51 protein-coding genes (1 of these 51 cut by a window edge) are annotated in these 56,020 nt (G+C 70.5%); 20 read left to right on the forward strand and 31 right to left on the reverse strand.

Features of this window, described 5'->3' with window-relative positions; translation table 11 throughout:
• Positions 1-698: 698 nt before the first annotated feature.
• On the forward strand, positions 699-1,859 hold the full coding sequence (locus tag D1648_RS03165) for an aromatic acid exporter family protein (RefSeq protein WP_122939378.1): 1,161 nt from the start codon (positions 699-701) through the stop codon (positions 1,857-1,859).
• A gap of 112 nt (positions 1,860-1,971) precedes the next feature.
• Here D1648_RS03165 and D1648_RS03170 read toward each other — a convergent pair whose 3' ends face one another.
• On the reverse strand, positions 1,972-3,210 hold the full coding sequence (locus D1648_RS03170; RefSeq protein ID WP_122939379.1) for an MFS transporter: 1,239 nt from the start codon (positions 3,208-3,210) through the stop codon (positions 1,972-1,974).
• A 163-nt stretch (positions 3,211-3,373) separates the two neighbouring features.
• Positions 3,374-4,399, reverse strand: coding sequence for an iron-siderophore ABC transporter substrate-binding protein (locus tag D1648_RS03175; RefSeq protein WP_122939380.1), 1,026 nt, complete (start codon positions 4,397-4,399; stop codon positions 3,374-3,376).
• 130 nt (positions 4,400-4,529) lie between these two features.
• Between D1648_RS03175 and D1648_RS03180 the strand changes: the two genes are divergently transcribed.
• The 7 genes from D1648_RS03180 to D1648_RS03210 all read left to right on the forward strand — a co-directional run bounded on the left by D1648_RS03180 (position 4,530) and on the right by D1648_RS03210 (position 10,288).
• Positions 4,530-5,597, forward strand: a complete 1,068-nt coding sequence (locus D1648_RS03180) for an iron chelate uptake ABC transporter family permease subunit (RefSeq protein ID WP_122939381.1) — start codon at positions 4,530-4,532, stop codon at positions 5,595-5,597.
• Positions 5,594-6,679, forward strand: a complete 1,086-nt coding sequence (locus D1648_RS03185) for an iron chelate uptake ABC transporter family permease subunit (protein WP_122939382.1) — start codon at positions 5,594-5,596, stop codon at positions 6,677-6,679. Before D1648_RS03180 ends, D1648_RS03185 begins: the two co-directional genes overlap by 4 nt.
• Positions 6,676-7,515, forward strand: coding sequence for an ABC transporter ATP-binding protein (locus D1648_RS03190; protein WP_122939383.1), 840 nt, complete (start codon positions 6,676-6,678; stop codon positions 7,513-7,515). The genes D1648_RS03185 and D1648_RS03190 overlap by 4 nt, the downstream gene beginning before the upstream one ends.
• 55 nt (positions 7,516-7,570) lie before the next feature.
• Complete coding sequence (locus D1648_RS03195) at positions 7,571-8,461, forward strand: TolB family protein (protein WP_122939384.1); 891 nt, start codon at positions 7,571-7,573, stop codon at positions 8,459-8,461.
• 70 nt (positions 8,462-8,531) lie between these two features.
• Positions 8,532-8,855, forward strand: coding sequence for a hypothetical protein (locus D1648_RS03200; RefSeq protein ID WP_122939385.1), 324 nt, complete (start codon positions 8,532-8,534; stop codon positions 8,853-8,855).
• A 99-nt stretch (positions 8,856-8,954) separates the two neighbouring features.
• On the forward strand, positions 8,955-10,022 hold the full coding sequence (locus D1648_RS03205) for a YeeE/YedE family protein (protein WP_122939386.1): 1,068 nt from the start codon (positions 8,955-8,957) through the stop codon (positions 10,020-10,022).
• Between the two features lie 35 nt (positions 10,023-10,057).
• Positions 10,058-10,288 (forward strand): sulfurtransferase TusA family protein, encoded by a 231-nt coding sequence (locus D1648_RS03210; protein WP_122939387.1) that lies wholly within the window; start codon positions 10,058-10,060, stop codon positions 10,286-10,288.
• A gap of 135 nt (positions 10,289-10,423) precedes the next feature.
• On the opposite strand, the gene D1648_RS03215 is transcribed toward D1648_RS03210, so the two are convergent.
• Positions 10,424-11,008, reverse strand: coding sequence for a DUF4282 domain-containing protein (locus tag D1648_RS03215; protein WP_122939388.1), 585 nt, complete (start codon positions 11,006-11,008; stop codon positions 10,424-10,426).
• A 284-nt stretch (positions 11,009-11,292) separates the two neighbouring features.
• Here D1648_RS03215 and D1648_RS03220 point away from each other — a divergent pair, with 284 nt between their 5' ends.
• On the forward strand, positions 11,293-12,396 hold the full coding sequence (locus D1648_RS03220) for a DUF418 domain-containing protein (protein ID WP_164518571.1): 1,104 nt from the start codon (positions 11,293-11,295) through the stop codon (positions 12,394-12,396).
• 6 nt (positions 12,397-12,402) lie between these two features.
• Here the strand turns inward: D1648_RS03220 and D1648_RS03225 are convergent, their stop codons facing one another.
• Together D1648_RS03225 and D1648_RS03230 are read right to left on the reverse strand one after the other, a co-directional pair.
• On the reverse strand, positions 12,403-13,092 hold the full coding sequence (locus D1648_RS03225; RefSeq protein WP_122939390.1) for a FadR/GntR family transcriptional regulator: 690 nt from the start codon (positions 13,090-13,092) through the stop codon (positions 12,403-12,405).
• Positions 13,089-13,865, reverse strand: coding sequence for an SDR family oxidoreductase (locus D1648_RS03230; protein ID WP_122939391.1), 777 nt, complete (start codon positions 13,863-13,865; stop codon positions 13,089-13,091). The genes D1648_RS03225 and D1648_RS03230 overlap by 4 nt, the downstream gene beginning before the upstream one ends.
• A 134-nt stretch (positions 13,866-13,999) precedes the next feature.
• Between D1648_RS03230 and D1648_RS03235 the strand changes: the two genes are divergently transcribed.
• Complete coding sequence (locus D1648_RS03235) at positions 14,000-14,764, forward strand: SDR family NAD(P)-dependent oxidoreductase (RefSeq protein WP_122939392.1); 765 nt, start codon at positions 14,000-14,002, stop codon at positions 14,762-14,764.
• Between the two features lie 12 nt (positions 14,765-14,776).
• Here D1648_RS03235 and D1648_RS03240 read toward each other — a convergent pair whose 3' ends face one another.
• The 3 genes from D1648_RS03240 to D1648_RS03250 all read right to left on the reverse strand — a co-directional run bounded on the left by D1648_RS03240 (position 14,777) and on the right by D1648_RS03250 (position 17,042).
• The gene (locus D1648_RS03240; RefSeq protein ID WP_122939393.1) at positions 14,777-15,334 is read right to left on the reverse strand and encodes a PIN domain-containing protein; all 558 of its coding nucleotides are present in this window, start codon (positions 15,332-15,334) and stop codon (positions 14,777-14,779) included.
• 8 nt (positions 15,335-15,342) lie between these two features.
• On the reverse strand, positions 15,343-15,831 hold the full coding sequence (locus D1648_RS03245; protein WP_122939394.1) for a helix-turn-helix domain-containing protein: 489 nt from the start codon (positions 15,829-15,831) through the stop codon (positions 15,343-15,345).
• Positions 15,832-16,082: 251 nt separating this feature from the next.
• Positions 16,083-17,042, reverse strand: a complete 960-nt coding sequence (locus D1648_RS03250; RefSeq protein WP_122940191.1) for a helix-turn-helix domain-containing protein — start codon at positions 17,040-17,042, stop codon at positions 16,083-16,085.
• A 105-nt stretch (positions 17,043-17,147) separates the two neighbouring features.
• Between D1648_RS03250 and D1648_RS03255 the strand changes: the two genes are divergently transcribed.
• On the forward strand, positions 17,148-18,536 hold the full coding sequence (locus D1648_RS03255; RefSeq protein WP_122939395.1) for an alpha-glucosidase/alpha-galactosidase: 1,389 nt from the start codon (positions 17,148-17,150) through the stop codon (positions 18,534-18,536).
• Between the two features lie 59 nt (positions 18,537-18,595).
• On the opposite strand, the gene D1648_RS03260 is transcribed toward D1648_RS03255, so the two are convergent.
• From D1648_RS03260 to D1648_RS03270, 3 genes are all read right to left on the reverse strand, one after another.
• Positions 18,596-18,901 carry a helix-turn-helix domain-containing protein gene (locus tag D1648_RS03260; RefSeq protein WP_122940194.1) on the reverse strand — a complete coding sequence of 102 codons (306 nt, stop codon included), beginning with the start codon at positions 18,899-18,901 and terminating at the stop codon, positions 18,596-18,598.
• Between the two features lie 5 nt (positions 18,902-18,906).
• On the reverse strand, positions 18,907-19,257 hold the full coding sequence (locus D1648_RS03265) for a type II toxin-antitoxin system RelE/ParE family toxin (protein WP_122939396.1): 351 nt from the start codon (positions 19,255-19,257) through the stop codon (positions 18,907-18,909).
• A 122-nt stretch (positions 19,258-19,379) separates the two neighbouring features.
• Positions 19,380-20,279, reverse strand: a complete 900-nt coding sequence (locus D1648_RS03270) for an ArgP/LysG family DNA-binding transcriptional regulator (protein WP_122939397.1) — start codon at positions 20,277-20,279, stop codon at positions 19,380-19,382.
• 85 nt (positions 20,280-20,364) lie between these two features.
• Here D1648_RS03270 and D1648_RS03275 point away from each other — a divergent pair, with 85 nt between their 5' ends.
• The 5 genes from D1648_RS03275 (at position 20,365) to dld (ending at position 26,116) form a co-directional block, all read left to right on the forward strand.
• Complete coding sequence (locus D1648_RS03275; protein ID WP_122939398.1) at positions 20,365-20,982, forward strand: LysE/ArgO family amino acid transporter; 618 nt, start codon at positions 20,365-20,367, stop codon at positions 20,980-20,982.
• Between the two features lie 395 nt (positions 20,983-21,377).
• Positions 21,378-22,679: an MFS transporter gene (locus D1648_RS03280; protein ID WP_122939399.1), complete on the forward strand. Its 1,302-nt coding sequence runs from the start codon at positions 21,378-21,380 to the stop codon at positions 22,677-22,679.
• A gap of 51 nt (positions 22,680-22,730) precedes the next feature.
• Positions 22,731-23,675, forward strand: coding sequence for an SMP-30/gluconolactonase/LRE family protein (locus D1648_RS03285; protein ID WP_122939400.1), 945 nt, complete (start codon positions 22,731-22,733; stop codon positions 23,673-23,675).
• Positions 23,676-23,779: 104 nt separating this feature from the next.
• Positions 23,780-24,175, forward strand: a complete 396-nt coding sequence (locus tag D1648_RS03290; RefSeq protein WP_122939401.1) for a GNAT family N-acetyltransferase — start codon at positions 23,780-23,782, stop codon at positions 24,173-24,175.
• 231 nt (positions 24,176-24,406) lie between these two features.
• Positions 24,407-26,116, forward strand: coding sequence for a D-lactate dehydrogenase (gene dld / locus D1648_RS03295; protein ID WP_122939402.1), 1,710 nt, complete (start codon positions 24,407-24,409; stop codon positions 26,114-26,116).
• 563 nt (positions 26,117-26,679) lie between these two features.
• Here dld and D1648_RS03300 read toward each other — a convergent pair.
• The 6 genes from D1648_RS03300 to D1648_RS03325 form a co-directional block, all read right to left on the reverse strand.
• On the reverse strand, positions 26,680-30,087 hold the full coding sequence (locus tag D1648_RS03300) for a hypothetical protein (RefSeq protein WP_122939403.1): 3,408 nt from the start codon (positions 30,085-30,087) through the stop codon (positions 26,680-26,682).
• 169 nt (positions 30,088-30,256) lie between these two features.
• The gene (locus tag D1648_RS03305) at positions 30,257-31,744 is read right to left on the reverse strand and encodes a C69 family dipeptidase (protein ID WP_122939404.1); all 1,488 of its coding nucleotides are present in this window, start codon (positions 31,742-31,744) and stop codon (positions 30,257-30,259) included.
• A 145-nt stretch (positions 31,745-31,889) separates the two neighbouring features.
• Entirely contained in the window at positions 31,890-32,672 is a 783-nt protein-coding gene (locus tag D1648_RS03310; RefSeq protein WP_122939405.1) for an alpha/beta hydrolase-fold protein, read from the reverse strand.
• A 43-nt stretch (positions 32,673-32,715) separates the two neighbouring features.
• Complete coding sequence (locus D1648_RS03315) at positions 32,716-33,564, reverse strand: carbohydrate ABC transporter permease (protein ID WP_122939406.1); 849 nt, start codon at positions 33,562-33,564, stop codon at positions 32,716-32,718.
• Positions 33,551-34,474 carry a carbohydrate ABC transporter permease gene (locus tag D1648_RS03320; RefSeq protein ID WP_122939407.1) on the reverse strand — a complete coding sequence of 308 codons (924 nt, stop codon included), beginning with the start codon at positions 34,472-34,474 and terminating at the stop codon, positions 33,551-33,553. The genes D1648_RS03315 and D1648_RS03320 overlap by 14 nt, the downstream gene beginning before the upstream one ends.
• Positions 34,471-35,760 (reverse strand): ABC transporter substrate-binding protein, encoded by a 1,290-nt coding sequence (locus D1648_RS03325; RefSeq protein ID WP_122939408.1) that lies wholly within the window; start codon positions 35,758-35,760, stop codon positions 34,471-34,473. Before D1648_RS03325 ends, D1648_RS03320 begins: the two co-directional genes overlap by 4 nt.
• Positions 35,761-35,925: 165 nt before the next feature.
• On the opposite strand from D1648_RS03325, the gene D1648_RS03330 reads away from it, so the two are divergent.
• The 3 genes from D1648_RS03330 to D1648_RS03340 all read left to right on the forward strand — a co-directional run bounded on the left by D1648_RS03330 (position 35,926) and on the right by D1648_RS03340 (position 38,276).
• Positions 35,926-36,855, forward strand: a complete 930-nt coding sequence (locus D1648_RS03330) for a DUF6772 family protein (RefSeq protein ID WP_122939409.1) — start codon at positions 35,926-35,928, stop codon at positions 36,853-36,855.
• Positions 36,856-36,884: 29 nt separating this feature from the next.
• Positions 36,885-37,211, forward strand: a complete 327-nt coding sequence (locus tag D1648_RS03335) for a DUF6385 domain-containing protein (protein WP_122939410.1) — start codon at positions 36,885-36,887, stop codon at positions 37,209-37,211.
• Positions 37,212-37,292: 81 nt separating this feature from the next.
• Positions 37,293-38,276, forward strand: a complete 984-nt coding sequence (locus D1648_RS03340) for a LacI family DNA-binding transcriptional regulator (protein WP_241155389.1) — start codon at positions 37,293-37,295, stop codon at positions 38,274-38,276.
• A 64-nt stretch (positions 38,277-38,340) separates the two neighbouring features.
• Here D1648_RS03340 and D1648_RS03345 read toward each other — a convergent pair whose 3' ends face one another.
• The 4 genes from D1648_RS03345 to D1648_RS03360 are packed head-to-tail and all read right to left on the reverse strand — an operon-like array spanning position 38,341 to position 42,204.
• Positions 38,341-39,342: a ribokinase gene (locus D1648_RS03345; protein WP_370239758.1), complete on the reverse strand. Its 1,002-nt coding sequence runs from the start codon at positions 39,340-39,342 to the stop codon at positions 38,341-38,343.
• Positions 39,336-40,391, reverse strand: a complete 1,056-nt coding sequence (locus tag D1648_RS03350; protein WP_122939412.1) for a phosphotriesterase — start codon at positions 40,389-40,391, stop codon at positions 39,336-39,338. The genes D1648_RS03345 and D1648_RS03350 overlap by 7 nt, the downstream gene beginning before the upstream one ends.
• Positions 40,388-41,515, reverse strand: coding sequence for a DMT family transporter (locus D1648_RS03355; protein ID WP_370239760.1), 1,128 nt, complete (start codon positions 41,513-41,515; stop codon positions 40,388-40,390). Before D1648_RS03355 ends, D1648_RS03350 begins: the two co-directional genes overlap by 4 nt.
• Complete coding sequence (locus tag D1648_RS03360) at positions 41,443-42,204, reverse strand: glutamine amidotransferase (RefSeq protein ID WP_122939414.1); 762 nt, start codon at positions 42,202-42,204, stop codon at positions 41,443-41,445. Before D1648_RS03360 ends, D1648_RS03355 begins: the two co-directional genes overlap by 73 nt.
• Before the next feature lie 142 nt (positions 42,205-42,346).
• Here D1648_RS03360 and D1648_RS03365 point away from each other — a divergent pair, with 142 nt between their 5' ends.
• On the forward strand, positions 42,347-43,345 hold the full coding sequence (locus D1648_RS03365; protein ID WP_122939415.1) for a LacI family DNA-binding transcriptional regulator: 999 nt from the start codon (positions 42,347-42,349) through the stop codon (positions 43,343-43,345).
• Here D1648_RS03365 and D1648_RS03370 read toward each other — a convergent pair.
• The 10 genes from D1648_RS03370 to D1648_RS03415 all read right to left on the reverse strand — a co-directional run.
• Positions 43,334-44,401, reverse strand: a complete 1,068-nt coding sequence (locus D1648_RS03370; RefSeq protein WP_122939416.1) for a M20/M25/M40 family metallo-hydrolase — start codon at positions 44,399-44,401, stop codon at positions 43,334-43,336. The genes D1648_RS03365 and D1648_RS03370 overlap by 12 nt on opposite strands.
• A gap of 108 nt (positions 44,402-44,509) precedes the next feature.
• Complete coding sequence (locus D1648_RS03375) at positions 44,510-46,738, reverse strand: FAD-dependent oxidoreductase (protein ID WP_122939417.1); 2,229 nt, start codon at positions 46,736-46,738, stop codon at positions 44,510-44,512.
• 7 nt (positions 46,739-46,745) lie between these two features.
• The gene (locus D1648_RS03380) at positions 46,746-47,669 is read right to left on the reverse strand and encodes a MurR/RpiR family transcriptional regulator (RefSeq protein WP_122939418.1); all 924 of its coding nucleotides are present in this window, start codon (positions 47,667-47,669) and stop codon (positions 46,746-46,748) included.
• A complete protein-coding gene (locus tag D1648_RS03385; RefSeq protein ID WP_122939419.1) occupies positions 47,666-48,574 on the reverse strand; it encodes a carbohydrate ABC transporter permease in 909 nt (302 codons plus the stop codon). Before D1648_RS03385 ends, D1648_RS03380 begins: the two co-directional genes overlap by 4 nt.
• Positions 48,567-49,532, reverse strand: coding sequence for a carbohydrate ABC transporter permease (locus D1648_RS03390; protein WP_122939420.1), 966 nt, complete (start codon positions 49,530-49,532; stop codon positions 48,567-48,569). The genes D1648_RS03385 and D1648_RS03390 overlap by 8 nt, the downstream gene beginning before the upstream one ends.
• Positions 49,533-49,540: 8 nt before the next feature.
• Positions 49,541-50,818, reverse strand: coding sequence for an ABC transporter substrate-binding protein (locus tag D1648_RS03395; protein WP_241155340.1), 1,278 nt, complete (start codon positions 50,816-50,818; stop codon positions 49,541-49,543).
• 223 nt (positions 50,819-51,041) lie between these two features.
• Complete coding sequence (locus D1648_RS03400) at positions 51,042-52,778, reverse strand: helicase (protein WP_122939422.1); 1,737 nt, start codon at positions 52,776-52,778, stop codon at positions 51,042-51,044.
• A 105-nt stretch (positions 52,779-52,883) separates the two neighbouring features.
• The gene (locus tag D1648_RS03405; protein ID WP_122939423.1) at positions 52,884-54,152 is read right to left on the reverse strand and encodes an NAD(P)/FAD-dependent oxidoreductase; all 1,269 of its coding nucleotides are present in this window, start codon (positions 54,150-54,152) and stop codon (positions 52,884-52,886) included.
• On the reverse strand, positions 54,149-54,862 hold the full coding sequence (locus D1648_RS03410; protein ID WP_122939424.1) for a class I SAM-dependent methyltransferase: 714 nt from the start codon (positions 54,860-54,862) through the stop codon (positions 54,149-54,151). The genes D1648_RS03405 and D1648_RS03410 overlap by 4 nt, the downstream gene beginning before the upstream one ends.
• A protein-coding gene (locus tag D1648_RS03415; protein WP_122939425.1) for a type III polyketide synthase crosses the window boundary here: on the reverse strand, positions 54,859-56,020 show its 3' portion. The gene runs 62 nt beyond the window's last position; only the last 1,162 of its 1,224 coding nucleotides appear in the window; its start codon lies beyond the right edge, outside the window — the gene reads right to left on this strand; the stop codon is at positions 54,859-54,861. The genes D1648_RS03410 and D1648_RS03415 overlap by 4 nt, the downstream gene beginning before the upstream one ends.

Consider the following 56,020-nt stretch of genomic DNA (forward strand, 5'->3'; position numbering starts at 1 on the left):
CTCGATCGCGCCGATGGTACTGCACTCGGGAGGGTGTGGGAGAGTAGGTCGCCGCCGGACATCTTTCACTGGGAGTGGAGGAGTGCTGGAACCCCCTGCGGGGGTGTTCGCCTCCTCCACTCCCTTTTTTCATGCCCGACACCGGACTCGCCTGGCCCGTGGCTGGCCCGGCCCGTGGCTGGCCTGGCCCTGTGGCTGCTCTGGGCTGCTCTCCTGGTCGGCGGGAACGCGGACAGCCCCGGCGGCATCGTCGGGGTTCAGGGGAGCCGGGCCGCCATGCGTGCGGCCGGGGCGTGCCGTGGATATCGGGGGCGGGGCGGGGCCGGTCTCTGACCTGCGCCTGCCCGGAGGGGCCGTCATCCGCGGGCCTATAGCGACATGAGCTGGCTATATAGCCACCTCTTGTCACCATCGGCCCGACGACGACACAGAAGACACAGAAGCAGCGGCGACGACTCCTCCTGGCCAGGACACGGAGACGACCGGACCCCTACGCACGATCCGGCCCGCAGCCCTCGCCGGCCGTTACCGCCGCCATGCGGGCAGGCGAGGCCGGGTCTGTCACGAGGCCGGGCCCGCCACCGGGGTGTCGCCGGCGTCGGGGATGACGTGCATACACACGCACGGGCGGTGCCTACCCGACCGTAGGATCGTGTCTCCCGCTCTCTGAAAGCGCGCACGACTACGAGGTGACGACGATGACCGAATCCTCCCCGAGGCATCAGCACGCCATCTCTGCCGAAACGGGGCACCAGCACGACGAGGGGATCTGGACGCGCATCATGGCCTTCCTCCGCCGGCCGGAGGTCGTCACCGATCTGCTGCAGATCCTCAAGTGCGTCCTGGCCGCGACAGCCGCCTGGTGGTTCGCGAGCGCGGTGATGCACTCCGAGATGCCCTTCCTGGCGCCGTGGACCGCACTGCTGACCGTGCACGCCACCGTCTACCGCTCCCTCGCACGAGGCATACAGACGACGGTGTCCTCGGGGCTCGGCGTACTGCTGTCCTACGTGATCGGGGCCTTCCTCGGCGTGGAGCTGTGGACCTTCGCCCTGGCTCTCCTGGTGGGCATGCTCGCCTCCCGGCTGTGGTGGATCCGCGACGAGGGCATCGCCATCGCGACCACCGCCGTGTTCGTCCTCGGCTCCGGTTTCGGCGAGCAGGCTCCGCTGCTGACGGACCGCTTGCTGGAGGTGGCGGTGGGCGTGGCCTTCGGCATCGTCGTCAACGCGCTCGTGGTTCCGCCGCTGCGCGACGCCCAGGCGTCGCGCTACGTGGACCGGATCAACCTGCTCATGGGCGAGCTGCTGGTGGACATGTCCGAGGAGCTCACTCGCTCCTGGGACACCGAGCGTGCCGAGCAGTGGGCGCAGCGCACCGCCGAGATGCAGGACATGATCAGCTCCGCCTGGCAGAGCGTGCGCTTCGCCAGGGAGAGCTCGTGGGGCAATCCGCGCAGCCACCCCATGGCACCGCTGCGCCGGCGTCGCGCCGAGTCGCGCCCTGCGGACTACCGCGAGATCCTCGAGCGCGTCGACGAGGGCATCTCCCACCTGCGGAACCTGACCCGCACTCTGCGCGAGGCGAGCTACGCGCACGGGGAGTGGGATCGTCGCTTCAGAACGCGCTGGTCCGCCATCGTGCACGACGCTGGTCTGGCGATCGCCGATCCCGACGCCGAGGTCGAGCCGATCCACGATCGCCTCACCGAGCTCGCGGTGCAGATGGCGGAGGACGGCCACATGCCCGCTGACTCCTGGCCCGTCTACGGTGCGCTCATCCGCGCCATGCAGCACATCGCCGTCGTGGTCGACGACGTGGCCTCGGCTCGCGAGGCCCGGGACACCCGCGAGGCGTGAGGCCGCGTGCGATGCGGCGTCTGCAGGAAGGGGCGTCCAGCGGCACGCTGCGGAGCTCAGCTCCACGCCGTGCCGCTGGACGCCCCATTGTGCAGATCGGACAGGGACCGGCTCAGCAGGCGGCGGGGACGCTCGGCACCTCGGCGGCGTCGCGCGCCTCCTGCCGGCGGTGCACCAGGAACGACCAGGCGGCGATCGCGAGCCCGGCGAGCGCGAGGGCCACGCCGGTCCAGGCCGGGGCGAGCAGCCCCCAGCCGGCGGCGAGCACGGCCGCGCCGAGCGCCGCGCCGAGCGAGTTGCCGATATTCAGCGCCGAGTGGTGCAGGGCAGCGGCGAGCGAGGGCGCGTCCGGCGAGGCGTCGAGCAGGAACAGCTGCAGGGAGGGTCCCATGAGCTGGGAGGTGATCGCGATCGCGAACAGCACCGTCATCCCCGCGATCGCGTTCGGGGCGACCAGGGCGAACACGGCCAGCGACAGTGCCATGCCGATCAGGCCCGCGAAGATCGTGCCGTAGATCGAACGGTCGGCGAGACGCCCGGCGAGGATGTTCCCGGCGGTCATGCCCACTCCGAACACGAACAGCGCCACGGGTACCGCCCGCTCGCCGAGCCCCATCACCCCGGGCACGATCTCGCCGATGTAGCTGTACACCGCGAACATGCCGCCGAAGCCGATCGAGCCGATCCCGAGCGCGAACCACACCTGCGCCCGGCGCAGCGCCCGCAGCTCCCCGCGGATCGAGCCGGTGACGCCTGTGCCCTCGGGCTCGGGCACCAGGCGCCAGATCGCGAGCGTGCTCGCCGCGGCGACGAGCACCACGATCACGTAGGCGGAGCGCCAGCCGACGACCTGCCCGAAGGCGGTCGAGGCGGGCACGCCCAGCATCGTCGCGATCGTCAGGCCCAGCATCACCAGCGAGACGGAGCGGGCGCGGCGCCCGGGCGGGGACAGCCGCGCCGCGACCAGCGAGGCGACGCCGAAGAAGGCGCCGTGGGGCAGGCCCGCGACGAAGCGCGCGGCGGCGAGCACCGAGAACGCCGGCGCCATCGCGGAGAGCAGGTTGCCGAGGCCGATCAGGGCGATCAGCAGCACCAGCAGGCGGGCGCGCGGCATCTTCACCGCGGCGATGGTCACCAGCGGCGCCCCGATCACCACGCCGAGCGCGTACAGGGTGATGAGCATCCCGGCCTGCGGGATCGAGACCTCGAGGTCGCGGGCGATCTGGGGCAGCAGCCCCATGGAGGCGAACTCGGTGGTGCCGATCGCGAAGGCGCCGAGCGCCATCGCGAGGATCACCAGGCGCAGACGGCCGGGGGAGAGCGGCGCCTGCGGGGCGTGCGGCTGCGTCATGGGGGACCTCCAGCGCGGGACGGGGACTCGCTGCCGACGCTGGAAGCGGTGAGGGGACCTGTCGACCCTATCGGGGCGGGGCGAGGCCGTGCCAGAGGGGGTGAGGAAGACGGTGCCGGCGCCTCGCGGGGCAGGACGTCCCCGGGCGCGCCGGCGTGCTGCCTCACTCGGCCGGCAGCGCCTCCTCGAACAGCGGGGTCAGCTGGTCGACGGCGTAGATCGAGGCGAGCGGCGTGCTCGCCGAGAAGGCGTCGGAGACGTCTCCGTCCAGCACCACGGCGCGTCCGTCCTCGACGGCCTCGAGGCTCTGCCACTGCGCGTCGTCGGTGATGACGCTCGGCTTGAGGTAGATCGGGAAGGCGACGATGAGATCGGCCTCGAGCTGGTCGAGGTTCTCGCTGGAGATGTCCACGCTGAAGCCGCCCTCGTCCGCCGGCAGCTCGGCGATCGTCGGGTTCTGCACGAAGCCGAACCGGGCGAGGGTCTCCAGCCGGCCGCCGCCCTCGATGTACGCGCCCCAGCCCTCGCTGGTGCGGGCGGCGGCGGTGACCGTCTTCCCCTCCCACTCGGGGTGGGCCTCGGCCACATCCGCGTAGGCGGCGTCGACCTGCGCCAGGAGCTGCTCGCCCTGCTCGGGGATGCCCAGCGCGCCGGAGATCAGGGCGACGTGGTCCTCCATCGTCGTCAGCCAGTTCGCGCCGCCGGGCGGGATGCCGACGGTGGTGGCGATCTCGGCGAGCCGGTCGTGGCGGTCCTGGTCGCCGCTGCCGCGCACGTCCAGGATCAGGTCCGGCTCGAGCGCGGCGATCGCCTCGAAGGACGGCTCGAGGGTGTCGATCAGCGTCGGGTCCTCGTCGTAGAGGTCCGCTGCCCACGGCCCCTGGCCGTTGCCGCCGAAGTCCAGCCAGTCGGAGGCGCCGACGGGCTGCACGCCGAGCGCGAGCGCGATCTCCGCGTCGCCCCAGCCCAGCGCCACCACCCGGGTGGGGGCCTCCTCGATGGTGACGTCCCCGAACTCGGTGGTGACGGTCGCGGGGAAGGTGCCGGCCGAGGCGCCGTTGCTCCTGGCGGCGCCGCCGTCGGAGGCTCCGGAGCCGGAGGCGCCGTCGTCGGAGGAGCCGCCGCAGCCGGCCAGGGCGAGGGCCGCGAGCCCGGAGGCGGCGAGGGCGTGACGACGTGAGATCTTCATGAGAGCAGGACCTTCCTGGAGCCCGACGGGGCGGGACGGAGCGGAGCGACGGACGGCTCGGCCACCGGTGGTGCCGCATGACACGTCGCCGTCCGTTCCGAGTATGACAAGGCTTGCCTAATATCGGAGAGTGACATCGACTGCTCGGACGCCTCCGCGCACGGACCTCGCCGCACAGGCGAGCGCCCGCACGCATCCGACCCCCGCCCCGCGGAGGGTGCTCGGCCTCCTCGTCGTGCTCGCGCTGCTGGCGATCGTGACGGTGCTGAGCGTGATGGTCGGCTCGCGCGACCTGCCGCTGTCGACCGTGTGGGACGCGCTGACCGGCGCGGACACCGGCCGTGACGCGCAGGTGGTGACCATCCTGCGGATCCCGCGCACCGTGATGGGGCTGCTGGTCGGGGCGGCGCTCGGGGTCGCCGGCGCGCTCATCCAGGCAGTGACCCGCAACCCGCTCGCCGATCCCGGGATCCTCGGCGTGAACGCCGGCTCCGCCTTCGCCGTCGCGATGGGGGTGGGGCTGCTCGGGGTGACCGCGCCGAGCGGCTACGTGTGGTTCGCCTTCGGCGGCGCGCTCGTGACCACCGTGGTCGTCTACCTCGTCGGCTCGATCGGCCGCGGCTCCGTCAGCCCCGCTCAGCTCACCCTCGCCGGGGTCGCCCTCGGCGCCGTGCTCAGCGGCATCACCAGCGCCCTGCTGCTCGCGGACCAGGAGACGTTCAGCGTCATCCGGGCCTGGGAGGCGGGCTCCTTCGCCGACCGCGGCGGGGAGGTGACCAGCGCGACGGCCCCGTTCCTGGTGGTCGGGCTCGTGATCGCACTCGCGCTGGGGCCGGCGCTGAACGCGGTGGCACTCGGCGACGACCTCGCCCATGCGCTCGGCGCGAAGGTGCTGCGCACCCGGGTGCTGTCGCTGCTGGCGATCACCCTGCTGGCCGGCTCCGCCACCGCGATGGCCGGGCCGGTCGCCTTCGTGGGCCTGATGATCCCGCACATCGCCCGCTGGATCGTGGGCCCCGACCAGCGCTGGATCATCGCGTACTCGGTGCTGCTGGCGCCGGTGCTCACCATCGCCGCGGACGTGCTGGGAAGGGTCATCCTGCCCACCGGCGAGATGCAGGTCGGTATCGTCACCGCCTTCCTCGGCGCGCCCGTGCTGGTGCTGCTGGTGCGACGTGAGCGGGTGAGCGGACTGTGACCACCCCCGCAGGCGCCCCCGCGCGCCCCCGTCGCCGAGCCCTGCTCGCCGCCGACCATGACGGCTACGCCCGCCTCGCGCTCGGTCGCAGCATCCTGCGCGTCCACCGCCGTACCCTGCTGATCGCCCTCGTGCTCGCCGCGCTCGTCATCGGCCTCGCCCTGGTGGCGATGACCTGGGGCGACTATCCGCTGAGCGTGCCCGAGGTGATCCGGGCGCTGGTGACCGACCAGGGCTTCGTCAGCACCATCGTGATCGACTGGCGCCTGCCGCGCGTGCTCGCCGCCGTGCTGTTCGGCGCCGCGCTCGGGGTCTCCGGCGCGCTGTTCCAGACCCTGACCCGCAACCCGCTCGGCTCCCCGGACGTCATCGGCTTCTCCACCGGCGCGTACACCGGGGCGATCATCTCGATCACCGTGGTGGGCGCGAACGTGCTCAGCGAGATGGCCGGCGCGCTGATCGGCGGGCTCGCCGCCGCGCTGCTGGTGTACGTCCTGGCCTGGCGCGGCGGTGTGCAGGGGTTCCGGCTGATCATCGTCGGCATCGCCGTGACCGCCGTCCTCTCGAGCCTGAACACCTATGTGCTGCTGCGGGCGCAGACCGAGGTCGCGATGGCCGCCTCGCTGTGGGGCGCCGGCTCCATCGCCCTGGTGGGCTGGAGCGACCTCGCCCTCGCCGTCCCGGTGCTCGCGGTGTGCGGGGTGCTCACCGCCTGCGTGGTCCCGCCGCTGCGCCAGCTCGAGCTGGGGGACGACGCCGCCCACGCCCACGGCGTGCGCACAGAGCCGGTGCGCATCGCGGTGCTCGTCGCCGGCGTCGCGCTGATCGCGATCGTCACCGCGCTGACCGGCCCGATCGCCTTCATCGCCCTGGCCGCGCCGCAGATCACCAAGCGGCTCGCCCGCGGCGCGGGGATCCCCGTCGGCGCGAGCGCGTTCACCGGCGCGCTGCTGCTGCTCGGCGCCGACCTCGTCGCCCAGCACGTGATCCCCGGCTCGGTGCCCGTCGGCGTCGTCACCGTCGTGATCGGCGGCCTGTATCTCATCGTCCTCCTCGTCCAGGAAGCCCGCGCCCAGCTATGAACCGCTCCAGCACCCGCCCCGGCGACCCCTCGGCGCAGACCCTCGGCCGGCTGGCGGCCGACGGCGTCACCCTCGCCTACGACCGCCGCGTCATCTCCGAGGCGCTGACCGTCACGATCCCGGACGAGTCCTTCACGGTGATCGTCGGCCCCAACGCCTGCGGCAAGTCGACCCTGCTGCGCGCGCTGTCCCGCCTGCTCGCGCCGTCGGCAGGGAGCGTGGTGCTGGACGGGCGCAGCATCGCCGAGTACCGGGCGAAGGAGGCCGCGCGCCTGGTGGGGCTGCTGCCGCAGTCCTCGATCGCGCCCGACGGGATCACCGTCGCGGACCTCGTCGCCCGCGGCCGCTATCCCCACCAGGGGCTGATCCGCCAGTGGTCCACGGCCGACGAGGAGGCCGTGGAATCCGCGATGGCCGCCACGAACGTCACCTCGCTGCGCACCCGCCACGTCGACGAGCTCTCCGGCGGGCAGCGCCAGCGGGTCTGGGCGGCGATGGCGCTGGCCCAGCAGACCCCGATCCTGCTGCTGGACGAGCCGACGACCTATCTCGACATCGCCCACCAGATCGAGCTGCTGGACCTGTTCGCGGACCTCCACGAGGCCGGCAGCACCCTGGTCGCCGTGCTGCACGACCTCAACCACGCCGCCCGCTACGCCACGCACCTGATCGCCATGAAGGACGGGCAGGTGAGGGCCCAGGGCGCACCCGGCGAGGTGGTCACCGCCGAGCTGGTGCGGGAGGTGTTCGGCCTGGAATGCCTGGTGATCGAGGACCCGGAGACGGGCACCCCGCTGGTCGTTCCGCGAGCGCGCGGGGCGCGGGAACGCGGCTGAGGAGGGCTGGACGGGCGGTGACCGGGAGGGCCTCGGCGGGGCAGACTCCTGTGCCATGGCACGCACCCTCGCCCCCGGGCAGCGCTCCCGCATCCTCACCCTCGACGTCGACTCCGGCGAGCGGACCCTCGTGCACGAGTCCGCCGAGATCCTCTACGAGGCGCCGAACTGGTCCCTCGACGGGAGGTCGCTGTACGTCAACGGCGACGGCCACCTCTTCCGCCTGCCCGCCGGCGCTCCCTCGGGACCGGTGCGGATCGATCTCGGGGACCTGCCGGAGCTGAACAACGACCACGTGCTCGACCCCGACGGGGAGCACATCTTCGTCTCGTGCGCCGACGGGCACATCCACCGCGCTCCGCTCGCCGGCGGCCGCGCGCGGCGGATCACGAAGGAGGACGGCCGGCTCCACTTCCTCCACGGCGTCAGCCCCGACGGGATGATGCTCGCGTACATCGGGCTGCGGGTCGACGCCGAGGGGAGCTGGTCCGTGCCGGACGTCTTCACGATCCCCTCGGCGGGAGGAGAGGAGGTGCAGCTCACCGACGACGAGTTCCCCGATGACGGTGCCGAGTACTCGCCCGACGGGCGGTGGATCTACTTCAACTCGGAGCGGGTGCGGACCGCCCCCGGCCACGCCCAGCTGTTCCGCATGCGGCCCGACGGGACCGGCATCGAGCAGCTCACCCACGACGAGCGCGTGAACTGGTTCCCGCACGTCTCGCCCGACGGCGGCCGCCTCGCCTACGTCAGCTTCCCTCCCGGGACCGAGGGGCATCCCGCGGACCGCGACGTGATCGTGCGGCTGTGCGAGGCCGACGGCACGGGGATCCGCGACCTGGTCCGCGTCCACGGCGGCCAGGGCACGATGAACGTGAACAGCTGGTCGCCGGACGGTCGCTCCCTCGCCTACGTCGACTATCCCGTGAGCGGCCATCACGACTGAGCCGACCGTGCCGGTACCCTGCTCGGAGCCGGACGCAGCAGACCGGCCCCTCGAGCCGATGCGGAGCACCATGGAACATCTCACCGTCGCCGGACACCCCGAGCCCGTCCCCGCCTCCGAGGTCGCCGCCGCCCTCCTGCGGCGCCGTCTCGACGAGGTCCGCGAGTCACGCGGCCAGGAGGCCGCCCAGAAGCTCGAGACCATGATCGGCGAGCGCCTCGGCACGCTGCTCGACGGCGGCGCGCCCAGCATCGACGTGGCGACCATGCGCTCGGTCGTGGAGTACATCGAGCTGCCCTCGGAGGACGAGCCGCCGCCCACGGGGCTCGGGAAGGTGTTCGCGGACCTCAAGGACCGGGCCGCCCAGCGCGGTTACGGCAACCGCATCGGCTGACGCTCCCTCGGGCGGCAGGCGGCGGGACCGGTGCTGCCCGGCCGTCGGAGACCGTCATAGAGGTTTCCCTTATGGTGCTCATTAGTTAGCCTGCAGGGCATGATCCTCACCGGCCTCCTCCTCGGCGCCGTGCTCGGCTACGTCCTGCAGCGCTCCCGCTTCTGCGTCACCGGGGCGTTCCGCGACCTCTACCTCACGCGCTCGACGCGCTACTTCACTCCCTTCCTGCTCGCCATCGCGATCCAGGCCGTCGGCGTCGCCGCGCTCGCCGGCGCCGGAGCCATCGCGCCCGAGCCCGCCTCCTTCGCCCCGCTCGCCGTGATCGGCGGCGGCCTGATCTTCGGCGTCGGCATCATCATGGCCGGCGGCTGCGCGACAGGCACCTACTACCGTGCCGGCGAGGGCCTCATCGGCTCCTGGATCGCGCTGATCTTCTACGCCCTGTTCGCCTCGGTCATGAAGTACGGCCCGCTGGGCGGCTTCACCGAGGCGGCCCGGTCCCGCACGGTCGCCGACGCGACCATCCAGGAGACCCTGGGTGTGAGCGTATGGGTGCCCGTGGTCGTGTTCAGCGCGATCGTCGCGGCGCTGGTGGTGCGCGAACGGCGCAAGGCCGCCGCTCGCCCCGCGCTGCGCCTGCCCGCCCGGCGCAGCGGCCTCGGCCACTACCTCGCCGACATTCCCTGGAGCCCCTGGGTGGGCGGGGTGCTGCTGGGCCTGATCGCGATCGCCGCCTGGGTGCTCTCGACGGCCGCGGGCCGCAACGGCGGGCTCGGCATCACCACCCCGTCGGCCAAGATCGTCACCTTCCTCAGCACCGGCGACATCACCCTCGTGGACTGGTCGGTGATGCTCGTGCTCGGCATCCTCGTCGGCTCCTTCGCCGCGGCGAAGCTGTCGGGCGAGTTCCGCTGGCGCGTCCCGGACGCCCAGACCATGCTGCGCAGCGCCGGCGGCGGCGTCGCGATGGGCATCGGCGCCGCGCTCGCCGGCGGCTGCACGATCGGCAACTCCCTGGTGGAGACCAGCCTGTTCAGCTACCAGGGCTGGGTCTCGCTGGTCGCGATCATGCTCGGCACCTGGGGTGCGGCCTGGTTCTTCCTCCAGCGCCCGCAGCAGGCCGCCGCGAGCAGCCGCCCCGCCCCCGTGCTCACCCCCGCCTCCTGACCTCGACCGTCGAACGCCCCTCGGAAGGACCTCCCATGACCGCCTACACCCTCCAGACCAACGGCGCCGTCTGCCCGTTCCCGCTCATCGACGCGAAGAACGCGATGCAGCAGCTGGACGCCGGCGACGACCTGATCATCGACTTCGACTGCACCCAGGCCACCGACTCCCTGCCCCAGTGGGCGGCCGAGGACGGCCACGAGGTCGTCGCCTTCGACCGCACCGGCGAGGCGGGCTGGACGATCACGGTGCGCAAGGGCACCTGAGCGCCTCGACCTGCGCCCTCGGCCTCGGAGCCCCACCGAGGGCATGGCATCGCGTCGCCCTGCATCGGGTGGGGGCGACAGGACGACGACGGGCCCCGCACCAGCTGGTGCGGGGCCCGTCGTCGGACGTGGCGGTCAGGCCTTCTGCGCCGCCTGCGCGATGCGGCCGGTGTTCTGGGCCGTGCGCACCGTCGCGACGGCGAACTCGAGCCCGAGCCGCATCGCGATCAGCGAGATCACCGAGGGGATCCAGCCGAACAGGATCGCGAACACCAGCGGGAACGCGTTGAAGCCGCCCTCGCCGTAGAAGCTGTTCATGTTGCCCCAGATGGCGCCGAAGGCGATGCCCCAGATGATGTTCATCAGCCACATCAGCGCCGCGACGACGAACGCGATGATGTAGAGGAAGGACGAGAACTTCACGGTGATGAAGTGCTCGAACCGGAAGTCGAACAGCGCCTTGAAGAAGCCGGCCTCCCCGCCGGAGGAGCTCCCGGCCTGCGTGGCGCCGCCGTGCGGGGCGGCCGACGGGCTCTGCGCGGAGCCCCAGGCCGGTCCCTGTGCGGCATCCGGCTGTGAGGCCGACGGCGCGCTCTGCTGCCCGTACGGGTCCTGGGCGCCGTAGCCGCTGCTCGTCGGCTCGGGCGCGGGACCCTGTCCGTACTGCGGATCCTGCGACTGGGGGTCCTGCGGGTTGCTGCCCTCGGGCGGCTGCGTCATGGTTGCGACTCCTTCTGCGAAACGGTATGTAGCGGGGGAGACGGGTGGCGCCCCCGCGCCACCGATTCGACCCCCGGTATCACCGTAGCCCGTGGTCGCGGGCCATGGGGGCCGCGTCTGGGCCTCGGGAAGGGCAGGGAGCGGCGGCCGGGAGGGACCGCTGGCGCGAGGGCTGCTGCTCCGCCCGTCGCACCCTCCCTCCTGCCGGAGGATGACGCCGCCGGCTGGCGGATCGGCCCGGGAGGGGACGCCTGCGACGGACGGCCGACGGCACGATGGGGACCATGGTTTCCCCCTCCTCTGCCTCCTCTGCGGTGACGGCCGCGCCCTCCGCCGAAGCGTCAGTCGACGCCGCCCCTACTAGCCCTGCTGCGACGCACCATCGCCGGCTCCTCGTGCTCGACGTGGTGCGCGGCGTCGCGGTCGCCGGGATCCTCTTCGCGAACATCGCCACAATCCTGGGGGTGACGGTGCAGTGGAACGACGGGACCGTGCCGCTCAGCCACACCCTGCAGCAGCTGCTCGTCCAGCAGCGGTTCTTCCCGATCTTCTCCCTGCTGTTCGGGGTCGGGTTCGGGATGCTGCTCGCCTCGGCCGAGCGCCGCGCGGCCCGGCCCCGTGCGGTGCTGCTGCGACGGCTCGCGGCCCTCGGGATGCTGGGACTGCTGCACCAGCTGCTCCAGCCCGGCGAGGCGCTGCTCGTCTACGCGGTCGCGGGCATCGCGGTGCTGCTGCCGCTCTCCTTCGTGCCCCGGCCCTGGCGCGGCCGGATCGCGGCTGCGGCCGGGCTGCTCATCACTGCCGCGGCGGCCCCGGTCGGAGGGATGGTGCTGATCCCGGGCCTGTTCCTGCTGGGCCTTGCGATCGCCGAGGCGGATCTGCCGCGCCGCGTCGAGGAATCGGCGCGTCACGGCCTGCTGCTCGCCCTGGTCGCCGGTGCCGCTGCGACCCCGTTCCTCGTCATGCAGCTGGCCAGCCCCGAGACGGCAGGATTCGACACCGCCAGCTCCGTCGCCGGCCTGCTCAGCGGGATGAGCCTGGTGGGCGTCCTCGCCGCTCTCCTGCGCACGCCCCTGCGCGGCGCGCTCGAGGCCGTGTTCGCGCCGCTGGGACGCATGGCGCTGACCAACTACGTCGGCGCGACCGTGATCGGCGTGCTCGTGGGATGGCCGCTGTACTCCCCGCTGTGGGGGCTGCTGGACCGCGACATCGTGCTCATCGGTGACGGCGAGATGTTCGCGATCTGGGGCGGATGCGTGCTGCTGCTCGTCGGGCAGTCGCTCTGCTCGCGCTGGTGGCTCGCACGGTTCGGGCAGGGACCGCTGGAGAAGGCGTGGCAATGGGCGACGTGGAGCGGGGCATGGGGGCGGGAGCAGGTCGGGTCCTGAGCTTCCTCAGCGCGCCGGCGTCGTCCGCTCGATGATCTCCCGCATGCACGCGGCGGCCCGCTCCTCCTCGCCTGCGCCGATCGCCTCGGCGACCTCCTGATGCAGGGCGAGGTCGTGCCGGTCCGGGGCGAGCTCGCCCCGTTCGACGAGCGCCCGGTGGCGCAGCCCCTCCTCGATCACCTCGCGCAGACGCAGCAGCATCGCGTTGCCGGAGAGGTCCAGGACGGCGGCGTGGAAGGCGCGGTCCGCGGCGAGGAAGTCACCGTTCTCGGGCCCGTCGGCCGCCTGGACCATCGCGACCAGCGCCTCGTCGAGCAGCCGTGTGCTCCCGCGCCCGTCGCGGACTTCACGGGCCGCGGCTGCGGCGGCCGCGGGCTCGACCGCATGGCGCAGCGAGCGCAGCTCCGCGAGCTGCACCTCGCGGTCCGGGCCCTCGAGCCGCCAGCGGATCACGCGCGGATCCAGCAGATCCCACTGCGCGAGCGGGAGGACCCGCAGCCCGACGCGCCGGCCGGCGCTGAGCATCCCGAGCGCGCCGAGCACCCGCGTGACCTCGCGGACCACGCTGCGTGAGGCGCCCGTGCGGGTGATGAACCCGTCGACCGTGTCGGCGTGCCCGTCGGGCAGCTCGCCGGCGACGATCGCTGCGCCGAGCTGGTCCAGCGCCCGGTCGAAGGCGCTCGCCGCCGTGGTCATGCCTGCGAGACGGGGGAGACGACCAGCTCGTCGATCCGCACGTGCGCGGGGGAGTCGAGCACGAAGCAGGCGGTGCGGGCCACGTCCTCCGCGCTGAGCATCCTCGCCCGGGCCGCGGCATCCGGGACGGAGGGGCGCTGGTCGAGGAAGTCCGTCGCCACATCGCCCGGGCACAGGTGGCAGGCCCGCACCCCGCGCGCGGCCTCCTGCTGGTTCAGGGTGCGCACCAGGGAGCCGAGCGCCGTCTTGCTCGCCGAGTAGGCGACGCCCGCCCCGGGTTGGAACGACCAGCCTGCGTAGGAGGAGATCACCACGACCTGCCCGCCGCGTTCGCGCAGGTGGGGGAGGGCGGCGTCGATCGTGGAGGCGACCGCGGTGAGGTTCGTGGAGACGATGGCGTCGAACTCGGCGAGGTCCTGATCCTCCCAGCGCCGCTGCGGAGCGTTCAGCCCGGCGGCGAGGACGAGCGCGTCGATCCCGCCGAGCTCGGCCACGAGGCGCCGGGCGGTCTCGCGCACCGCGTCCCGGTCCTGCACGTCCAGCGGTGCGACCAGGGCGGTCCCGCCGGCGTCGCGGATCTCGGCGGCGAGCTGCTCGAGCTGCGCCTCGCGCCTGCCGCTGAGCGCGACGGCCCAGCCGTTCCGGGCTGCCCGCAGCGCGGTGGCGCGGCCCATCCCGCTGCCCGCGCCGGTGATCCAGACGGTGCGGCGGGTGTCCGAGCCCGCGCTGTGTGGCGCGTGCTGCTCGCTCGGGGTGGTCGTGCTCGTCGTCATCTCGCTCCTCCTCGGGGCGCTCTCGCGGGCCGGTCGGCGATGACACGGCCCTCCACCCCCAATAGTATGACTATTGAGGCGGCGCGTGGGCCGCACACCGAGCGCGGCGCCGACGCCGCAGGAGAGGACAGGCGATGGAGCTGGATCTGCGGGACAGGGTGGTCGTCGTGACCGGGGCGGCGCGCGGCATCGGCGCCGTGATCGCCGCACGCTTCGCGGCCGAGGGCGCGCGCGTGGTCGCGCTCGACCTCGCCTTCCCGGCGGGGCCGGCGAACGACGGACCCGCCGTCGAGCAGGTGGTCTGCGACGTCACCGACCCCGACTCCGTGCAGGCCGCCGTCGACTGGGTGGTGGAGCGCCACGGCGGGATCGACGTGCTCGTCAACAACGCCGGGATCGTCGCAGACTCGACCGTGCTCGAGACCGACTGGGCCACCTGGCAGAAGTGCTTCGACGTGAACGTCGGCGGCACCTTCCTCATGTGCCGAGCCGTCGCCCCGCACATGCAGGCTGTCGGACGCGGCCGGATCCTCAACGCCGCCTCGTTCGCCGCGATCGTGCCGAGTGTGGGCAGCGCCGCCTATGCCGCTTCGAAGGCCGCCGTCGTGCAGCTGACCCGCGTGCTCTCCTCCGAGCTCGGGCCGCACGAGATCACCGTGAACGCCTACGCCCCCGGCATGGTCCCCACCACCATGAACGGCTTCGCCGACATGCCCGCCGCCCAGCAGGACCGCCTGCTCGACACCCTCTCGCTGCGCCGCTGGGAGAGTCCCGACGACGTCGCCGACCTGCTGATCTTCCTCGCCAGCGACCAGGCCTCCTACATCACCGGCACCCTCGTGGACGTCTCCGGCGGGAAGCTCGCCACGCAGATCCCGGCGAAGGCGTACGGGCGGTGAGGGACGGACGCCTCACGAGCTCGTGACGTGCCTGCGGAGTTCGTCGGCGAAGTCCGGGACTCCCGAACGTGCCAGGGCGCCGAGAAGGGGGTCGACGGTGTGCGGGGGTCGCGACGACGATTCGATCATGGCGCGAACGGCGTGGGTGACGTGACCGGGAGCCAAGTCGAGCTGATCGAGCAGGAACCGGTCCGGGTGGACGGCCTCGACGCCCCAGGGCTCGAGCGACGACGGCGGGAAGTCCTTGAGGTTGAAGGTGACGATCGTGTGCACCTGGGCTGTGATCGCGCAGGCGAGAACGTGCCGATCCTTCGGATCGTTCGTCAGGAGATGCTCGAATCGCGCGTGGTCTTGCACTTCCGCGAAACGGAAGGCTCTGTCCATCGCCTGCACCCGACGAGCGGCGGCGTCAACGTGTACGTCCAGCTTGCTCACCATGGTGCGTTCGACCTCGTCGAGGATCGCCGCCGACCATCGCACGCCGAACGAACCGGTCTCGGCGATACGGAGCAACGTGTCGCACAGGGTGATCGGGACGAGCGTGCATGCGTCCAGGACGACGGTGAACATGGAACGGCTCAGCGTGTGCTCGGTGGGGGGCCGTCCAGCAGATCGTAGAGGCCGTCCTCCGCTGCCTGGTCCTGCATCTCATCGAGTGCGTCTGCACGGTCCCGGCGCAGCGAGTCCTGGAAGTCGAGGACGTCCTGCAGGCGGACGCGTCGGTGACGCCCGCGCATCTCGAATGCCAGCTCGCCCGACTCGAGCAGCTTGACGAAGGTGGGACGGGAGACGTTGAGGAGATCTGCTGCTTCCTGGGTGGTGAGCAGTCGGTGATGCGGGACCACCGTCACACCCTGTCCCTGTGCGAGATGGCCGACGATCTGTTCGAAGGCATCCGCAACGTCGGCAGGCAGCTCGAACCGCTGCCCGTCGGCATTGATGAGTGCCGGCTGCGCAGTGATCTCGGTGCCCCGGTCGCGGAGGGCGGAGACGAGGTCGAGCAGTCGGCCCTGTTCGTCTTCTCGGGGCAGATAGGTCTCGGGGGCGGGGCGTCGTGCGGTGTTCATGGAGGCTCCTGAGGTCGCTCTGCCATCGTAGGCGAAATAATCGAAAGATGACAGGGCTCGGGAGACCGACGCGTCCCGTTGTCAGACTTCGGCCACGCCTCTTGCTCGCGCCGCAGCTCCCGTCTCACGCCACCCGCCGCCGGTGCTCGCCCTCTCCCGGGCCCAGCAGCATGCGCATCCCCTCGCGGCGCAGCGGCCGACGGGCCCCGTCGACGAGGGGGTCGACGTCCAGTTCTGGCGGGATCCAGAACTCACTGGGCGCGCTGGCGCCGCCGGTACTCCCGCGGCGTCATCCCGCTCGCCGCGCTCACGTGCTCGTAGAAGCTCGAGAGCGACCCGAAGCCTGACGCCTCCGCGATCTCGGTGACGCGCAGCGACGTGGTCAGCAGCAGACGCTGCGCCTCGGCGACGCGGCACATGGTCACGTACTGCCCGAGGGTGACGCCGACGGTGCGGCGGAATACGGTCATCGCGTGCGAGGGGGTCAGGTGCACGCTCGCCGCGATGTCGGCGATGCGCAGCTCGGAGCGGTGATGGTCGCGCACGTACTGCGCCATCGCGCTGACTTGCCGGAGCCTCTCGGCGGGGACGGAGCCGGCGCCGTCGGCCGGTGTCGCCGGGGACGCGCGGGAGGAGGCGCGCAGCACGCGGCGCACCGCGGCATGGATCTCGAGCAACGCGATCTGGAGCCCGTCGGAGTCTCCGGCATCGGCGCCGCCGGTGCCGGCATCACCCGCGTCGGCCGCCCCGTCGGACGCGCCGCCCGGTCCGTCGGCCGATCCTCGGAGCGACGAGCTGCTGGTCTCGCTGCCCTCGATCTCGCGCCCCCACTGCTCGGCCATGTGGGCGATGCGATGGGCGAGCTCCGGGGCGTGGGTGATCAGCGGCTGGGCGCTGAGCAGGGGAGCGGTCTGCGCCTCGGGCAGCCCCCAGGCGAGGAACTGCGCGAAGGGCACGTGCAGCCAGCACATGTCCCCTGTGCGGGAGTCGACCAGGCCGTGCGGCTGCGCCGCCCAGAACACCGCGATCTCGCCCTCGCCGATGGTGAGGCTCTGCCCGCCGAAGAGGTAGTGCAGCCTTCCGTCCAGGACGATGTTGATCTCCACGTCGTCGTGGCGGTGCATCGAGAGCATCGACGGCGGGGCGCCGCGCCGCACCCACAGCCCCGGCGGCATCTCCTCGACCCGCTCGTCGATCCATCCCTCGCGCATGCGCTCCACGGTAGTGCCGCCGCGACCTCGTCGAGCGAAGGATCCTGGAACTTGTGCTCAGGATTCCGGGAGACCTCCGGCCCTGTGCGCCCCTAGCGTGGCGGTATGACAACGACGTTCGTGAAGAACCCCAAGATCACCCTCATCGGCGCCGGCGGGTTCGTGTTCCCGTTCCGGCTCATCGGCGACATCCTCTCCTTTCCCGCGCTGCGCGAGGCGACCCTGACGCTGATGGACGTGAACCCCGACAAGCTCGGCCCTGTCGCGAGTGCGACCCGCGAACTCGTCGCCCACCACGGCTTCGGCGCGACTGTCGAGGAGACCACCGACCGCCGCGCGGCACTCGACGGCGCCGACATCGTCATCATCACCTTCCAGGTGGGCGGGGTGGAGTCCTACCGCTACGACGTCGAGATCCCGCGGAAGTACGGGATCGACCAGACCGTCGGCGACACCGTCGGCCCCGGCGGCGTGTTCCGCTTCCTGCGCTCGGTGGCTGCCTACGACGAGATCGCGGCCGACGCCCTCGAGGTCTGCCCGGACGCCACCTTCATCAACTACGCCAACCCCATGGCGATGGCGACGGCCTATCTCAACGCGAAGGGCCTGCGCACCGTGGGGCTGTGCCACAGCGTGCAGGGCACCACCCGCATGCTCGCCCGCACCCTCGATGTGCCCTACGACGAGATCTCCTACCGCTGCGCCGGCATCAACCACCAGGCCTGGATCCTCGAATTCATGCATGGTCAGGAGGACCTCTACCCGCGCCTGCGCGAGGTCATGGCCGAGCGGCACCAGCGCGGCCGCGGCGCCGCGGACCTCGCGGGCGATGACGGCGACCACTCCGAGGCGGCCGACGCGGCCAGTACCTACGAGGGTGGCAACGAGCAGGTGCGCACCGCGATCATGAACGCCTTCGGCTACTTCCAGACCGAGTCCAGCCACCATGCCTCGGAATACCTGCCCTACTTCCGCAAGACCCCCGAGCTGGTCCAGGAGTACATCCCCGAGCGCTGGGACTACTTCGAGATCTGCGCCGCCCACGACGACCAGGGCGACATCGACACCCAGCTCGAACGGCTCAAGGCCGAGCTCGCCCCCAGCGTCGAGTTCGGCGCGAGCATCGTGAACTCGATCGTCACCGGCACCCCGACGGTGATCCACGGCAACGTCCCCAACGCCGGCGCGCTGATCACGAACCTCCCGGACGACGCCTGCGTCGAGGTGCCCTGCCTGGTCGATGCCCGCGGCGTCCAGCCCACCGCGATCGGGGAGCTGCCCCCGCAGCTCGCCGCGCTGAACCGCACCAATGTCAACGTCCAGACCCTCGCCGTGCGCGCGGCGCTCGAGGGCGATCTCGAGAACGTGTTCCACGCCGTGGCGCTGGATCCGCTGACCGCCGCGCTGCTCACCCTCGAGGACGCCCGGGCGATGACCGAGGAGCTGCTGGCCGCGCATGCGGATCGGCTGCCGGAGCGGCTGCGGGAGGGATGAGAGCGGGAGATGGGCGGGCGCTACGGGGCGCTCGCCCATCGTGCTCGGTCATCGGGTCGTCAGGCGACCTGGATGCGCGCGTCGCCTGTCACGAATTCCAGAGAGAGCCCGCCGCCGACGGCCTCGAGATAGCCCCGGATCGTCCCGACCTTGGTGTTCTCCAGGTCCCCGTGCTCGATCTTCGAGACCTGGCGCTGGCTGACTCCGATGAGCTCGGCAAGCTGCTGCTGGGTGAGCCCGGCAGCCTCTCGCAGCTCGCGCAGCCGGTGGGCGCGGACGTCTGCGAGCATCCGTTCCTTGTGCTCGTCGACCTTCGCCCGATCCACCGGGGTGTCGGCGAGGAAGTCCTTGAGGGACATCGACATCTTGTTCACTCTCCTTCCAGCATGCGCAGATGGTCGTCGAATAGATCATCGGCGAGCGGGATGTTCTTCCGGTACCAGCTCTTCCAGTTGCCCGACTTGTCACCTGCGACCAGGAGGACCGCCTGCCGGGCTGGGTCGAAGGCGAAGAGGATGCGGAGCTCGCTCCTGCCCGATGAGCCCGGTCTCAGCTCCTTCATCCTCCGGTGCCGTGAGCCGGACACCGTATCCACCAGCGGACGCCCCAGCTGGGGGCCGTGCTCCTCGAGCAGCTCGACCGCTGCGACGACCTGTTCGCGGGAGTCGTCGTCCAGTGCCCGCAGCCAGTCGACGATCGGTGCGATGTCCACCTGCCACATCTCACCACTGTAGAACCTGCAGGTTCTGGGCGCAAGGCGTGAGAGGTGTAAGCAACCTGTTCCCTGACGGCTCCGACGCTTCTCGGCAGCGGCTGATACGGCCCGCGCCCCCGGCGCGTCCCTCACCCCTGCACGAGCTCCCGCCGTGCCGTCGTCAGCACCGCGCCCGTCAGCGCCTCGAGCAAGGCCGACGGTGTCCTCGCCACCTGCCAGAACAGTGCGGCGGTGGCGGGCTCGCCGCCGAGCGGCACCAGCTTCCCGTTCGCCAGCTGCGGCTCCGCCTGCATGGTCAGCAGCATCCCCCAGCCGAGCCCGGCCACCACCGCGTCGGCCAGCTCGTGGGTGGAGGGGACCAGATGGCGAGGGGCGCTCGCCGGGTCGACGCCCTGGCGGCGCAGCCAGGCGGCCTGGAGGTCGTCGTGCGGGTCATAGTCGATCCGCGGGGCGCGGGCCAGCGCCTCGGGGCCGACGGGGCCCGTCGTGCTCCCGGTCCAGCGCTCGCACCAGGCCGGGGCGGCCACCGCGACGTAGGCGATGCTGCCCAGCGGCAGCGAGCGGTACCCGGGCGGGGCCGTCGACGCGGAGGTCACCGCCGCCATGGCGGCGCCGCTGAGGAGCAGGCGCGCGGTCTCGTCCTGGTCCTCGCGCTGCAGCTCCAGCTGGGCGTCGTTGGACCGGCCGAACTCCGCGAGCGCCGTCATGAACCAGGTGGCCAGCGAGTCCGAGTTCACCGCGATCCCGATCCGGGGATGCGCGCCCTGCGCATCGAGCCCGAGCTCCGCCCCGGCCTCCTGCTCGAGCAGGGCATGGCCGCGGGCGAAGCGCACCACCACCTCGCCGGGCGGGGTGAGCCGCACCGGCCTCGCGCGCACCAGCAGACGCTGACCCAGCTGCTGCTCGAGCTGCTTGATCCGCTGGCTCACCGCCGACGGGGTCATGCGCTGGCGCCGCGCGGCGGCCTCGAGCGTGCCCGACTCCGCGACGAGGCGGAGCGTCTCGGCGAGTGAGGGATCGATGCGCATGCCCGAATGCTAGATGAAGCCCAGCTTCAGGTGATGAAGGAAGCTTCGCTGGTGCTTCATCGTCGGCGGCTCTAGCGTCGATCCGGTGAGCATCGCACTGCACGGCCTCCTCGCCGGCCTCTCCCTGATCATCGCCATCGGCTCGCAGAACGTGTTCGTGCTGCGCCAGGGCATCCGACGCGAGCACGTGCTCGCCGTGGTGACGGTGTGCATCGCCTCCGACGTCGTGCTCATCTCCGCCGGGGCCGGCGGGCTCGGCGCTCTGGTCCAGGCGGCGCCGGAGGTGGTCGGCACGGCCCGCTGGGCGGGCGTCGCCTTCCTGCTCGGCTACGCGGCGCTCGCCGCACGTCGGGCGGTGCGGGGCGGCGAGTCGCTGGAGGGTGAGGGGTCCGGGCGCTCCGGGGCGGGCCGGGGGAGCGGCCTCGGGGCCGTGATCGCCACGACCCTCGCGATCACCTGGCTGAACCCGCACGTCTACCTCGACACGGTGCTGCTGCTCGGCTCCATCGCCTCCACGTACGGCACCCGGGCCTGGCTGTTCGTGCTCGGGGCGCTGGTGGGTAGCGTGCTGTGGTTCTCGGTGCTCGGAATCGGCGCGCGGCACCTGGGGAGGTTCCTCTCCGGCGCGTGGTCGTGGCGGGTGCTCGACGGCGTGGTCGCCGGGACGATGGTGGTCGTGGCGGGGATGCTGGTGGTGGGGTGAGCAGTGTCCCGCTGCTCGTCGTCGCTCCCTGAGATCGCGGGAGAGCGCCCGACGCGAGGAGGGGCTCGGAGAGCAGAGGGGGAACGCTCAGCACTGCACCGAGAAGGCGCTGTCCTATAGGGCGATGGTCCGCAAGCGCACGAGGTGACACGACCGACTTGCAGGGAGATGCTTCGATCCGTGCAGGGTACGGCGGAGAGAGTGCTCGAAGGCCTGTGCCGAGAGGCAACCGATTTCCTGAGAAGGCCCTTGACTTCCTATAGGACGTAGATCACTATCGATCTTCAGCGCGCTCGGCGCGATGGCACACAGGATGCGAAGGAGCTCCAGTGGCACACGGTGCAAGCCCTCAGAATCCCCGAGGAGCACGAGGCGACATCCCGGTCGACGCCGGGGTGAACCCCGGGACCCGCCATCTCCTGCCGCGCGCCCCCGCCATCTCCTGGTGGATGCTGCTGCTGACCACCATCGCGATCCTGATGACTTCGGTGGACCATCAGATCCTCCCGGCGGTGCTCCCGCAGGTCTCCGAGCAGTACGGGCTGGACGCCCAGCAGGCAGGGCTGATCAACTCCGTCTACTTCGCAGGTCTCGTCGGGGGCGGGCTGATCTTCGGCTACGTCTCGGACCGTATCGGCACCGGCTACCGCCGCTCCTGGACCTGGAACGTCGCGATGCTGTTCGCGGTGATCGGCGGCGCGCTCACCTTCGGCCTCGCCGGAAGCTTCCTCGCCTTCCTGCTGCTGCGCATCCCCATGGGGATCAGCCGCGGCGGATCCGAGCCGGTGAACGTCGCGATCGTCGCCGAATGGTGGCCCAAGGAGCACCGCGGCTTCGCCGTCGGCGTCCACCACACCGGCTTCCCGTTGGGACAGTTCCTGGCGGGAGCGCTCATCGCCGTGGTGCTCGGCTCGGCCCACTGGAGCGCCGCGTTCCTGGTGATCCCGATGCTCGGCATCCCGATCATCATCGGCCAGGCCTTCCTGGGCCGGAAGAAGCACCAGGCGACCCTGTATCGCAAGATCGAGGAGATGGACAAGACGCCTCCGCTGGAGGAGCTGTCCATCCAGAACCGCGCCGGGTTCTGGGGCCCTGTGAAGGAGGCTCTGCAGCACGCGAACGTCCGCTGGGCCGTCGTGCTGTGCTTCCTGTTCCTGTGGGGCGAGGCCGGTGTCGTCACGTTCCTGACCACGCAGCTGATGGGCATGGGGATGGAGGTCTCCGACGCGATCCTGGTCTCCGGTGCCTCAGGCCTGACCGGGTGGATCGGCCAGGTGGTGTGGGGAACGCTCTCCGACCGGCTGGGCCGGAAGTTCTCCATCGCCTTCCTCATCATCGGATGGGTGACGAGCCTGATCGCGATGATCTTCATCCACGACCTCGTGACCGCCTGGATCATCCTGCTGTTCTGGGGACTGTTCCGCAACGCCCCGTTCCCCGTCGTCTACGCGCTGCTGGTCGACTCGGTGCCGCGCGCCGCCGGGACAGCGCTGGGGATCATGATCGGCGTGGCGCTGGGCGTCTCCGGGATCTTCGCCTCGGCCGTCTCGGGCGTGGTCATCACCCAGCTCGGCTTCACCTGGCACTACGTGATCCTCGCGCTGATCTGCCTGATCGGGTTCATCCCCCTGGCACGCATCACGGAGACGGTGCGCACCGCCCGACGGGATCTGCCGGACGCTCCTGCCACCACCTGAACCGAGCTGTCATCGCACCGATGACGAGACGATGAACAGAGAGGACTGCACATGACCATCTCCCGCCTCCTCGCCCCGGGCGCCCGCCTCGAGAAGGTCGCGAGCGGCTTCACCTGGCTCGAGGGCCCGGCCTGGATCCCCGCCCGCGGCGTGCTGCGCGTCAGCGACATCCCCGGCAACCGCGTCATCGAGTACTCCGAGGCCGACGGCGCCGTCACCGAGGTCAGCGCCGACGCGGAGTTCACCAACGGGCGCACCCTCGCCCGCGACGGCTCCGTGATCGAGTGCTCCCACGGCCGACGGGCTGTGCAGATCGACCGGGCCGCCTCCGAACCCGGCGCCGCCTACGCCCCCGAGGTCCTGGTGGACCGTTTCGGCGAGGTCCGGCTGAACTCCCCGAACGACGTGGTCGAGAAGTCCGACGGCACGATCTGGTTCACCGACCCGTCTTACGGGATCAAGCGGCCCGTGGAGGGGCATGCCGGCGAGGAGGAGTACGGGGACCGCTACGTGTTCCGCGTCGATCCGGCCGACGGGTCGCTGACCCCTGTGGTCATCGACGTGGAGGCGCCCAATGGGATCGCCTTCTCCCCGGACGAGTCGGTGCTGTACGTCTCGGACTCCTCGCTCTCCCCGGCCGATGAGCAGAACCCGCCGCCAGGGCGCCCCCGCGGGCATTCGATCCATGCCTATGACGTGGTCGAGGGTCGTCACGCGAAGAACGGCCGCGAGCTGGTCGAGGTCAGTCCCGGCCTGCCCGACGGCTTCCGCGTGGACAGCGAGGGGAACCTCTGGTCCTCCTCGCTCTCCGGCATCCAGGTGTTCACCCCGGCCGGGGAGAAGCTCGGGGAGATCCCGGTGCCGGAGAAGATCGCGAACTGCACCTTCGGCGGTGCCGACGGCAGCACGCTCTATATCTGCGCGAGCACGAGCATCTACCGGATCCGCACCCGGGCACGGGACGCGGCGGCGGATCGGTGGCCGGGCGCGCGCTGAGGAGCTCGGGCGGTCCTCCGGAACGGCCCCGCGCTCCGGTGCCCGTGAACTAGGGTGCGGACACTCGCTGATCGTGCGACGCCGCACTGCTGAGAGGACCCGCCATGACCGAGCACGAGAACCCTGATCCCCAGGCCGACGCCGATGCCGTCGAGGTGCGTGAGGACCCCGACCGTCACCGCTTCGACATCCTCGTCGGGGGTCGCCAGGCCGGCTTCTCGCTGTACACCTCCGTGAGCGAGGACGACGCTGACCAGCGGATCTTCTACCACACCGTCATCGACGACGACTTCGGCGGGAGGGGGCTGGCAGGAGTGCTCACTCGTGGCGCGCTCGCGGCGACGGTCGAGCAGGGGCTCCGGATAGTGCCCGTCTGCCCGTACGTCGCACGCTGGCTGCGCGGCCACGACGACGTCGAGGGCTCCGTGGACCGGGTGCGGCCCGAGCACCTCGAGGCGGTGCGTCGGGCGAACGCGGAGGCCGACGGGACGGCCTCGTGAGGTGAGGTGTCGTCTGCACAAAGGGGCGTCAGGGAGCACAGCGAGGAGCTGAGCTCCAGCGCGTGCCGCAGGACGCCCCATTCTGCAGGCCTGATCCGCCGCCCTCGCCCCCGCTGTCCCCGAAACTGCCGTCCGTGCCACGCTTCGAGGTGACTACCCTGGTCGAGGGCCGACGACGACCCCGGGCACCGCCGCGTGCTCGAAGCACCCGAGGCGAAGGAGCAGCCGGACATGCGCACACCGCAGAACCACGGAGCGGCCGAGGCGGTCGATGCCTTCACCCGGATCATGGGACGCAGGCACGTGCTCACCTCGGCGCGCGCCACCGCGCCCTACACCACGGGCGACCGCTTCGGGGCGGGCGAGGTGCTGGCCGTGCTGCGTCCGGGCTCGCTGGTGGACATGTGGCGGGCACTGCAGGTGTGCGTCGACCACGACCTGATCGTCATCACCCAGGCCGCGAACACCGGGCTCACCGGCGGCTCCGGCCCCGGAGACCAGGATTACGACCGTGACATCGTCATCCTCTCCACGCTGCGGATCGACGGGATCCACCTCATCAACGACGCCCGTGAGGCGATCAGCCTGGCCGGGGCGACCCTGTTCTCGCTCGAGGAGAAGCTCGCCGCCCACGGCCGTGAACCGCACTCGGTGATCGGGTCGAGCTCGATCGGCGCGACCGTCGTCGGCGGCATCGCGAACAACTCCGGCGGCTCCCAGATCCGCAAGGGCCCCGCCTACACCGAGCAGGCGCTGTTCGCCCGCGTCGACGAGGCCGGCCGCATCCACCTGGTGAACCATCTCGGGATCGACCTCGGCACGGATCCCACGCACATCCTGGACCGCCTCGAGCGCGGCGAGTGGGGCGACGCCGACGTGACCCCGCCGCCGCCGGACTCCACCGGCACCGACTACGCCGAGCACGTGCGACAGCTCGCCGACACCCCGGCCCGCTACAACGCGAACCCGAAGTTCCTCCACGAAGCCTCCGGCAGCGCGGGCAAGATCATGGTGTTCGCGGTGCGCACCCGCACCTTCCCGCTCGAGGCGGACAAGGCCACCTTCTACATCGGCACCGACCGGCCCGCAGATCTCGAGGCCCTGCGCCGACGATTCCTCGCCGCCGACGGACCGCTGCCGATCTCCGGCGAGTACATGAGCGCGCATGCCTTCGACCTCGCGACCCGGTACGGCAAGGACACCTACGTCTCCCTCAAGCACGCCGGCTCCCGCACCCTGGTGCGCATGTTCGCGCTCAAGGGCTGGGCCAACGGAGTCTTCGCGAAGCTGCCCGGGATGGGCCCGTCGGTCGCCGACGCGATCTCGCAGAAGCTGTTCTCCCTCGTCCCGGAGAAGATCCCGAAGCGCCTGACCGAGTACCGCGATCGCTTCGCCCACCACCTCCTACTCGTGGTCAGCGGCAGCGAGCGCGCCGTGACCGCGCAGATGCTCCACGAGTTCTTCGCCGCGAGCGAGCACGAGGGCGAGTTCTTCGAGTGCGACGCCGACGAGGCCGAGAGCGCCACCCTGATCCGCTTCGGCGTCGCCAGCGCCGCCAGCCGCTACTACGTCATGCACCGCGCGGAGGCCTCGTCGATGGTCACCTTCGATGTGGCGCTGCGGCGCGACGACGAGGACTGGCTGGAGCGCCTGCCCGAGGAGATCTCCGACCAGCTGCTCGAGAGCGTCTACTTCGGGCACTTCTTCTGCCACGTCCTGCACCAGGACCACGTGGCGAAGAAGGGCGTGGACCCCGTGGCGCTCAAGAAGCGGATGACGCAGCTGCTGGTGGACCGCGGCGCCGCCGTCCCCGCCGAGCACAACTTCGGCCGCCTCTACCCGGCGCCCGAGCCGCTGATCGCGCACTACCGCGAGCTCGACCCGTTGAACATGTTCAACGCCGGGGTGGGGGAGACGTCGGCGAAGAAGGGGTGGGGGTGAAGGAGCCGGCGATGCACCTGCTGGACGAGGTGCGCCGGGGCATCTTCCAGCGGTCCACGGCTTACGACCGTGCCGCGGTCACGGTCGAGTCGCTCGCCGACACTTGCTGACACTCACGGGGTGAGGTCGGGAGATTCTCCTGCGTGTGGCGGCGCAAGCGGTGCCGACCTGATCCTCCCTCCGGGGTCTGCTGGACTCCGTTTCGACCTCCGCGCTGGTGCGCGAATCCCTCAGGTCATGACCACTTTCCGTGAGGGAATCATGCCGCTCGAGGAGCGGGTCGATGCGTTCGTCGCGCGTCGCCTGCAAGCTGTGACCACCACTGTCGGCCCGTTGTGACGTGGCGTGACCGAGCTGGCCATGGTCACGCTGAAGAGGACGTGGGCGTGCATGGTCCAAGTCTCCGTGGATAGGCACATAGACGTACGCCGCGTGGACGACCTGATCGCGAACGCGGTGCTGAGGTCGTTCTGAGCATCGACCACCGATTCGCCCGGGACGCGCCCCTGAAGAAGCGGTAACCGACACTGCGGAGACTCTGGCAACGCCATGGCATCACACGATCAGATGCTGCCCAGGTATGAGCGAAGTCGCCCCAGTAACGCTTTCAGGCCGGTGTCGCGCGACCGGCCTTCTTCTCGACCGATCACGCGCACGAGGCCCTGCACCGGCGTGGCGAAGACCTCGGCAGGATCGACATCGGCGGGATCCCGGCAGATGACACTCACCCACCCAGCCTGCTCCACAGCATTGCGCCAGGCATTTCCCTGCGAGTAGGCGGGGTTGTCCTCCGAAACTGCGAACTCGAAATGTTCGTCACCCCGTGGATCGGACAGTGCACATCTGCCCTCTCCGTAGAAGCGCAGGCTCCATCCCTTCGCAATCTGAGCAGTTCCAGAGCTATCGAGCTCTTCGGGGAAGCCGTGTGTGAGCAACGTGTGGCGCACGAAGTCGGCGTCGCCGTCGGCCGTCCGCACCAGCAGCCCAGGCATGTGCACGACGAGTCCTGGTCGCCCCTCGTGGAACACGGGCCGGGACAGAATCTCCTCTGAGACGCTGACGCGGCGGAGGACCTCCATCCCGGGCGGCATGGTGCTCATTCCAGAAAGGATGCCGCTCGATGGCCGATCGAGCCACTCCCTCACGAGGATGGCCGATTGCCGCCAGGCCTCGAGCTGCTGGTCGTCGACGACATCCGCTTCCGTGTCAGTGATCGCGCGGCCGAGCATTTCTCCATCCAGCTTCGCAATCGGGCCGAGGAATGACGCCTTTGTCCGTTGCCTCTGGTCGTCGATCTCGACGGATTCGCACCACTGGGCCAGGCTGCGGAACGCAGGCCACCAGGAGTCAGCGAGGGCGTCGGGAGACCGCCGGAGCAAGGAGTGGAGCAGGAAGATCGCGACTTCCAGCACCGCCTCGACGCTCTCGCTCAGCAGCACGTCGTCGCGTCGAGAGGGAGCAGCCGCGGAAAGCACGAGCTCCACTGCCCGCGACCACTGCTCGTCTTGGGCGAGCGCAGTCGCCTGCCCGATCGCGACGTTGAACTCCTCCACACGTCCGGCAAGTCCGTTCGAGGCGTGGTGGGTGGTGTCGCGACCGTCCAGCAATCGCGCTATGTCTGCGCGGACGTCTGTGCAGTCCTCAGAGGCCTGGAAGGTGTTCATCTCGATGGTGCGGAGCACCGTCGCGGCGGGCGGGTCGATGCCGGTCACGTCGAACACTCGAGGATCCTCTGCGTATGCCAGAGCGCGCAGTGCGAGCGGTCGGATGCGGTCGAACGCGCGTCTGTGCGCCACGGCCTGAATGAGCTGACCGAGGGTCTGGATCTGCGTCGCCGCAAAGCTCGGGCTGTCCGCCCGGCTGAGCCTGGTGCCGGGCTCCTCTCGTACGTCGACGGCGCACGAGAGCCAGAACTCCGCGCGCTCGAATCGCCCGGTCAGCAGGTCGAGCACGCCGAGGTTGTGCATCACTGTCGTTGCCATCTCGCGCTGCAATCGGTGAGGGCTCACGTGCTCTGGACCTCCGCCCATCTGCTCTCCCGCCTCCCTCGACGGATCCGCGGGGTCGCTGCTCAGGCCCGGGGCAACAGCGGGGGAATGATCATCGGCGTCGTCCGTTGCCGCGACCAGCAAGTGCTGGAGAAACACGCTGATCGGCGGTGCGAGGACCTCTGCATCGACGAAGCGCCCGGTCCTGATCGCACCGAGCAGGGCCTCCGCACAGACCTCCAACCAGGTATAGGTGAGGCCGATCGGTACTCCGATTCCCGCCTCCTCCAGAGTCAATCGGATGCCATCGTGGACACTGACGATCTCGTCATATCGTGAGGCCGAGCGGGCATCCCCTCGCAGGCGCCTCGTCAGCAGCGAGACGCCGACGAGTTCGATGATCGCGGAACGTGCCGTGATGGTGAGCGGGGAGCGTTCACTCACCGCCTGCCCCCAGTCATCGATCAGCCCGGCGGGAAGCGAGGATCCCCCGCTGAACACGACCATCGTGAGCACGCTCCGCGCCGGGGCCGACAGTGAGTTCCACAGCTCGCTCACCAGTACCCCGACGGCGCGGGGATAGCCCCCGAGACCTTCACCGTCCTCCTCGGTGAGGTGGAAGCGGTCCAACCGCGCCGTGAATTCCGGCAGTCGCGAGATGTCGCCTCCGAGCTGGCGCACCCAGGAGCATGCCAGATCGATCGCGAGGGGCCACCGGCCGAGGCGGTGTGAGAATTCGACCGCGTCCGGATCGAGCGGCTCGTCCCAGCAGGATCCTGGTCCGGAGAGCCGGTGTCGGATCAGCGCTGTTGCTGTGCGATCGGGCATCGCCTCGATGAAGAGCTGCGGTGCGAGATCGCGTGGCCAATCTCCGCGGAAAGTGGTGATCGCGATGTGACCGTAGCCGGAGACCGGGATCCACGGCCGGAGCTCAGCGGGATCGGTGGCGCCGTCGAACACGAGCAGCCAGGGAACAGGGAGCACGGCGAGCGCGTCCTGGAAGGACTGTGCGAGATCCTCCGCGGAGGGTTCCGCGCCCCTCGCTCGGGCTGCATCGGAGACTGCTCCGGCGGCGGCAGCGTCTCCGGCGAGCCAGCGGAGCAGCTCTGGCGCTTGCTCGGAGAGCTGCCCGGAGGAGGTCGCATCCAGCCAGATCGTGAAGGCGTAGTGTTCTCGCCGACGGGCCGCCCACAACCCTGTGGCCACGGACTTACCGGTGCCCGGCGACCCCGCGAGGACTGCGGTGCTCGGCGTTCCTCTGTGAAGCGCCTCGTCGGTGAGGGCACGAGACAAGAATTCGAAGATCTCGGGGCGATCGACGGCGTCGGGGGCGGGAGCCCCATGGGTGAGGCCCCATACGCGTCGTCCCGCCGCATCGGCGAGAGTGGCGGTGGGCCCGTCGATGATCTTCTCCACCATAGGTCGGTCCACCGTCTGGGCGGAGGGGTGGGATCCGCATTGCTGGACCATGTCCACCAGCAATGCCAACAAGATGTGGTGGAGTCGCGTACCGAGTCCGCCGCGCTGCCGTAACCGTCCGATCCGGTTGATGAGCCGGTCGGTGACCTCGCGTACGCCCTCGTCGCGCGCGTCGATCCGCTCGGTGATCGCGCCGGTGGGCGCGGGCCGTTGCCGCAGGGCGTCGCGTAGATCGCGCGCTGGCTCCGTGAGGGGGCGATTGGTCCGGACCACCCGCTCCAGAGCGCTCGGATGCTCGTCCGCGATCGCTGCTAGAAGCGTCTCTGCCTCCGGCTTCCCCATAGTGGTGTCCGAAGTGGGAAGGGATGCCTTGACCTGAACCGCGGTTTCGGGACCGGCACCCGGTCGTGCGTACACCAGGATGTCCGAGGAGTCCTGGCCGTTCAGATCGACCGCCACGACCCAGTCGGTCGACGACGATTCGTACAGCTCGAGCAGCAGCTCGACCGTGACGAGATTCTGGTAGCGGAAGCCGAACGACGCCGCGACCCCACCCGATGCCATACGCCCAGACTAGGGCAGAGCCCTGACGAACTGTTGCTTCCTCTGAGTCGGCATTGGCACCTTGCGCGAAGTCGAGGGTGCGTCCCCTAGCTGGGTGAAGGATGTTGGGCGGGAAACGCAGAGACTTGCGCGTGTCTGTGAGTGCGACCGTCCAGGCGTCCAGAGAGCTTCAGGAATCCGACCGCGAGAACCGGTTGGTCATGCGATCGCTCGCCGTGAACAGCACCTGGCCGAGCAGCGCGTCGGTCTCCGTGCGGATCCGCTCGGCGATCTCGGTGTTCGCTTCGGCGAGCAGGGCCGGCACCTCGTCGGGCGACCCGGCCGCGGCCGCCTTCCCGTCGGCCTCGAGCACTGCGGCGCGGCCGAGCGCGAGAGTGCGCTGCTGGTAGCGCTCGATCAGCGCGATCGTCTCGTGGAAGTGTGCATCGGCCAGCGCCGCGAGCATGCGCGAGGTCCAGTAGAAGCTGTCGGTGCCGGGCGTGGCGCCGGTCGTGGCGAGATAGACGGGCGCCTCCTCGACATTCGTGAACATCGGGATCAGCGCCGTGAAGGGGAGCGAGGCGAAGGCGACCCACTGCACGGCCCGGAACGACTCCGGCAGGCCCGGGCGGATCTGCAGGATCGCGAGGGCGTTGTGGCGGTTGATGCCGATGGGGCGGAACGCGCGCCGCTCCGCCTCGGTGCCGCGGGTGGAGTACGGGTCGAACACGGTGCCCTGGTAGTGGGAGCTGAGCACGTCCTTGACGTCCTCGATCGTCAGCAGCCGCTCGGGGCGACGGCTCCAGGGGAGGTCGTCCGAGTCGGGGCTCGCGCCGGGCAGGCCCGCGTCCCAGTCCTCGGCGTGCGGGCTCAGGGTGCGCTGCATGTACCAGGCGCGGGGCGTGTTGTAGACGTGGTCGTGCTCGGTGCGGGAGCCGAACGCCTCGCGCGGGTCGAACGCCGTGTCACCTGCGGTGGAGCCGTGGCGCACAGTGAGGTCGAGGTGGTGCTCCCGCAGGAACTGGCGCAGGTCGGGGCTCGCGAGGTGGTCGCGGCCGGGACCCTCGGCGTCGTCGAGGTCGAAGGAGTCGATGCCCAGCTGGTTCGGCATCGTCACGTAGTGGTCCTCGGGCACGCGCCGCGCGATCCAGTGGTGCCCGCCCACGGTCTCCAGCCACCAGATGTCCTCGGCATCGCTGAACGCGATCCCGTTCATCTCATAGGTGCCGTGCTCGGCCAGCAGCGCGCCGAGCCGCTGCACGCCCTCGCGGGCCGAGCGGATGTAGGGCAGCACGAGGGTCAGGAAGTCCTCCTCGCCGAAGCCGCCGGGGATCTCGCCGTCCCGCTCGACCAGCGGGTCCGCGCCGAGCACGCGCGGGTTCGACGTGATCGTCTCGGTCGCGCTCATGGCGACGTTCGCCGCGTTGATCCCGGCGCAGCCCCAGATCCCCTCGTCCGGCAGGGCGTTCGGGATCGAGGTGTACCGCAGCGGCTCCTCCGGCAGCTCGATCGTGCGTCCGCCGATCACGGAGGTGTAGGTGCGGGGCTGGTCCTCGGGCCGCACCACCACGACCCGTTTCGGATCGAAGCTCCCGGCCGAGGAGTCCTCGGTGCGGGCGACCAGCGGCGAGCCGTCGGCGCTCGCGCGGCGGCCGACGAGGAGGGTGGTGCAGGGCATGGGCGATGCTCCTTGGCGCGGGTGATGAGGGACGCCGCCACCCTACGGCCGTCCTCGCCGGTCGGACCCTGGCGGCGACGGAATCTATCTGCCGGAGGGCCGGCGCCCTCTTCGGCCCGGCCCGCCTCAGTCCTATGAATTCTGGTCACCTCGACATCCGGTCGAGCGCGTCGACGGCCGCGGGCAGCCAGCCCGAGTCCCAGCGGTGCTCGCGTCGGGTGTCGTTGGAGTACAGATGGGGGATGCCGAGCTGCTCCATGAGCTCGTGGCCGGCGGCGAGGTGGTCCTCGGACCACTGCGGGGGGTGTGCGCCGAAGTTCGCGTAGCCGAACAGCGCGATCCGAGGATCCGGTCCGAGACGCTCGCCCCGCGTCCTCAGCAGGTGGGGGATGGCGAAGTCCCGGAAGTGCTCCGGGTTCGGCCAGTAGTAGGGCATCTCCCACTCATCCGGCTGCTCCTTCATGACCGGCGAGTCGAAGGCCGCGGCCGCACGGAACAGCTCCGGGTGCCTCAGCAGCAGCTGCAGGCTCGCCGAGCCGCCCTTGCTGTAGCCGAGGAGCAGACGCGGGAGGTCCGGGTACTGCTGGTCGATGAAGCCCACGACGTCCTCGACGAAGTAGAGCACCTGCTGGAACATCTGCCGGTCCGGTAGATCCGTCATCCAGGGCCAGTCCGAGAAGGTCGGCGCGACGGCGATCAGCCCGTGCCGGTCGTGGAGGCCGAGGCGCAGCACCTCGTCCAGCCCGTCCCCGGAGCGGTGGCTCAGCTCCGGGGTGGCCGGCAGCAGGAAGAGCAGCCGCGGGTTCTCCAGCTGGTCCAGTCCGGGAGGTTCGAGCACGCGGATGATCGTCTCGAACATCTGTCGGTCGGATTTGACGGCGTACTGGTCGTAGGCGAGGCGGAGCGGCGCGGAGTACGTGGCGGGCATGAGACACCTCTCGAGGGGACGGGAGCGCGGCGGCGCGAGTGGCTCAGGACTTCAGGCCGCCGGCCGTGAGGCCGGAGACCACGTGCCGCTGCGCGAAGAAGAAGACGAGCAGCACGGGGATCACCGACAGCGTCGTCGCCGCCATCTGCACTCCCCAGAGGGGCCCGGCGAGCGGATCCTCGAAGTGCGTGAGCGCCACGGGCACCGTCAGCTTCTCCGGGGAGCGCAGGTAGATCAGCGGTTCGAGGAACTGGTTCCAGCTGTACCAGCAGGAGAGCACCACGACCGAGGCGACCGAAGGCCGCACGAGCGGGAGATAGATCTGCACCATGGTGCGCCACCTCCCGGAGCCGTCGATCGAGGCCGCGTCCTCGAACTCGGCCGGCAGCGTCAGGAACGCCTGTCGCATCACGAACGTCGCGATGGGAGCGGTCACGAGCGCAGCCGTGAAGATGATCAGCGGATAGTGGGTGTCGACCCAGCCGAGCGCCGCAGCGTACTGGAAGAGGGGGATGATCGTCGCCTCCGGCGGGATGAAGATGACGCTCAGGAGCAGCAGGAACACCGCGCCCGCGGCCACAGGACGGACCCGTGCCAGGGCGTAGCCGGCAGGGATCGACATGACGAGGGTGAGCACCGCGACGAGGGCCATGATGACCACGGAGTTGAGGAACTGCTGCGCGAAGGGCTGCAGCGTGAAGACCTCGGCGTAGTTCTCCCAGCGGATGTCCTCGGGCAGGATCGTGGGCGGGTATCTCAGGATCTCGCCCGGCGTCTTCAGGGAGGCGCTGATCATCCACAGGATCGGGGCGAGCGCCACGACGGAGAGCACGGTGAGCACCAGGTAGTTCGCACCGCGGCCGACGATGCGACGCAGATCAGTCGTTCTCATGGAAGACCACTCGCTTCCTCGCCTGCCACAGCGCCGCGGTGAGCAGCAGGATGACGGCGAACAGGAGGACGGCCAGCGCACTGGCGTAGCCGACGTCGTTGAGCAGGAAGCCCTGCTTGTAGATCTCGAAGGCGAGCACCGAGCTCTGCACGCCCGGCCCTCCCTCGGTGAGGAGCATGACGACCTCGAAGACCTTGAAGGAGCCGACGATCATCAGCATGAACACCATCATGATCGCGGGGGAGATCTGCGGGATCACCACGCTGCGCAGCACGCGGACGCGCCCCGCGCCGTCGATCCTCGCCGCTTCGATCAGCTCCTCCGGCACGGCCTGCAGTGCGCCGAGCAGGATCATCACGTTGATGCCGACGTTCTTGGTCAGCTGGATCACCGCGAAGACGACGAGCGTGAGCCAGCCGCCGCGGAGCCAGGCCGGGCCGTCACCGCCGACCGCGCCCAGGAGCGCATCGAGGAGTCCCTCGGGCTGCACGATGAAGCTCCAGACCAGGGCCCACGCCACCATCGTGACCAGCGCCGGGATGAAGATGATCGAGCGGAAGATCCCGATGCCTCGGAGCTTCTGGTTCAGCAGCACGGCGAGGAGGAGCGCGATCACGGTGCCGGCGACGCTCAGGACGCAGACGAAGAAGAACGTGTTCGGCAGGACGGTGATCATGCTCGGGTCCGTGAGGATCCTGGCGTAGTTGTCCAGGCCGACGAAGTCCTGCGATCCGGCGAGGACGTTCACGTCATGGAGGCTGAGCCAGATCACCCACACGATCGCGACCAGTCCGACGGCCGTGAAGCCGGTCATCTGGGGCGCCAGGAGCAGGTAGCCGAAGCGGTTCCTCCCCTGGGTGCGGACGGAGCGTCGGGAGCGGGAGGGCGCGGTCTGCGTCGCGGCGCTCATGCCGACAGCACCGGATCGATCGCGGAGCACACGCGCGGCAGGGCGACGTCGAGGTCGGCGTCCGGCGTGTACACGAACTCGTCCAGGGAGGAGTCCAGGGCGTTGGCGACTCGGGCCCCGTTCGGGGCCACGGGGAAGATGTGCCCGCTGCCGAGGATCGCCTCGACGACGGGTTCGAGCTGGTCCGCGGAGAGGAGCCCGGAGGACTGTGCGAGGACCTCCGCGTTCAGCAGGCTCGATCGGGACGGCGGGAAGAACCGCGAGATCTTCGCGGCGTTCTCGCGGCCGGTGAGATGGGCGAGGAAGGCCAGCGCGGCCTCCTGCTGCCGGCCCGCGCTGAGCGCGACGATCGAGGACTGGCCCACCGACTGGATGTCCCCGGCGGGCCCGCCGGGGGTGGGCAGCACGTCCCACTCGAAGTCCGCCCCGTCCAGGAGGGTGCTGGCGCCCAGGAAGGCCGTCGTGCTCCCCGCCTGGCCGCCCCAGAAGTCCACCTGCCGGCCGGGGACGGGAGAGGAGCCGTCCTCGAACACCATCGAGTGGAAGAGCCCCAGCGCGTCGGCCATCTCCGGGGCATCTGCGGTGCATCGTGCGGAGCCCTCGTCCCAGGGGGAGGCCCCGTAGGCCTCCATGATCGGGAGCAGCCGGGTCCAGTTCTGGAAGTCGAAGTCGTTGACGACGTAGCCGGGCAGCCCGGTGGCCGCGGTGAGCTGACGGGAGGTCTCCCGGAAGGCCTCCCAGGTCCAGTCGTCGTCCGCGAGGAGGTCCGCGGGCGACGCCACGTCGGCCTCGGCGTAGAGGGTCTTGTTGAAGTACATGATCAGCGGGCCCGTGGAGAACGGGACCCCGTACTGCGCCTCGCCCACGCGCCATCGCTCCTGCAGCTCGGGCACGAGGTCGTCGACGTCGTAGCCGGGGGTGGCCGCGAGCGTCGGTGCGACGTCGAGCAATGCTCCCGCGTCGATGTACTCGAGGCTGGACTCCACCGGGAGCCAGGTCAGGTCCGGTGGGTCGCCTGCGGTCATCCCGGTCGTGAGCACCATGTCGAGCTGGTCGAGGCTCAGGCTCTCGAACTCGATTCCCGACACCTCCTCGTGCTCGGCCAGGAAGTCGTCGGCGATCTCCTCGAACAGGGTGAGGTGATCCGGGCTCGATGACCACATCGTCATCCGCAGGGTGATGCCTCCGGAGTCCGGCCTCGTGCGGGAGAAGCCCGGCAGGCACCCGGTCGATCCTGCCGTGACGCCGGCGAGGCCCGCCCCGGTGAGGAAGGTGCGTCGTCGCATGGCAATGCCTCCTGTCTGCGCAGCGCGCTGCGTCGCACCGCTGTCGCCCCACGAGAGTATGACGTTATACTCCTCATCGCAACGGGGTTCGATCGAACGGATCAGCCCAGGTGATCGCCGCCTGGGAGCAGGAGCCTCGGGTTACGACGATTTAGCGAGGCAGGCATGCACAGGACACTGGCCCTTGATCCGCAGCTCGCACGCTTCCAGCCGCTGGAGCGCGTGGTCACCTTCGACGACTTCGATCGCGGGTTCAACGGATGGATGGATCTGACGCCGAACTTCGTCTACGACGACTACGAGTCCTTCGACAGCTCCGTGGACCTCACCAGCTGGGCGCCCTGCATGCTCAGCTCCGCCCCGATGCGCTTCGCGGCCTCGCACGGCTCGATGGAGGGGACCTACTCGCTGAAGCTCACCACCGGGGCGGCCGCCGCCCCGCACACCGAGCCGCCCGCCGACGGCAGCATGGGCGTGGCGGTCAAGCGCCTGTCCCGATTCGGGGATCCCTCGAAGATCCAGATCGAGACCTGGTACGCGTACACCCCTGCGCAGGACCGCGAAGGAATCGGCGAGGAGGACATCCGCGCCTTCGGCTTCTACTTCGACATCCAGGACGGCGAGCACCGATACATGCCCGGCGTGCGCTACGTGAACTCCCTGGACGGGCAGCTCGTGAAGCGGTGGCAGTACTGGAAGGCGGAAGAGGGCATCAGCCACGCCGACTGGAACTTCGGCGTCGAGAAGGGGTGGTGCGCCCCGGGCATCGACAACCTCTGGTACGGGCGCCGGCACGAGGACGGCTCCACCGACGGCTACCAGTGGGTGCCCGGCGGGGAGCAGGACCTGCTCTACAACGAGAGCCCGGACAAGATCAACTGGTTGTACCTCCGCCTGCTGGTCGACGTCGAGAAGCGCGAGTACGTGGAGCTGCAGAGCATGGATCGGGTCTTCGACCTGCGGGGCATCCAGCCGACGCTGGCGGACCGCTATCGGGCGATCGACAACCTCATCAACCCCATCTTCTACGTGGAGACCGACACCGATCGCCAGGTGCACCTGTTCCTCGACTCGGTCCTCTACTCGACCGAGTGATCCCGCCAGGCACCTCGAAAGGACCCGCTGTGCTGACCACCCATACCTCAGTCCTCGCCCGCAGGATCTGGATCCGCTCCGAGCACGTCACCCTTCCCCACGAAGCCGGGTGGGCGTCCGAGGCGGTGTTCTTCACCCAGGTGGAGGGCGCGCATCCGCGACTGACCGTCACGGCCGAGATCTCGCCCGACGGGATCACCTGGGCCGAGTGCGGGGAGGCGAGCACCCTTCCGGCCGACGGGGCCATGGCCGTCAACCGCCTCGCGCACTTCGGCAACTGGCTGCGCCTGCGGATCGCGGGCGCGAGCGAGAACGAGCCTGCCCGTATCCTGGTCCATCTCAACGTCAAGGGCTGAGACCGGCGCGTCCGCCCGAGGGGCGGCACGGCGCAGCGGAGGGGAGGGGCGGTGTCACGCAGAGGTGCCCGATTGTCCGACGTGGCACGACTGGCCGAGGTCTCACCGGGTCTCGTCTCGCGCATCGTCAACGACGATCCCACGCTGAAGGTCCGCGCCGCGACCCGTGAACGCGTCCTCGAAGCCGTCGAGATGCTCCAGTACATCCCGCATGCCTCGGCGCGCGCACTGCGGAACTCGCGGACCGGGCTCCTCGGATTCGCGCTGCACCGGGTGAACGATCCGATCTACTCCCAGCTCGTCGATTCCGCGCAGGTCGCGGCGACCGCGCGCGGGTATTCGGTCGTGCTGCTCAGCGCCGAGGACCTCATGGCTCGGCCGAGCGCCCATCGCGCCCTCGTGCGCGGGCACCGGGTCGACGGCCTGCTGATCCAGAGCGGGTTCTCGAGCGTCGATTCCGGTCTGCAGGAGGTCGCCCGGGAGGTGCCGTCCCTGGTGTTCAACGCCGACGAGACGCCGGGGCTGCGCACGCTCCGGCTCGACGACGCGGCGGCCGCGAGGACGGCGACACGGCATCTGATGGATCTCGGGCACACGCGGATCGCCTTCGTCGGCGCCGAGGGCGCGACCTCCCGCAGGCGCTTCCGGGGGTACGCCGAGGCGCTCGCCGCCGACGGGCTCGCCCCGCTGCCGATGATCGTCGGCGGCTGGGAGGCGGAGTCGGCGCGCGCGGAGATCGCCTCGTACCTCGCCGCCGGAGGGGACGCCACCGGACTGGTCGTCGCGAGCTCGACCACTGCGCTGGGCGTCCACGCCGGCGTGCTCTCGTCCGGTGCGGCCATCCCGCAGGAGATCTCCGTGGTGAGCATCCACGACACCTGGTTCGCCGAACACCTCACCCCCTCGCTCACCGTCGTCCAGCTCCCGCTCGCGGACATCGGCAGCACCGCGGTGGATCTGCTGATCGAGCAGATCGAGGAGTCGACGGAGGGCGAGACCGTCCTCGACGAGCAGGCGCCACGGCTCATCCAGCGCGCCTCTTCAGCGTCGCCATCGGAGCGGTGAGGGTGGCTCCGGCCCTTGGCCTCCGCGACCGAGGAAGTGCGTGAGGAGCGTCTCGCCCACTCGGTCAGTGGGGGAGAGCGTCCGTGCTCCAGGGATATGAGGTCTGCGCTCCGTGTCGGGTGACCGCGAAGGCGCCCACGCGAGCAGCGAAGGTGCTCGCGGCGAGAAGGGGCTCGCCGCGTGAGATCGCGAGGCCAAGCGCGCCGACGAAGGCATCTCCCGCTCCTGTCGTGTCGACGGCGGGGACCGAAGGCGAGCTGACTTCACCCAGGGAGGGGCTGACATCGATCGCCTCGTGAACGGGCTCCAAGTCCGACGCGCTGACGATGGCGCCCTTGGCGCCGCGGGTCATGATCACCGAAGGGACACCCGCGCGCCGCAGCTCCTGGACGATGCGGGCGTCGTCGTGCGGCCCGTCGCCGGTGGCGAGCATCTCGAGCACCAGTCGTCCCTCGTGCTCGTTGACCACGAGCGGGTCAGCACTCATGAGCGTCGAGCGTGCGACGTCGATGACCGGCGCGAGGTTCAGGACAAGACGCGTCCCGGTGCGGATGCAGAGCCTCGCCACCTCGTCGACCGCGTCTGCCGGAATCTCGCCCTGGGCGATGACCACGCTGCTGGAGGCGACATCTTCTGCGAGCGTGGCCACCAGCTGCGGAGTCCAGGTGCTATTCGCGCCGGGAGCGAGCACGATGCTGTTCTCCCCGGCGCTGTCGAGCGTCACCACAGCCAACCCGGTGGCGGCACCATCCACAGCAGTGAGGGCGCTCAGCTCGACACCTGCCTCGCGCAGGAGCGAGAGCGCGACGTCCGCACCGCCGTCGGTGCCTGTACGACCGGCGAATCTGACGCGTCCGCCCAGGCGAGCAGCAGCACAGGCCTGGTTCGCACCCTTGCCGCCGGGGGAGCGTCGCATCCGGGTGCTCGAGAGTGTCTCACCGGGCAGCGGGTGACGTGGGACCTCGAGCACAAGATCCACGTTGGTGGATCCGACGACGAGGATCCCGCCCGAGGAGGTGTCGTCCTGCGCGGCGACGCTGGGTACAGAGCCTGCTTCGATCACCACGCGCCTCCGGCGAGGTAGCGCTGAGGATTACCCGTGATCAGCTGTCGAGCGATGGGCCGCTCGACCCCACGTGCCACCAGGAGATCCAGGAAAGCGGTGGGCACGAGAATGAATCCGTTCCCTCCCATGCTGCTCCACATCTGCTTGAGGAACAGATCGTGGCTGAGCAGGATCTGGTCCGCATAGCCCAGATCGATCAAACGCGCCACGGTGTCGGCAGTCTCTGCGATGGCAGGCGATGCTCCTTCGCCGGGGAAGGTGATGTCCAGCCCGATCATGTCGAACTCGAGCCACACCCCCTGGTCCAGGAGCCGCCGCTGGTAATCGACATCCTCTCCAGAAGGATCGCTGTGGGCCAGGGACAGGCACGTCGGATCCGCGCCCATCTCGCCCACGGCGATGTCGAGCACTTCTTCTCCTCGCCTCTGCCAACCGGGCATGTGGATGTTCATCGCCGTGCCGGGGCTCTCATGCTGAGCGAGTGCGGCAGCTCGAAGACTCGTGCGCTCACCGTCAGTGAACTCCGGCGAGACTCCGATCTCGCCGATCATCCCGGCACGTATCCCCGAGTCAGCGACGCCGATGCGGAGCTCGTCGAGGATCTCCTGCACGAACGTGTCGACGGGTCGGTCTACGATCCTGTCGCCCTCGAACTTCTCGAGATACGCACCGGTGGACATCACGATGTGCAGCCCGGCCTCCCGTGACAGCCGCAACAGGTCCGAAGGGCTGCGGCCGATGGCAGACGAGCCGGTGGCATCCACGATCGTTCCGCCTCCAGCTGCCTTGAACGCGTTGGCCTCCGTGAGTACCCCCTCGAACTCCTTGGGGGCGACGTTGTCACGGCTGCAGTAGGGGTCCTGTCGAAGGGCCCATTGCAGCGAGGGCTCGACGGCGCGGTCCAGGAGCACTTCGCTGAACTCGTAGGCCGGAGGTGCAAGGCACGAGCTGAGGTCGTTGAAGAGGTGCTCATGGGGGAGTACCACTCCCAGCTCGTGCACCGGAACGGTTCCGGTCACCGTCTGCACGAGGGGAGCTTCGTGCGTCATGAGCGCACCTCCTCCGCCTCAGGGGCGGGGTCGATGCCGTCATGCGATCCCACCTGGCGCGGAGTCGCCTCGTCGCGGACGTGACGCGAAGGGATCATTGCGATGCCGGAGGCGAACAGGGCGACCAGAGCACCGAGGACCGTGACCACGTGCACCGCACCCATGCCCGGGATCAGTGAGTCGATGAGGATGGAACCCACCAACTGACCTGCTGTGGAGGCGAGGGCCAGCAGAAGCAGCCCCAGGCGACGCACCAGCAGTGCCATCAGGGCAATCGACGCGAGACCCAACGGGCCGCCCAGATACATCCACCAGGTGTCCGGGAGGGCGAAGCTCGCGTGCCCGGCCGCTACTCGGCCGAGGAAAACGGCCGTGAGGGCCACGAACCCCACGAGGAAGTTCCAGGTGATCGACACCAGCATTGAGCTCGCCAGCTTGCCGATATTCGAGTTGCCGGCAGGCTGCCACCCTGCGAGCAGACCTCCGACGAACGGCAGGATCACAAGGGCGAGAGTGTGCGGGGCCTCGAAGTTCGGGGAGACGACGAGCACCGTGGCGACCACGGCGAGCACGGCGCCGACGATGCGGAAGATGCTCAGGGCCTGCTTGAAGGGGACACCGATGCCGAGGCGGTCGCACACGACACCTGAGATGACCATGCCGGAGATGAGGGCGGTCTGGAAAGTGGCGACTCCGAGCGCGCCGACCGAGATGCCCTCGGAGAGCACGATCACCGCGCCGCACAGGCCGGCGAAGAAGTTCGGCCAAGGAAGCGTGCCACGGCGCAGGTGGCCGGGCAGGGACAGGAAGGCCCGCCTCGTCGAAGGCCGGGGCAGGATGATCACGAGCATCAGCACGAGGCCGGAGCCGAAGCTGACGATTGCGGCCAGATGCCCGTCCCCGAGATCGGCGCCGAGTCGGCCGTTGACGGCAGACTGCATGGGCCCGAGCATGCCCGCCAGAACGGTGAACAGGACGAAGAGTCCTACTGCTGCGGTCTTGGCGACGGGCGGGCGGTCGTGGACGACGTTGTCCGTGCTCTGGGACATTGTCAGCCCTCCTTCTCCGTCTCGCCGGCCAGCCATGCCATGGCCTGGGAGAACAGCAGGCCGTAGCCGTCCCATTCCATGAACTCCGTCGGTGCCCAGTGCGGGGAGACGTCCGAGGCGAACGCCAGAGTGCGGCCTGCGCCGACGTGGCGCACTGCGAGGAGGGGATCGCCGTCGACCTCGGCCAGAACAGTCGCATCCGCCTTGGCGACGAGCTGCTGGTAGCCGAGCAGGATCGGCCAGGTCTTCTCGAGACCGCTGACGACCGGGTGCTCGACATCGGTGAGAGCACCGGTGACGCCCTGGGGCGACTCGACGCGGTCGTCCCATCGGTGGATGTCGACGGGCAGGATCTCCTCGATCGCCGTGCCGGCGTAGTTCGCCTTTGCCCCGAAGCCCTGGAAGGAGAGGTATCCCCCGGCCATCATCAAGCCGCCGCCGTCCTGCACCCAGTCGCGCAGAAGGTGCAGTCGGTTCGGGGCGGGCCTCCCGAGGTCGAATACCTGCGGCGGGAGCAGCAGGGTGTTCGAACCGACGTCCGAGAGCAGCACGACGTCGTAGACGTCGAGCTCTTCCCGGGTGAGAGGGAAGAACTCCGCCACGTCATGCGAGCGCATATGCGTGACCTCGTGCCCACCGGCGCGCAGCGCCTCGAGGAGCTGAGCGCAACCGATCTGCACCTGCGTGTGGGGGAAGGGGTCGTAACCCTTGTGATCAATGGTCGCGCTGACCCACGACTCGCCTGCCAACAGCACCTTCGCCATCTCTGCTCCTCCTCGAACGTCTACTGGTTGCGTTGCGCAACGCTTGCGCAACACCTGCTGCAGCTGACTCTAGGGCTGCGACGTACGGTTGGCAACCCGATCCCGCGTACCCTGTCGGCGCAGCACCACTGGAAGGGGAGCCATGTCGATCTCAGCGGTCGCCCGAGAAGCCGGCGTCTCGACCTCGACCGTCTCGCGCTTCCTGAAGGGGGAGCTGCGGGTCAGCCCCGAGACCGAGGCCCGTATCCGGACCGCGATGGGTTCCACGGGCTTCACAGCGCCCAGAAGCTCCGTGCGGCATGTCGCACTGATCATTCCGGAGCTGTCCAATCCCTACTTCGCGCAGCTGACGCAGGCGATCACAGACGCCGCTCACCACCGCGATATCGAGGTGTCCGTGCTCGTCTCCGACGGTCTTGAGGCACGTGAGCACAGGATGGTGTCCGCATGCGCTCAGAGCTCTCGCCGGGGAGCGGACGCGATCCTCTTCGTGTCGATGACAGGCAGCGGTGCGCTCCTCTCGGAAGTGCCCGAGAACTTCCCCTTCGTCGTGATCGACGAGAAGCTCGACGGAGAGCTCGCCGAGGCTCGGCACTTCGTGGGAGCGGACAACTTCGAAGGGTCGTATCGGGCGACGACCTACCTGCTCAGCCAGGGGCACCGACGCATCGCGCACCTCGCCGGTCCCGAGCGCCTCGGATCGGCGCGGGACCGCCTCCGAGGGTATCTACGGGCGCTGCGGGACGCCGGCCTCGCGACTGATCCTCAGCTGGTTCTCGAAGGACCCTACTCGGAGTCGTTCGGGGCGAGCGCGCTCTCCCGCATCCTGCGACTGGATGATCCGCCGACTGCGGTGTTCGCTGCGAGCGACATCGTGGCGGTCGGGCTGTCCTCGGCCGCGCCGATGCACGGCATCAGCATCCCGGCCGAGCTCTCCCTCATCGGGTTCGACGGGATCGAGCAGGGGGCCTGGGTGACTCCGCAGCTGAGCAGCGTCGTCCAGCCGCTTGCCGAGATCGCCAAGCAGTCGCTCGACCTCCTCAGGACTGACGGTACGCAGACCGAGCCGACGGTTCGCCTCCTGCCGATGGAGCTCAAGATCGCGGGGTCGGTGGGTGCGAGCACGTCCTCACGAAGCTGAAAGCAGTACCTGCTCGAACAGCTCGGCGGCCCGCTGCAGCTGCGCGATCTCGAGACGCTCGTCCGCGGAATGCATCTGTGCGGAGTCCCCAGGGCCCCAGACGACCAGAGGGACTTCTGGCCGGAACTGGTGGAGGACGGATCCGTCGGTGAAGTACGTGACCGGTGAGGGGTCGACCTCGGCAGGCAGCGAGCGGACGAACGGCGAGTTCGGGTCTGTGCGCAGGGCGGCGAGGTCAAGAATCTCCTCGACCTCGTCGATCCCGCCGGTGCGACGCCAGTGTTCGACCAGTGGTCCGGAATCGGTGACTGTGCGTATGTCGACGGTCGCGGCGGCCCTTGCAGGAACGATGTTCGTCGCGTCCCCGCCGTGGAAGGTGCCGATCGACGCGGTCTCAGCGCCGAGCACCTCGTCCTGACGCAGCGGGGTGGTGGCCAGGGCCGGACCGAGCGCCGATGCGAGGCGCATCACCGCGTTGACGCCGTGCTCCGGTGCCGAGCCATGAGCCGACCGGCCGTGCGCGACCAGCCTGAGCCAGGAGGCTCCTCGATGGGCGCAGCGCACCGAGAGGGACGTAGCTTCGGGCACGATGATCCCCGTCAGATGCAGATCGGCGACCGCGTCGCGGGTGCCCTGAGCGCCGAGGGATCCGATCTCCTCGTCGGCAGTCAGCAGCAGGTGTCCGCTGGCGCCGGCGCTCGAGGCCTTGAGAAGCGCACCGGTCGCGGCGGCGAGACCGCCTTTCATGTCGACGGAGCCGCGCCCGTGGAGGTAGCAGTCGTCGGCCTCGCCGCTGTACGGATCACGTGACCAGCTCGCCTCGGAGCCCACCGGGACGTTGTCGACATGGCACGCGAAAAGCGGGGCGGCGAGGTCCGGCCCGACGGAGATCGAGGTCCACGGATGGTCGTCTCCGCCAGTGGAGATTCGGGCGTCGGGGGCGCTGTCCAGCACCACCTCGGTGATGAGTCGCTGGACCTTGCGCATGCCGTCGACGTCGGTTGACGTGCTCGGGATGCGGACGAGGTCCGTGGCGAGGGCGATGATGTCGCTCACAGGAGCCTTCCACAGGTTCGGTTCGGACGCGGCAAGCGGGTCTTCGCTCTGCACAGTAATCAGGTGGCAGGACCCGCGGGATCGAATCCGGTCGCGGATGTGGCGGTCTCAGCCCCCGTACACCCGCACCCCCACCACCCGCGTCTCGGGCACCCCGTTGGTGTCCTCGACCACCAGTCGCAGCGCGTCCGTGGTGACCGGGGCGTCCAGGCGCAGCACCCGGCGCCGCTCGCGGTTGTCCTGCAGGGAGGCGAGGTGGTGCCAGGCCCCGTCGGCCCGGGTCTCGAGCCGGGCGTTGCGCACCAGGGTCGGCATGATGTCGTCGGGGGAGCGGTGGTGGTGGAGGTTGATGAGGTCCTCGTTGAGGTCGTCGTCGAAGAGCAGATCCACCTCGGTGATCGTCTGCGGCTCCTCCCAGACGAGCTCGAGCACGGGCTGCGGGTCCTCTGCGGCCGCGGCCGAGATCCACATGTTCGGCCCGCCGTAGGGGCGGGCGTATCCGCCGAGCGCACGGGCGGGGGCGAAGGCCGACGTCGGGCTGAGCAGGCGGAAGCAGATGCCCTCCCCGTGCAGGGTCTCCTTCCACTCCCGCCACTGCTCGGTGAACTCCTCCCCGCGCGGCAGCAGGCGCCGGTGCATGGTGACGGTGCCGGGCTCGGCGTGGTCGCCGCGATGGATCCGCAGCAGCGGGTTGCTGTGCAGCACCACGACGAGGTTCCGCGGCTCGGCGGGGGTGTGCGCGAGGGGCAGGCGCACCCAGGAGCGACCCCGCGGGACCACCACCCGCACCGTCTCCAGCTGCTCGTGGGGGAGGTAGTTCTGGGGCTTCGAGGTGGTGTGCAGCGCGGCGGAGAGCTCGGTGTCCTCGGCGGCGTCCACGAGCACCTCGAGCCCGTCGATCCCGGGGTCGACGGGCAGAACGAGGCTGAGGTCCTTCTCGAGGATCTGCGCTCCCGTGCTGGTCGTCGAGGCCAGGCGGGTGCGGGTCGAGCTGGCGCGGGCGCTCGCCGACAGCGCGAGGTTCGCGGGGTCGGTGTCGGGGATCCCCAGCGTCGAGGCGTCGGCGCGCACCAGGGCACGCTGCAGCTGCGGGAGCTCCTCCTCGGCGAGGGCCCGGGGCGGCACGTCGAGGCGCTGGGTCAGGGCGGCGCCGATCCCGGCGGCCTCGCCGAGCACCGCGCAGGTCGCCATCACCCTCGTGCTGCCGAAGGCGACGTGGCTGGCGCTGATGTCCCGCCCGGCCATCCACAGGTTCGCCACGTCGCGGGAGTACAGGCAGCGCAGGGGGATGTGGTAGTTCCCGTCGGGGTGCCAGTGGCGCGAGCCGCGCTCGGAGGCGTACACCCCGCCGACGGGGTGGAGGTCGATGGACCAGCCGCCGAAGGCGACGCGGTCGGCGAACTCGGTCTGGCCGAGCACGTCGTGCTGGGTCAGGACATGATCGCCGACGAAGCGGCGGTACTCGCGCTTGCCCGGGACCGCCCCGATCCACTCCAGGGAGAGGTTCTCCGCGTCGAAGCGGCCGGAGTTCTTGATGTGGTCCCAGATGCCGTAGCAGACGGCCTGCAGCTCGTCGCGGATCCGCTCGTTGTCTCGCACGACGTCGAGATCGCCGCCCCATTCGATCCACCAGTAGTCGCAGCCGTTCATCTCCTGGCGGATCACCCGGTTCTCGGGGATCGAGGTGGTGGAGATGTCGATCGCGAAGGGCGGGGGCACGAAGCGCTGCGGATGGCCGACGTCCTTGGTGTAGAACAGGATCGTCGAGCCGAGCATGTCCTCTCCCGGCAGCTCCGGCGCCCAGGACTCGTCGAACTCGGAGCGGGGCTCGCTGCCGCGCCGCGAGGACGCGCCGGCCAGGTGGCCGACGAGCCCGTCGCCGCTGCAGTCGATGAACGTCCCGGCCTCGAAGCGGAGCCGACGCTCGGAGCCGCTCATCCACCCGGTCACCGAGCGCAGCGTGCGCTCGCCGTCCGGGCCGTCGGCCTCGACCTCGGTGATGTCGGTGTTCAGGAACAGGGAGATGTTCTCCTCGGCCCGCACCTTCTCCAGCAGCAGCAGATCCCAGTAGTAGGGGTTCCCGTCGGGGTTGCGGTACTGGTTCTCCACGAACAGCTCGCCCATGATCCCGGTCTCGCGGGCGAACATGTGGATGCCGTGCGCGGTCGCTCCGCACACCCACACCCGCACCTCGCTGGAGGAGTTCCCGCCGAGCACGGGCCGGTTCTGGGCGAGGGCGACGCGGCGGCCCTGCCGGGCGGCGGCGATCGCCGCGCAGATCCCCGCGAGGCCGCCTCCCACGACCATGATGTCGGTGCGGATGGTCTCTGTGCTCATCGAGCGGTCATCCCTTCGAGGTGGTGGGGCGGTGCGAGTCGGCGGGGCGGGGCGCTTGTCCGGGACCGGTCCCGAATGTCCCGTCGTCGACGTAGCGGGTGGTGGGGTCCGCGGAGCGCTTCTGCGCGACCAGCAGCCACAGGAAGCTGGTGGACAGGACGTCGCTGACGCGGCCGGCGTAGTACTGGGTCCAGACGGTGCCGTTGCGGACCCCGGTGTACAGGGCCAGCTCCGCCTCGGCGGCGATGGGGGAGTCCGCATCGCCGTGCAGGGCGATCGTGGCGGCGCCGGCCGCGGCCGCGTCCCGCAGGAACGAGACGGCCTCCTGGTCCCGGCCGGAGCGCCCCAGGACCACGACGGCGTCCTGCGCGGTGAGCGTGTGCGCGACCAGGCGCAGCGTGGTGTGCCCGGCCTCGTGGAACCAGGCCGCGACCCCGATGCGCATGAGCCGCATCTGCAGCTCGCGCAGCGCGATCGAATCGCCCCAGTCCCCGTACAGGTGCACCCGATCGGCCGCGGCGATCCGGGTCGCCGCCGCCTCGAAGAGCTCCACGTCCATCAGGTCGACCGCATCGCGCAGGGAGCGGGCGGCGGTGCCGGCGAGAGTGTCGAGCACGCGGCGGGGCGGGTCCTCGGGGGAGACGGCGCCGCCGATGTCCCGCTCCCAGCCGGACTGTCTCGTCCGGCCGTTGTCGAGCGCGATCGCGGAGCGCAGCGCGGGGAAGCCGTCGTAGCCGAGCCGCGTGGCGAGGCGGGAGACGGAGGCGGGGGAGGCCCCCGCGATCCGCGCGATCTGCGTGATCGAGATGCCGCCGGCGCGCAGCGGGTCCTCGAGCAGCGCCTCGGCGACGGCACGCATCGTGGGGTTCAGCCCGGGCAGGGCCTCGCGCAGCCTCTGGAGAGCGGAGGCCTCGGACGACGGCCGGGTCATTTCAGCGCGCTCTCGGTCATGGCGTGCACGAAGCGACGCTGGAAGACGAGGAACACCAGCAGGATCGGGAGGATCGAGAGGACCGCCGCGGCCATGGACAGGCCCGGCGCCATCGCCCCGGTCTCGTCCACGAAGCTGGTCAGCCCCAGCGGCAGGGTGTACTTCTCCGGGTCGGAGAGGAACACCAGCGGCGTCTCGTAGTCGTTCCACGACCACACGAAGGTCAGGATCGCCAGCGCGCTGATCATCGGCATGGCGCTGGGGAGGTAGATCCGGGAGAAGATCCGGAACTCTCCGGCGCCGTCCAGGCGCGCGGCCTCCGCGAACTCCCGGGGCTGGGCGACGAAGTACTGACGCATCAGGAAGGTTCCCAGCACCGTGAACATGCCCGGCAGGATCAGGGCCCACAGCGTGTCGTACAGGCCCAGCTGCTGGAAGTAGACGAAGCGCGGCACCAGCAGCAGCTGCGCGGGGATCAGCGAAGTCGCGAGATATGCGATGAACACCGTGTTGCGCCCGCGGAAGGGGAGCGTCGCGAAGGCGTAGCCGGCGAGCGTGGCGGTGGCGAGCTCGCCGAGGACCCGCATCACGGCGACGAGGACCGAGTTGACGAAGGAGGGCAGGATCGAGGTCTCCCCGAACAGCACCTCGGTGTAGTTCTCCCAGCGGGCGTCCTCCGGGATCCACTGCATCGGCACCAGGAAGGCGTCGGCGTCGGGCTTCAGCGAGGTGGAGATCATCCACGCGAAGGGGAGCAGGAACACCAGAGCGAGCAGCCACAGTGGGACGCCCCAGGCCCAGCGGCGCAGCCGTCGGCGGCGGGTCTGCAGCGCCTGGCGCTGCGCGTAGCCGGTCGCGGCGGAGCCGCCGTCGGCGCTGAGGGGGTGTGCGGTCGTGTCAGTCATTGAGGGACCTCCCGCGCTGGGCGCGCCACATCAGCAGCATGATCGCGAAGATGCCGAGGAACGTCACCAGCCCCACCGCGGAGGCGTATCCGAAGCGGTAGAACTGGAAGCTGGTCTGGTACATGTAGAACGAGAGCGTGGTCGTGGAGTCGCCCGGCCCGCCGTTGGTGATCAGCGCGATCATCCCGAAGGTCTGCGAGATCCCGACGAACAGCGTCACCAGCAGGAAGACCGTGGTCGGCAGCAGGGACGGCCAGGTGATCGTGCGGAACATGCGCCAACGACCGGCCCCGTCGATCTGCGCGGCCTCGTACAGCTGCGCGGGCGCGTCCTGCAGGGCCGAGAGGTAGATGAGGTTCGCGTAGCCCGCCTGCGCCCACACGGTCACCAGCACCAGCGCCGGCAGCGCCCAGCGCGAGGAGGCGAACCACTGCGGCAGGTCCTGGAGCCCGAACGAGCCCAGGAACTGGTTCACGAGCCCCGCCGACGGGTCCAGCAGCATCTGCCAGGTCATCCCGATCGCGACGATGTTGACGATGTAGGGGACGAAGAACGCCGCCCGCAGCAGCCCTCGTGCCGGCAGGTCACGGTTCAGGGCGAGCGCGAGGCCGAGCCCGACCACGAGCGTGAGCGGCACCGCCGCGCCCGCGTACAGGATCGTCAGCCACGCCCCGTTCCAGAACGAGGGGTCCTTGAGGACGGCGACGAAGTTGTCGATCCCCACGAACTCGATGCCGCCGAACCCGGAGACGAGGTCCCACTGGGTGAAGGACAGCAGGATCACCGAGACCAGCGGGATGAAGGTGAAGGCGAGCACGCCGAGCAGGTTCGGGGTGATGAACAGCCAGCCCACGATCGGGCGCGGATCGGCAGGGGAGCGGCCCGTGCGGCGTCGGCCGGTCGCGGGGCGATCGGTCGCGGTGCCGGCGTCAGCCTGCGGGGTGCGGGTGGTGGTCATGGCTGGCCTCACTGCTCCGCGAATCGGTCGATGAGCGCCTGGGTGTTGCGGTCCACGGTGCGGATCGCGCGCTCCGGGCTGCGTTCGAGCAGCCAGCACACGTCCCGCTGCTGCTCGTACTTCAGGGAGATCTCCGAGTAGGGGGTGAGCTCGGTGTCCAGGTGCAGCTCCGGCGGGCCGTCGAAGAGCGTGCGACGGAAGGACTCCACGTCGAAGAACTCCTCGGCGCCCTCGCCGAGGAGCCCGGCGAGGATCTCGTCCTCCTCGACGTCGCTGATGATCGACATGTAGCCGGCCTTGAGCATGTCCCTGGCGCCCTCGAGCAGCCAGAACTTGCAGAACTCCCAGGCCCACTCCTGTTTCCTGCTCTTGGCGTTGATCTGGATGAAGGCGCCGTACTCGCCGGTGTTCCAGTCCTGCCCCTCGACGGTGGGGATCGGAGCGGCGGAGACGGAGAAGTCGTGCGGGTACCCCTCCTGGTCGTTGAGGAAGCGCAGGCTGTACGGGGCGGTCACCCAGGAGGCGAAGTCCTCGGCGATGAAGTTGTTCTGCTGGTAGGCCTCGACCTGACGGGCCAGCGCCTGCGACCACGGGTAGAGCACCCCGTCCCGGATCAGCGAGGCGGAGGTCTCGAAGTGCTCGAGGAACGCGGGATGGGAGAAGTTCGAGTCGCCCTGGTCGGTGAAGCGGTAGTCCGGCCCGATCGCGATCCGAGGCATGTCCGGCAGCGTGTAGCTGCCGTGGTGCCCGTCGCGGCTGAGCCGGTCCAGCACCTCGAGGTACTCCTGCCAGGTCCAGGACTCCGGCAGCTCCACGCCCGCCTCCTCGCGGAGCGTGTCGTTGAACAGGATGAAGTTCGGGGCCCGGGTGGTCGCGATCGCGGTGACCGTGTCCCCGTCGATCAGCGCCATGGGCTGGTCGGGATCGAGGAACCGGGCGAGCTCGGGCGTGGCGCGCACGCGGTCGCCGAGGTCGGCGGAGATGTCGGTGCCGCCGCGCATGGCGAGGTTCTCGACGCCGAAGGTGAAGAACACGTCGATGTCGACTCCGCCCTGCAGGGCGGTGTTGACCTTGAGGTTCCCGCGATCGTCGTTGACGTACCGGGTGTAGCGCACCGGGATGTCCGGGTGCGCCTCCTGGAACCGGTCGATGAGGTCCTGCGGGCCGCTCTCCGGCGGCAGCCCGCTCCACACCTGGAGGGTGTCGGGGTCCGTGGCGGCGCCTCCGTCACCGCAGCCGGCGAGGGCCGTGGCGCCGACGGCGGCCGAGGCTCCGGCGAGACCCATGAGACCGCGTCGGGTGAGCGTGGGCTCGGCGGACCGGGGCGCGCGGGGACGCGGCGGACGGAGAGGGGGCGGAGGAGCGGAACGGCTCTGCATGGGTGATCCTCGGACGCGGCGCTGCGTATCGGGTGTGCAAGACGTGGCGCACAAGATTTGCAGAGTTAGGAGCCAGCGTCAAGCAGTCGGCAAAAGATGTGCAGACGACGCCCCGTCGGCGCCGCCGCGTTCACCCGCCCTCGGTGAGCGCGGCCTGCGGCAGCCAGTCGGCGCCGAGCAGCGCGGCGACGTCGCCGAGACCAGCCGTGTCGCCTCCCACGGTGTCGGAGGCGGCGGCGATCCGCTCGACCATCACCTTGGAGACCTGCTCCTCGACGGTGTCCTGCGCGTAGGCGATGTGCCAGGGGGAGACCTGGTGGTCTCGGTGGGTGCGGCCGGTGACCTGCCGGCCGGCGATGCCGGAGAAGCGCGCTTGGTGGAACAGCCCCATCCGTGGCGCGGTGCTCGCCTGCCGCCCGCCCGGGAGGCTCTCCCCGGCGTGGAGGCTGATCGAGGCGACCGTGGTGAACACGCAGACCTTCGCCTGCCCGGTCTGGAAGCGCAGCCGCTGCTCCTCGACGTCGAAGCGGTCCCGGCCGTAGATGGTGGCGACCTCGATCCCCGAGTCCTGCAGGCGCTCCGTGATCGGGTCGGCGGCGGTGGTCACGAACTCGACCGAGCAGGCCACCTGGCGCTCGGCCTCGACCTGCTGCGCGATCCACTGGACCGTCGAATCGACCCGGATCAGGCCCGCCTTCTGCCGGAAGCGCAGCAGCGCCGCCCGGCCCTTGGCGGTGCTGCGCCCGCGGCGGGCGAGGTCCATCTCGCGGCAGAACTCGCCCCACTCCGCCTCGTAGGCTTCGCGCTCCGCCGGGGTGAGCGCGACCGGCATCCCCGTGATCGGCACCGGCCCCCAGGGCGCGGCGCGGTGCAGCATCGCGGCCGGTTCCGCGTCCGCCAGCCAGCCGCGTACGCGCGCGAGATCCTCCGCCCGACGGGTCGCATCGGTGGTCCAGGTCGCGCCGTAGCGGCCCTTCTCCAGCGCGATCCCGTGCCGCCCGAGCGCGGAGGCGAAGGTGGCCGCGGGCTCCTTCGTCGAGGACCAGGCGGTCATCGGTTCCTCGTGCACCTGCGCGTAGGCCGGCGCCAGATAGGGCAGCTCGAGCGGGGTGTGCCCGGGCGTGGCGGTGGTCGCGATGACGAACGGCGCCTTCTCCGCGGCCTTCCCGTGCCCCGAGACCCGCGCCCAGAGCTTCCATCGCTTCGTGCTGGTGCGGCGCAGGGCGTGCGCCTCGTCCGCGATGATCACGTCCCAGTCGTGGCCGGTGACCTTCTCGAGCCGGTCCCAGGTGATCACCACCCACTCCAGGCCGGAGTCGCCGAGAGCGGTGATCGTGCGGCACCAGTGCCCGATCGTGATCGCCGCCGGACGGTCCGCGATCACCATCACCCGCTGCGCCCCGCGCAGGTCCCCGACCGCGCTTGCACCGAGCACCGCCGAGATCGTCTTGCCGACGCCTGGCTCGTCGGCCAGCAGGAACAGGCGCCCGCCCGCCGCGGCGCGCGCCGCGATCGCGTCGGCCGCCTCGTACTGGTTCTGCCGCGGCTCGAACCCGTCGGTCGGCGCGGGCACCGGGGCGGGGGAGCCGGGGTTGTGGAGGTTCTCGAGGAAGCGGCCGAGCGTGTGCGGACCGGGGGAGTAGGGCTTGAGGTGTGCCGGCAGGGTGCGGCCGACGAACACGTGCATCTTCACCGCTGGGTGCCAGGAGGCGCCCTCGACCTGCGTGCCGTAGGGGACGTCCAGGATCCACAGCCGTTCGCCCGGGCCGACGAAGGGCAGCTCCTTCGGGGAGCGGCGCGAGGCGCTCGAGGAGCGACGGCGCGAGGACCTGCGACGGCGGGTGGAGGAGCGACGGGAAGCGGGCACCCGGCGACCCTACCGGGGCTACGCGAGCCTCGGCTCAGCTCCCCAGCCCCCAGCTCCTCTGCGCCTCAGCTCGCTCAGGCGTGCGCGGAACCGCGCGGCGGCCCGTCAGCGCCGGGCCGCGCCGACCCAGCCCATCGAGTACACCCAGGCGAGCAGGATCCGCAGCCGGGTGCCGAGCACCAGGCGGAGCGCGGCGGCCCGCATCAGGGACAGCCGACGCCCGACGGGACGCCCGAGCGCGGTGTTCAGCCCGGCGATCGCGCCGGCCGTCCGTGCCCGCCGCATGATCCTGCGCTCGATGCGTCCCCAGTCCGCGTCGCGCGAGAGGTCCGGCGCCTGATCCGTCGCGATCGCGCCTCGCACCAGCGGCGCGATGTCGAGCGCGTCGAGCCAGCCGAGCGTCATCCCCTGCCCGCCGATCGGGGAGATCTCGTGGGCGGCGTCGCCGATCACCACGCACCGTCGCGTGCACAGACGCGCCGCGAACCGCTGGGCGACCGTGAACGCACTGATCATCGTGGCCGTGTCCGGGTCCGGGGCTTCGCCCAGCCGCCTCTGCAGGAGATCGGCGAGGCGGTGCGCGGAGGAGGGCGGGCCTGCACCGGTGGGTCCGGTGTGCACCACCCAGCGCCGGCGAGCATCCGGCATCGGGAACGACTCCACGACCCCGTCGGCCTCCAGATGAATACGTGCCTCGCGGGGACGACGGCCGGCCGCGCGGGCGCCCGTGCTCGGCGTCTCCTCGGCGAAGTCCCCCATGAGGTAGGTGTCCGGCAGCACGCGGCCGCGCATCGCGATCCCGAGGCTCGCGCGCGTCCCGGAGCGTGCACCGTCCGCGACCACGAGCAGCCGCGCCCGCCATCGCAGAAGTGGAGACGAGCCGTGCGGGGCGGCGCCGTCCTGCTCCGCCGTCCGCCGCGCGGTCACCTCCACACCCCCGGCGGTCTCGAGGACCTCCGTGACCTGCCACCCCCGCCGGAGGGCGGTGGGGGAGAGCGCCGAGAGTCTCCGGGAGAGCATCTCCTCCGTGCGGCTCTGGGGGAGGGAGAGCACGAACCGATTCGGCGTGCGACGCGCGGCGAAGCGCACCTGACCCAGGTGCCGGCCCCGTGACAGCGCAGCTCCCGAGCGCAGCGGCACACCGCCGGCGACGGCCTCCCGGTCGAGCCCGAGCACTCGCAGCGCGCCCAGCGCCGGAGGATGCAGGCCGATCGCGCGCGAATGCCGGGACGGGACGCGGCGCTTCTCGAGCACCACCACGTCGAGGCCCCGCCCGGCCAGCAGCGAGGCGAGGAAGAGACCCGTCGGCCCTCCCCCGACGACCAGCACCTCGCAGGATCCCTGCCCCGCGCTCCGACCCGGCACATCGGTCATGGGGACGGGGCCGTCCCCGCGGCGAGGGTGACCAGCAAGCGGAACGGCCTCTGCGAGGAGACCTGCCAGGGCGGGGGGAGGCGCTGCGCCAGCTCGGGCGCGGTGAAGCTGCGACGGATCGAGGTCAGGCCGTCCTCACGGATGAAGGTGCGCGGGAAGAGCGGCCAGGTGGCGGCGGAGAACAGCGCGTAGGCGAGCCGTGCGCGCCGGATGTCGCTGTGCACGCAGGCGCGGCGGGCGAGAGCACGGGACTGCTCGAGCACGGCGTCGAGCTCCGCGTCTCCCAGGTGATGCAGCAGATGGTTGGAGACGACGAGGTCGAAGCGTCGGCCCTCGTCCACCAGGTCACCGGTCCGTGCTCGGCGGAACCGGACCCCCGCGACCGGGGGCCGGCTGCGTGCCCACGCGAACGCGCGAGGGTCAGGATCGATGCCGGTGACTCGGAGGTCATGGCCATCGCGGCGCGCCCACCTGGCCAGGGCCCGGCTGAGGTCCCCACCGCCGCAGCCCACGTCCAGCAGCGTCGTCGGCCCGTCGCGGCGCAGGTGCGGGCGCAGGAGGCGGGCGTACGTGGTGCGCCACCCGGCGACCATCGCGTTCACGGCACGGAAGGCGGCATAGGTGCGGGCCAGCCGATCCGGGTCGCAGCGCGGGTCGTCCATCCGCTCGGTGACGGTGGTGTCGCGGGCGGTCAGCGCAGGAAGGATCACGGCTGCTCGGCTCCCGCCCCGCGTCCGGCCCCGGAGCCGACGGCGGCCGACGCCCCGGCGGCGGAGCTCGCGGCCTCCGAGCTCCCGGCGGCGGAGCCGATGACGGTGAGCAGCGCCGTCTCCACCGTGAGCCCGGGCCCGAACGCCATCGAGCACACAGCCTCCTGCGCCCCCGGCGTCGCGGCGCGGAGGATCTTCTGCAGCACGAACATCACCGTCGCGCTGGACATGTTCCCGAAGTCGCGCAGCGTCTCCCGGGCGGGGACCAGCTGCGCCGGATCCAGTGCCAGCTTGGCCTCGACCTTGTCGAGGATGCTGCGCCCGCCGGGATGGATCGCCCAGTGCGGGATCTCCCGGAAGGGCAGGTCCGCGAGCGCCGGCTCGTGGGCGAGCAGCGGCTCGAGCGCACCGGTGATGTGCTCGTCGATGATGTGCGGGACGTACGTGCCGAGCACCATCTCGAAGCCGTTGTCCCCGATGTTCCAGGCCATCGCCTCCTCGCCCACCGGCGTCAGCACCGTCTCGAAGTGGTCCAGCCGCAGCAGCGGGGTGCTCGCGGGGAGGTCCCTCCCGGTGACGACGGCGGCCGCGGCGCCATCGGCGAAGAGGGAGGAGCCGACGATGGTGTCGGGGTCGTTCGAGGTGCGCACGTGCAGCGTGCACAGCTCGACCGAGGCGACGATCACCACCGCATCCGGATCGGCGCGGCAGATGGTCTGCGCCTGCCGCAGCGCGGGCAGGGCCGCGTAGCAGCCCATGAACCCCAGGTGGCAGCGCTGCACGGAGGGGGCGAGGTCGAGATCGCGCACGATGCGGTAGTCCGGGCCGGGGGCGAAGAAGCCCGTGCAGGAGACCGTGATGACATGGGTGACGTCGGCCGGCCCGATCCCCTCGGCCGCCGCGAGCGCCTCCCGCGCGACCTGCGTGTACAGCCGGGTCGCCGCCCGCTCGAACACGCGGTTGCGCACGCCGGTGGTGGGGTTCAGGAACCGGCCGGTGCCGGCCTCGAAGAAGACGGGCTCGCCGTGGTCGGGCGGGCCCTCCCACTCGGCGAGCGCGCTGAAGCGGCGCTCGATGCCGGAGGAGTCGAAGGCGGTGGAGACCAGCCGCTTCCCGAGGCGGCTGAGATCGGGCTGCGCGGCGAGGACGTCGCGGACG

Source organism: Brachybacterium sp. EE-P12 (assembly GCF_003711805.1).
In the GTDB taxonomy this organism is placed as follows: Bacteria; Actinomycetota; Actinomycetes; order Actinomycetales; family Dermabacteraceae; genus Brachybacterium.

Bases quoted from the DNA above. Each gene is read 5' to 3' on its own strand.
- D1648_RS03165 (WP_122939378.1), top strand. From the start codon at position 699: ATGACCGAATCCTCCCCGAGGCATCAGCACGCCATCTCTGCCGAAACG.
- D1648_RS03170 (WP_122939379.1), bottom strand. From the start codon at position 3,210: ATGACGCAGCCGCACGCCCCGCAGGCGCCGCTCTCCCCCGGCCGTCTG.
- D1648_RS03175 (WP_122939380.1), bottom strand. From the start codon at position 4,399: ATGAAGATCTCACGTCGTCACGCCCTCGCCGCCTCCGGGCTCGCGGCC.
- D1648_RS03190 (WP_122939383.1), top strand. From the start codon at position 6,676: ATGAACCGCTCCAGCACCCGCCCCGGCGACCCCTCGGCGCAGACCCTC.
- D1648_RS03195 (WP_122939384.1), top strand. From the start codon at position 7,571: ATGGCACGCACCCTCGCCCCCGGGCAGCGCTCCCGCATCCTCACCCTC.
- D1648_RS03200 (WP_122939385.1), top strand. From the start codon at position 8,532: ATGGAACATCTCACCGTCGCCGGACACCCCGAGCCCGTCCCCGCCTCC.
- D1648_RS03205 (WP_122939386.1), top strand. From the start codon at position 8,955: ATGATCCTCACCGGCCTCCTCCTCGGCGCCGTGCTCGGCTACGTCCTG.
- D1648_RS03210 (WP_122939387.1), top strand. From the start codon at position 10,058: ATGACCGCCTACACCCTCCAGACCAACGGCGCCGTCTGCCCGTTCCCG.
- D1648_RS03215 (WP_122939388.1), bottom strand. From the start codon at position 11,008: ATGACGCAGCCGCCCGAGGGCAGCAACCCGCAGGACCCCCAGTCGCAG.
- D1648_RS03220 (WP_164518571.1), top strand. From the start codon at position 11,293: ATGGTTTCCCCCTCCTCTGCCTCCTCTGCGGTGACGGCCGCGCCCTCC.
- D1648_RS03225 (WP_122939390.1), bottom strand. From the start codon at position 13,092: ATGACCACGGCGGCGAGCGCCTTCGACCGGGCGCTGGACCAGCTCGGC.
- D1648_RS03230 (WP_122939391.1), bottom strand. From the start codon at position 13,865: ATGACGACGAGCACGACCACCCCGAGCGAGCAGCACGCGCCACACAGC.
- D1648_RS03235 (WP_122939392.1), top strand. From the start codon at position 14,000: ATGGAGCTGGATCTGCGGGACAGGGTGGTCGTCGTGACCGGGGCGGCG.
- D1648_RS03240 (WP_122939393.1), bottom strand. From the start codon at position 15,334: ATGTTCACCGTCGTCCTGGACGCATGCACGCTCGTCCCGATCACCCTG.
- D1648_RS03245 (WP_122939394.1), bottom strand. From the start codon at position 15,831: ATGAACACCGCACGACGCCCCGCCCCCGAGACCTATCTGCCCCGAGAA.
- D1648_RS03250 (WP_122940191.1), bottom strand. From the start codon at position 17,042: ATGCGCGAGGGATGGATCGACGAGCGGGTCGAGGAGATGCCGCCGGGG.
- D1648_RS03255 (WP_122939395.1), top strand. From the start codon at position 17,148: ATGACAACGACGTTCGTGAAGAACCCCAAGATCACCCTCATCGGCGCC.
- D1648_RS03260 (WP_122940194.1), bottom strand. From the start codon at position 18,901: ATGTCGATGTCCCTCAAGGACTTCCTCGCCGACACCCCGGTGGATCGG.
- D1648_RS03265 (WP_122939396.1), bottom strand. From the start codon at position 19,257: ATGTGGCAGGTGGACATCGCACCGATCGTCGACTGGCTGCGGGCACTG.
- D1648_RS03270 (WP_122939397.1), bottom strand. From the start codon at position 20,279: ATGCGCATCGATCCCTCACTCGCCGAGACGCTCCGCCTCGTCGCGGAG.
- D1648_RS03285 (WP_122939400.1), top strand. From the start codon at position 22,731: ATGACCATCTCCCGCCTCCTCGCCCCGGGCGCCCGCCTCGAGAAGGTC.
- D1648_RS03290 (WP_122939401.1), top strand. From the start codon at position 23,780: ATGACCGAGCACGAGAACCCTGATCCCCAGGCCGACGCCGATGCCGTC.
- dld (WP_122939402.1), top strand. From the start codon at position 24,407: ATGCGCACACCGCAGAACCACGGAGCGGCCGAGGCGGTCGATGCCTTC.
- D1648_RS03300 (WP_122939403.1), bottom strand. From the start codon at position 30,087: ATGGCATCGGGTGGGGTCGCGGCGTCGTTCGGCTTCCGCTACCAGAAT.
- D1648_RS03305 (WP_122939404.1), bottom strand. From the start codon at position 31,744: ATGCCCTGCACCACCCTCCTCGTCGGCCGCCGCGCGAGCGCCGACGGC.
- D1648_RS03310 (WP_122939405.1), bottom strand. From the start codon at position 32,672: ATGCCCGCCACGTACTCCGCGCCGCTCCGCCTCGCCTACGACCAGTAC.
- D1648_RS03315 (WP_122939406.1), bottom strand. From the start codon at position 33,564: ATGAGAACGACTGATCTGCGTCGCATCGTCGGCCGCGGTGCGAACTAC.
- D1648_RS03320 (WP_122939407.1), bottom strand. From the start codon at position 34,474: ATGAGCGCCGCGACGCAGACCGCGCCCTCCCGCTCCCGACGCTCCGTC.
- D1648_RS03325 (WP_122939408.1), bottom strand. From the start codon at position 35,760: ATGCGACGACGCACCTTCCTCACCGGGGCGGGCCTCGCCGGCGTCACG.
- D1648_RS03330 (WP_122939409.1), top strand. From the start codon at position 35,926: ATGCACAGGACACTGGCCCTTGATCCGCAGCTCGCACGCTTCCAGCCG.
- D1648_RS03350 (WP_122939412.1), bottom strand. From the start codon at position 40,391: ATGACGCACGAAGCTCCCCTCGTGCAGACGGTGACCGGAACCGTTCCG.
- D1648_RS03355 (WP_370239760.1), bottom strand. From the start codon at position 41,515: ATGGGACGGCTACGGCCTGCTGTTCTCCCAGGCCATGGCATGGCTGGC.
- D1648_RS03360 (WP_122939414.1), bottom strand. From the start codon at position 42,204: ATGGCGAAGGTGCTGTTGGCAGGCGAGTCGTGGGTCAGCGCGACCATT.
- D1648_RS03365 (WP_122939415.1), top strand. From the start codon at position 42,347: ATGTCGATCTCAGCGGTCGCCCGAGAAGCCGGCGTCTCGACCTCGACC.
- D1648_RS03375 (WP_122939417.1), bottom strand. From the start codon at position 46,738: ATGAGCACAGAGACCATCCGCACCGACATCATGGTCGTGGGAGGCGGC.
- D1648_RS03380 (WP_122939418.1), bottom strand. From the start codon at position 47,669: ATGACCCGGCCGTCGTCCGAGGCCTCCGCTCTCCAGAGGCTGCGCGAG.
- D1648_RS03385 (WP_122939419.1), bottom strand. From the start codon at position 48,574: ATGACTGACACGACCGCACACCCCCTCAGCGCCGACGGCGGCTCCGCC.
- D1648_RS03390 (WP_122939420.1), bottom strand. From the start codon at position 49,532: ATGACCACCACCCGCACCCCGCAGGCTGACGCCGGCACCGCGACCGAT.
- D1648_RS03395 (WP_241155340.1), bottom strand. From the start codon at position 50,818: ATGGGTCTCGCCGGAGCCTCGGCCGCCGTCGGCGCCACGGCCCTCGCC.
- D1648_RS03405 (WP_122939423.1), bottom strand. From the start codon at position 54,152: ATGACCGATGTGCCGGGTCGGAGCGCGGGGCAGGGATCCTGCGAGGTG.